Raw genomic sequence first — 56,391 nt, 5'->3', positions numbered from 1 at the left:
CCGGTTAAATTCAATACCCTGCGCGGCAGCCATCGCCTCGATACCCACCACGGCGGCGCTGTTAAAGCACATGCTGCCGAGACGGCGCGCGGCGTAGGTCGCCATTGAGACGTGATCTTCCTGATTCGCAGAGGTGGGCAGACTGTCGACGCTACCCGGATGGGCCAGCGATTTGTTCTCAGAAGCCAGCGCGGCGGCGGTGACCTGAGCGATCATAAAGCCGGAGTTTACGCCGCCGTCACGCACCAGGAAGGGGGGCAGGCCGGATAAGCCGCTGTCCAGCAGCAGCGCCAGTCGCCGTTCAGAGATGGCGCCGACTTCGGCAATCGCCAGCGCCAGAATGTCAGCAGCAAAGGCCACCGGCTCAGCATGGAAGTTGCCGCCGGAGATCACATCGCCGCTGTCGCTGAATACCAGCGGGTTGTCCGAGGCGGCGTTCGCTTCGATTTCCAGAATCCGCGCCGCGTGGCTGACGTTGTCCAGGCAGGCACCCATTACCTGGGGCACGCAGCGGATGGAGTAGGGATCCTGAACGCGGCCGCAATGGGTATGCGACTGCAGAATTTCACTGCCTTCAATCAGGGTGCTGACGGCCGCTGCGACCGCAATCTGGCCCTGCTGGCCGCGCGCCTTGTGGATGCGGGCATCGAACGGTTTCAGCGAGCCTTTGATCGCTTCCAGCGACAGCGCACCCGCCATCAGACCGGCGGCAAACAGGTTTTCACACTCGAACAGGCCGCGCAGCGCCAGTGCAGTCGAAACCTGGGTGCCGTTGAGCAGCGCCAGACCCTCTTTCGGACCGAGCACAAATGGCGACAGGCCCACGCTTGCCAGTCCCTCTGTTGCCGGGATCAGCGTGCCATTGACCCGCACCTGACCTTCGCCCAGCAGCATCAGCGACATGTGCGCCAGCGGTGCCAGATCGCCGGAGGCGCCGACCGAGCCTTTTTCCGGAATACAGGGCATCACGCCGGCGTTGAACAGCGCCAGCAGTGCCTCAACCAGTTCGATACGCACACCAGAGTGACCGCGCGCCAGGCTGATGATTTTGGTGGCGACGACCAGACGGGTGACATTGTCGGGCAGCAGATCGCCCAGACCAACGCTGTGTGACAGCACCAGATTGCGCTGCAGATCCGCCAGCCGGCTGGCCGGTATTTGCGTCTGCGCCAGCTTGCCAAAGCCAGTATTAATGCCATACACCACGTTGCCGGAGGCGACAATCGTCTCCACGGTCTGCTGCGCCGCCGCAATCGCCTGACGCGCACTGTCGTCAAGACTCAGCGTGACGTTACCCTGATAGATAGCGCGTAATGTGGCGAGGTCCACCTCGCCGGGCACCAGGCGCAATGCCTGAAACGAACCTGACATAGTCTACTCCTGTCTATACAAGTGTGCTGGCGTGGCTAAGCTGCTTTCCTTGCCCTGAACCAGCGGAATAATGCGAGTGAAACATAAGCGTTAATTCTTGTCTATGCTTGTCTATACAATCAAGCATACTAAGCAAGTGCCGTGCCAGACCGATCACAAAAATCGAATGTCCGCCCGGCGCGGGTCGCGGGTTAAACGCGACTGAGAGAGTGCACCATCAGGATGCGCAGACTGCACCAGTGGGGCACGGCGCGCGCTACTGGATGTATATACATTCACGCAGTGAGACAGTAAACTTAAGGGACTTTCAGCATAAGGAACAGCAAATGGTCGAGCATACGGCACTGGCACAACTGGCGGCGGCAATGAGCGATGAGCCCGCCCCGATTTATCAGCGGGTGAAGCAGGCCATCGTCAGCCAGATCCGTGAAGGGCTGTGGAAAGCGAATCAGCGTGTGCCTTCAGAAAGTGAACTGGTGAATGAGCTGGGCGTCAGCCGCATGACCATTAATCGGGCGCTGCGCGAACTGACCAGCGAAGGTTTTCTGGTGCGGATGCAGGGCGTCGGCACCTTCGTGGCGGAGATGAAAGGTTACACCGCTATGCTGGAGGTGCATAACATCGCTGATGAGATCGCTCAGCGCGGCCATCAGCACAGCTGTAAAATTCTCGCCATCGGCCAGGACAAAGCCGATCCTGAGCAGGCAGCCGTGCTGGGGCTCACCACAGGACAGACGCTTTACCATTCGCTGATTGTGCATTACGAAAATGATCTGCCGGTGCAGCTTGAGGACCGTCTGGTCAATCCGCTGGTCGCGCCCGACTACCTGACGCAGGATTATCAGCAGATGACGCCCTATACCTATCTGATGCGGGTCGCGCCGCTGACGGCAGGTGAGCACATTGTTGAAGCGGTGCTCCCCGATGCGCGTCAGCGTAAACATTTGTCGCTGGATGAACATGAACCCTGCCTGCTGATTCGCCGTCAGACCTGGAGCGACACGAAAATCGTCACCTATGCGCGACTGCTCTATCCCGGCTCACGTTACAAACTACTGGGCCGCTTCAGAGGACACGGTTAAGAGCCGAGCCCATCAGGCTATTTTATTTGTCAGTCTGCACCTGGGCAGTGCTCACACAGGCTGCTTTAGCAACCTGAACGCCCTGAAGTGCGGCCCTGAAGAGGCGAGCGCAGCGAGTCATCCTCACGTACTACGTGTACGCCTGCTTGTTCCGCGCTGTGCGTGTCCAGACTACCTGCAACCATTACGCGTGCCGGGATAGGCGCTAAGTCGGGTAAACAGCAGCCGCGCATCCGGCTCGCACGGGCTGAGTACTGTTTCTACATCGACCCACCACGCGCCCTGTTGCGCACTCAGCCTTTCTCCGTCCGCGGTCTGCCATGCACCTGCCAATACCCAGGCGACGCCATGCAGACTACTGACCGGCGCGGCAACCACTTCAACCGTGGCCTGCCATTCACCGCGCCGCGTCATGATATTAAAATCTTCGCTGACGCTGCCCTGCAGTTGCGCCGTTAAGGCGAGTTCTCCGGCAAATGCCCAGGGCTTTTGCGGCGTCAGCAGATGCTGCACGTCAGGCGCGGTTAATAACACCGGATCGCCATGCAGCAGGGTAATCACCCGATCGATCTCCGGAAAAGCAGAGAAGGGACCATCCTGTGCCAGGGTCGCAATACTGGCGCGCCAGCCGAAGCGATCTGCGCCGGGCGGGAAGCTGATGATCTCGCGGGTTTCGCCGCCACCATTGCGCCAGCGGCTGACCGCCAGCGCCTCGTAAGTGAACAGGGTGATCATCGCAGCGCCGCCATCGCCTGAGCAAAGCGTGCGGCACATGCAGCCTGCTGCGGATGTACCCCATCTTCAATCACGGCTTTACCGGCCACGTAAACGTCACGAATCTGATCGCGCTGTCCGGCAAACAGCCAGCGGTTCAGCACCGCATGTGAATCCACGCTGCCAAGCCACGCCTCATCCCGCAGCACCAGCCAGTCGGCGCGTTGTCCCACCGCCAGCGTGCCCTGCTGAATGCCGCACGCCTGAGCGCCACCCGCTGCCGCCTGTTGCCATAGCAGGTCGCCCACCGACGGCTGGCCGGGCAGGGTAATCCGGTTACGACGCTGGTCGCGCAGCCGCTGCGCATACTCCAGCCAGCGCAGCTCTTCCTGAGCGCTCAGCGAGACATGGCTGTCGGAGCCGATGCCCCAGCGTCCGCCCTGCGCGATATACTCCACCGCCGGGAAAATGCCGTCGCCGAGGTTGGCTTCGGTGGTCGGACAGAGACCCGCTACCGCGCCGCTTTGTGCGAGGCGCGACAGTTCGCTCTCATCCAGATGGGTGGCGTGGATCAGGCACCAGCGCGTATCTACCGCAAAGCGGTTCAGCAGCCAGGCTACCGGGCGCTCGCCGCTCCACGCCAGCGAGTCATTGACCTCTTTCTGCTGTTCAGCCACATGAATATGCACCGGCAGCGCCAGATCGCTGGCCGCCAGCACCTCGTGCATCTGGCTTTCGCTTACTGCCCGCAGCGAATGGAAACAGAGACCACGGTTCAGCAGGGGCCGCTGCTGCTGCCACGCATCCAGCCGCGCCTGCTGTTGCAGGTAGTGTTCGGTCTGCTGAATAAAACGCTTCTGACCCGCCGCCGCGGGCTGACTGCCAAAGCCGCTGTAGCTGTAGAGCACCGGCAGCAGGGTCTGGCCGATACCGGCGATCTCTGCTGCTTCAATCAGCTGTTGCAGCATCGTGTCATCGCTATAGGGCGCGCCGCTGGGGTCGTGATGGAGATAATGAAACTCTGCAACCTGGGTGTAGCCGCCTTTCAGCATCTCGATATAGAGCAGAGCGGCAATATCACCCACCTGCTTTGGCGTCAGACGCTGCACCATGCGGTACATCAGATCCCGCCAGGTCCAGAAGCTGTCCTGTGGATCGCCTGCCACTTCCGCCAGACCCGCCATCGCCCGCTGGAAGGCGTGCGAGTGCAGGTTGGCGATCGCCGGGATCACCTCGCCGTTGAGGCGGATAGCCTGATCCGCGTGGCTTTCCGGGGTAAGGGAGTCGATAAAACCGGCCTGATTGACCGTGATACGGACCTGCTGCTGCCAGCCCTCCGCCAGCAGTGCGCGTGGGGCAAAAAAAGTCGCCATGGTTGATCCTCATCGGATGTGGTTGTATATACATATACATACTTTGAAGCACAGTGTAAACGGCGGAGGCATGAGGCAGCGATGACAGAAGAGATGCGCGTAGAGGCGGTGTGGACGGGGGCCGACCTGGTCACCATGCGTGACGGAAAGTACCATCTGATACCTCAGGGCGCACTGGTGGTGCGGGCGGGCAGGCTGGTGTGGGTCGGGCCTGAAGCGGAGATGCCCGCGTTCGTCGCCGATCAGCATCATCGTCTGCCTGGCGGTATCGTGACGCCGGGGCTGGTGGATTGTCACACCCATCTGGTGTTTGGCGGCGACCGCAGTCAGGAGTTTGAACAGCGTCTGAATGGCGTCAGCTACGCAGAGATTGCCGCGCAGGGCGGGGGCATTCTCTCTACCGTGCGCGCCACCCGCGCGGCGACGGAAGAGGAACTGGTGGCTTCGGCCCGCTGGCGACTTAATCGCCTGCTGGCAGAGGGTGTCACCACCGTAGAGATTAAGTCCGGCTATGGTCTGGATGAAGAGAGCGAACTGCGGATGCTACGGGCGATTCGCCGGCTGGGAGAGAGCGTGGCCGCCGATGTCCACGCCACCTGTCTGGCAGCGCATGCCTTTCCGCCGGAGTTTAAGCATGACCCGGATGGCTGGATCGATATCATCTGCGACCGTCTTCTGCCGCAGGCGCAGGCGCAGGGGCTGGCGGATGCTGTAGATGCTTTCTGCGAGCATCTCGCCTTTTCCCCGGAGCAGGTGGCGCGGGTATTTGACCGGGCGGTGGCGCTGGATATGCCGGTGAAACTGCATGCGGAACAGCTTTCAGCGCTGGGCGGTGCCGCACTGGCCGCCCGCTATGGTGCGCTTTCAGCTGACCATCTTGAATATGCCACCGAAGAGGATGCCAGGGCGATGGCGCAGCATGGCACCGTGGCGGTGCTGCTGCCCGGTGCGTTTTATCTGCTACGCGAAACTCAGCGTCCGCCGGTGGATCTCTTCCGTCGCCACGGTGTGCCGATGGCGCTGGCCAGCGATGCCAATCCCGGCACCTCACCTGCGCTGTCGCTGCGTCTGATGCTCAACATGGGCTGCACGCTGTTTGGCATGACGCCGGAGGAGGCGCTGGCGGGCGTCACGCTGTGGGGAGCTAAAGCGCTGGGGCTGGCGGAGAGTCACGGCTCGCTGGAGGCGGGTAAAGTGGCAAACTTCGTCCACTGGCCGCTGTCTCGTCCGGCAGAACTGGTTTACTGGCTGGGTGGTGAACTGCCCTGTACCGTTATCTATCGTGGAGAACCGCAATGAACCCTTTCTATTTTTCCCAGGGCAGCCTGCCGCTGCTGGTCAGCATTCCCCACGCCGGTACTGAACTGACGCCTGAGGTGGACGCCGGATTGAGCGCGGCCGCGCGCGGCCTGCCCGACACCGACTGGCATATCCCGCTGCTGTATGATTTTGTGCGTGACCTCGGGGCCAGTGTGTTAATTGGCCGCTATTCCCGTTTTGTAGTCGATCTTAATCGTCCGCCCGACAACCAGCCGCTTTACACCACCGCCACCACCGGTCTGTTCCCGGAAACCCTGTTCGACGGCACGCCGACCTTTGCACCAGGCAAAACGCCCGATGTCACGGCGCGTCAGGGCTACATCGATCAAATCTGGCAGCCTTACCATCAGCAGATTCAGCAGGAGCTGGCGCGGCTCAAAGCGCAGCACGGCTATGCGCTGCTGTTTGACGCCCACTCCATTGCCAGTGAAATTCCCCGCCTGTTTGAGGGGCGTCTGCCCGATATCAACATCGGCACCAACGACGGCGCGAGCTGCACGCCTGAAATGAGCGCGGCCATAGAGGCGGTGTGCGCCGCCCAGCACGACTACAGCTGGGTGCTCAACGGACGCTTTAAAGGCGGTTACATCACCCGCGCTTATGGCCAGCCACAGCAGCAGATCGAGGCGGTTCAGCTGGAGCTGGCGCAGCTGAACTACATGGATGAAACCCCGCCTTATGCCTGGCAGCAGGCGCGTGCCGCAGAGCTACAAAAAGTGTTGAAGGCGATGATCCATACCATGCTGGCGCAGGCCAGGCCGCAATAAATCAGCGATGCGCCGCCCTGGTGCATCGCTGCGCTAATCGGGTGCAGGGGAGCGCTGCCTGTCTGGCGCGGACGGCTTTATCGAAGCGCCACCATTTCTGATCGGGGCGCTGGCTATCGGGCTTATCTCCGGCTCTTATCAGGCGGAAGTCTATCGCGCCACGCGGCTGGCCCTGGCGAAAGGGGAGATTGAAGCCGCTGTCGCGATTGGCATGCCGCGCTGGCGCATCCGCCAACGCATTCTGCTGCCGCAGGTGGCGCGCTATGCGCTGCCCGGCTTGTCAAACGTCTGGCAGATGAGCCTGAAAGATTCGGCGCTGGTGTCGGTGACCGGCATTGTCGGGCTAATGCGGGCCAGCCAGATAGCGGCCGGTTCGACCCGTGACTACTTCTCCTTTTACCTGGTGGGCGGAGCCTGTTACCTGCTGCTGACGTTGCTGTCGAACCGCGCCTTTCTGCTTGCCGAATCCCGTCCTGGCCGCGCCTGGCTACTGTTAAGGCAGGTGGTTGATCGCTGGCAGCAGGATCGCTGGCTGGCCCCCGACATCGCCCGCGCGGTGGCGCAGATCAAAGCGCACCGGGCCGATGCGCTTGTGGAGTGAGATTACCTGCGGCGGGCGTCCGGACGGACTAAATCAAAGCGCTGAGCTTCGCTGATGCCGTAATAGGCGCTGGGGCCGCCTGCACGCAGGATTGGCTCAGCTTTGGCGGTCTGATAAATGCCCTCCTCAAGCAGCGATTCATCGATGTGAATCGCCACCGCTTCGCCCATCACCAGCCAGCTGTCGAGCAGGGTGCCGCTGGCATCCTGCAACTGGATCAGCTGCGTCAGGCGGCACTCGAAGTTGACCGGGCTTTCCGCCACCAGGCTGGCGCTGACCTGGGAAGCCGCCAGCGAGGTTAATCCGGCAAAGGCAAACTCGTCCTGATCGGCAGGGAGCGATGCGGAACTTTCATTCATCGCTTCGGCCAGCGGACGGGTCGCCAGATTCCAGACAAACTCTTTAGTCTCTGCAATATTCCGGACGCTGTCTTTCCAGCCGCTGCTGGCGAAACCGATAATCGGCGGATGATAGTTGAAGCAGTTAAAAAAGCTGTAAGGCGCAAGATTGCGCTGGCCGCTGGTGCTGACAGAGCTAATCCAGCCGATCGGGCGCGGCCCGATAATGGCGTTCAGCGGATCGTGTGGCAGACCGTGGCCCGCACGGGGCTGATAAGAATAGCGTTTATGGCTCATAACGTCTCCGGCAGATGATTTTATCTATCTTAGCCCGACAGCATCGCCCGACGGAACCGGAATGAGGTAAGCGGATGGTGCGGGTTTATTTTCCGCCCTCTACAGCGTATTGTACGCGCGCCTGAATAATTGAGAGAACGTATGAAAAAGTCAGCCAGCACGTCGCCCTTCCACGCCCGCAATCGCCATCAGGGCGAATACGATTTTGCCGCGCTAACCGCTGCCCATCCGCCGCTGGCGGCGAAAGTCCGGCCTAACGGTTATGGCGTGCAGTCCGTGGATTTCGCGGACCCGGAGGCGGTGATGCTGCTGAACCAGGCGCTCATCAAACTCTTTTATGACATCGACTGGCAACTGACGCCCGGCTCACTCTGCCCGCCTGTGCCAGGACGTGCCGATTATCTGCACTACCTGGCCGATCTGCTGGCACTGGATAACAACGGCGCGATCCCGGCCGCGGACGTGCTGGATATTGGCTGCGGCGCAAACTGTATCTATCCGCTGATTGGTGCGGCGGAATATGGCTGGCGCTTTACCGGTACCGAAATTGATGAAGCCGCCATCAAAGCCGCTAATCGCATTGTCGCAGCCAATCCGCGCCTGACGCGTCAGATCCGTCTGCGTCGTCAGAAAAACAGCGATGCGGTGCTGGCGGGTGTGGTCAGCAAAAATGAATTTTTCAGTGCGGTGATGTGTAACCCGCCATTCCACGCGTCGGCGGAAGAGGCGGTTTCGGGTTCACAGCGTAAGGTGCGTAATCTTGGGCTGGATAAGAGTGCGCCGCTTAACTTTGGCGGGCAACACAATGAGCTGTGGTATCCCGGTGGAGAAAAGGCGTTCATCGGCAAGATGATCGCCGAGAGCGTGGCGTTTGGTCGCCAGATTGGCTGGTTTACCTCACTGGTGTCGCGCAAAGAGAATTTACCGGCGCTGGAAAAACAGCTGCAGGCGCTCGACGTCGCAGAGCTGCGGGTGGTGAATATGGCGCAGGGGCAGAAGCAGAGCCGCTTCCTGGCGTGGAGTTTTATGCCTGCCGCCCAGCGCAGCAAGCTGCTGAGTCGCCTGGGAAGCTAAGGCATCTCTTTTCGCGCATAACTGGAATCTATCTGCGGAGAAAAAAGGACGGGCTGCGATACGGCCGTTTCAGACTGCTGACAAACCCAATCAGGGTTGCTCTGGCAGCAACATATTAGCTAATAACGCAGGGAACACGGGCAGAGGAGGAAAGCGTCCCGCGCCTGGGACAAAAACGGCAGGCGTTTTTTGAACAACGCAACGCGTTGGCCCGTTTACGGGCGCACCTCAGGGATGAGGTGCGTAATCGCGCGGGCCGAGGGACCAGGGATGGTTTAAGCGACTTTCCGATCTGCCCATGTTTCCTTCGCAGCCTCGGTCTCACAGCTGGGCAGGGCAGACTTTGCCAACAATCAAAACGGGCCGCGATGCGGCCCGTTTTGATCAGGAGACGTGCTGCAGGAATTCGCGCAGACGTTCGCTGGGGGGATTGCTGATCAGGCTGTCGGGATCGCCATCTTCCGCAATCCGGCCTTTGTCGATAAAGATCAGACGCGATGCGACCTTTTGTGCGAAGCCTACTTCGTGCGTCACAATCACCATCGTCATACCTTCTTCCGCCAGATCCTGCATCACTTTCAGGACTTCGTGACGCAGCTCCGGGTCCAGCGCAGAGGTTGGCTCATCAAACAGCATCATCTTCGGCTTCACCGCCAACGCGCGGGCGATCGCCACACGCTGTTGCTGGCCGCCAGACAGCTCAGACGGGAAGTGGTGTGCACGCTCTGCCAGGCCTACTTTGCCCAGCAGCTCTCTCGCCAGCTGGCGTGCGGCCTCTTTGCTGGCACCGCGCACCCGGATGGGACCAAAGGCGACGTTGTCCAGCGCACTCATCTGTGGGAACAGATGAAACTGCTGAAACACCATACCGGCTTCCTGACGGATCAGGCGGTCATCGACTTTCGGATCGTTAACGCGCAGGCCATCAACAATCAGCTCGCCGCTGGTGATCTCTTCCAGCTTGTTAATGCAGCGCAGCAGCGTCGATTTACCGGAACCGGATGGGCCGATAATGACCACCACTTCACCCTGGTTAATCTTCAGATCGATATTGTGCAGCACCTGGGTCTGGCCAAAATGCTTGGAGACATCTTTAAACTCAATCACAGGATTTTCACCCTTTTCTCAATGCGGCGTAGCACAAAGCTCAACACCAGCGTAATCACCAGATAGATGATCGCGACGGCGCTCCAGATTTCCAGAGCGCGGAAGTTACCGGCAATAATCTCCTGACCCTGACGTGTCAGTTCAGCCACGCCGATAACGATAAATAGTGAGGTATCTTTGATGCTGACAATCCACTGGTTGCCCAGCGGCGGCAGCATACGACGCAGTGCCAGCGGCATAATCACGTAGCGCAGCGTCTCGCGGCTCGACAGGCCAAGTGCCAGTCCGGCTTCACGAAATCCCTTGTTGATCGACAGCACGGCACCACGGGTGATCTCGGCAATATAAGCACCAGAGTTAATCATGATGGTCACCACTGCGGCGGTGAAAGGATCAATACGCAGGTCAGGAAATGCCATCGGCAGCGCAAAGTAAATAAACATCACCTGCACCACGATAGGGGTGCCGCGGATGATTTCGATAAACACCAGTGCGATGTTATTGGTGATCCAGCCACCGTAAGCGCGGGCAAAACCGGCCACCAGCCCGATAAACAGGCCGCCAACCAGGCCAATGATTGAGATAATTAAGGTCAGTTTGGCGCCTTCGAGCAGCGCTGGCATGGCGGGCCAGATGACGCTCCAGTCAAACTCCATGGTGTCACTCCAGATATGTTGCGATGGAAAAAAGCAGGGAAAAAGTTTCCCTGCTGAAATCAGATAACGGGCAAATTATTATTTAGGTTCGGTGCCGAACCATTTTTTATAAAGCGTGTTGTAGGTGCCGTTCTCTTTCAGGGTTTTCAGTGCGCCGTTTACCTTCTCACGTAAATCGTCGCTGCCTTTCGGGAAGGCGATACCATACTGCTGCGCTTCAATTGAATCGCCTACCGCTTTAAAGCGGCCTTTACCGGCGGTGTGGATGAAGTAAAGGATGTTTGGCGTGTCATGCAGCACGGCATCCGCACGGTTGGTGCCCAGCTCCATGTAGGCGCTGTCGATGTTCGGGAATTGACGCAGATCTTTCGATTTGATGTTGGCTTTGGCATATTCCACAGAGCCGGTGCCGCTTTTTACTGCGACGACTTTACCGTTCAGATCGCTGATGCCTTTGATGTCGTTTTCATTGTTACGCACCATCACCTGCAGACCGCTTTTGTAATAGCCATCAGAGAACTCGATCGCTTTTTTACGTTCTTCGGTAATGGTGATGCCCGCCAGTGCCAGATCGACATTGCGCGTTTGCAGTGCAGGGATAATGCCGCTGAAGTCCATTGGCTTCAGGGTGTAATCGAGCTTCAGCTCTTTCGCAATGGCATCCCACAGATCCACATCAAAGCCGACATACTTGTCACCCTGTTTGAATTCAAACGGAACAAAGGCGGTATCAGTAGCGACGACCAGCTTCTTTTCTGCTGCGGTGGAGGAGAGGGAGAAGGCCAGCGCCAGCGCGGCCACAGAAACTTTTAACAGTGACTTCATCATTTTTCCTTTTTTTACTACCAGGCGGCAGGGCCTGCGTTTGCGGCTTGTCATATGAAAGAATTATGCCAACTTTGCAAAATCCGCGAAATCAGAGAGTTAAATAACACAGCTGACACGATTTTGCAGTTAATTCTGCCATTGCACCCTATTGGTGCTCAACTTTGGTGCAGGTGGCTATTTTGGTGCAAGCGGTAGTGTGCCTCAGATGTTAAGGCTGTGAAGCGGAGGAGGGAAGAACTGTTAACAGGGTCATAAAATTGCACTAACACAGACGTAAAAAAGGCGGGTTTCCCCGCCTGATTGCGTGCATTGCGTGTTATTCAATGTTGGCTTCGATGAACCACAGGAACTTGTCCAGATCGCGCGATGCCGCAGTAAAGATGTCAGCGGTATCTTCGTCTTTAACTTCTGAAATGGCTTTACGGGTATCATTCGCCACAACGCTGTAACGATCGGCCAGTGCTTTAAGATGATCCTGCACGCTGTGAATATTCAGCGGATAGCTTTTCAGCGGAGTCGTGTCATTTACAACCTGCGTGGTGCCCAGCGCCACGCCGCCCAACTGAACCACACGCTCGGCAATGGTATCCTGATGGTCAGTAATCGTGGTGCGGAAGCCATCCAGCATCTCATGCACACCAATGAAGTTAGCACCGCGCATGTTCCAGTGCGCCTGCTTAGTGATCAATGACAGGTCAATAAACTCGACTACCAGACGGTTCAACACCGCGATGGTGGCTTTCTTCTCATCTTCGGCCACGTCGTTGCGGGTATAAATCAGGTCAGAAGATTTCGTTTTAACCAATTTAGCGGTACTCATCGTTTCAGTCCTCTCTTTGATGGTTGTCCTAATCAAGTACGGGATAAGTATAGCAGCGCTTTTCAGCTTTGCAGAAACGACTTTGACGATGGATGAAATAGTGTCAGTCTTTTTTAAAAGCAGGGCTGTGCGGGTAAGGTTAAAGCTATGTTAAAATATAAATTTTATTAAATAGCTATCTAAATCATAAAGTTATACTAAATTGTAAATAGCAGGTAAGTGACTGTTTCAAAATAGGATGAACCGTAAATCGCAGCGTTTAAGAATAATTCTCATGCTGAGCATGATTGTTATTTCGCCCGCCAGCGTGCGGGCTGAAATCGCTTATTTATGCCTATCGTCTGATAATTCAACGCTGCTTAACTGACTCTTTTTCGGGCGCATAGTCAGTGTTGAGCCTGCTGAGGCGATGATGATGGCCAGCAACGCCAGCCACTGAAGCCCGGTCAGGGTTTCCCCCAGAAACAGCATGCCGGAAAAGGCGGCCATGGCGGGTTCAAGACTCATCAGTGTACCAAAAATGCGCGCCGGTAAGCGGGTAAGGGCGATCATCTCAAGGGAATAGGGAATGGCGCTGGAAAGCAGTGCGACCAGCAACGCGATTGGCATAACCGCCCATGTCCAGATGCCGCTTTCGGCGAACGTCAGCCCGAGTGGCACAAAAATGACTGAGGCAATCAGCGAACCGATGGCGACGGTTGCGGGGCCATGCTCTGCACCTGCCCGTTGTCCCGCCAGGATATAGATCGCCCAGCAGGCACCTGCACCCACTGCCAGCGCTGCGCCCAGCGGATCAATCGCGGTCATGTCTGTACCAAACGGCAGCAGGAACCACAGGCCAATTACCGCCAGCAACACCCAGACAAAATCCAGCGGCCGACGCGATCCAAACAGCGCCAGCGCCAGCGGGCCGGTAAATTCCAGTCCCACCGCCACGCCCAGTGGCACGGTACGAATCGCCAGATAGAACGTAAAATTCATGGTGCCCAGAGCCAGTCCATACATCAGGAGAGGCAGACGCTGCTCCCGGCTGAAGCGTAAACGCCAGGGCTTGAAAATGACACAGAGTATCAGGGTACCAAAGCCCAGGCGCAGTGCGGTAATCCCGGTGGCACCCACAGAAGGAAACAGGCTTTTTGCCAGTGAAGCGCCGCCCTGCAGCGACAACATCGCAATCAGTAGCACGGCAATCGGCATGACTATCGGGGCGAGATTTTTGGAAGCGGGAGAGGCAGACATCCTGTGTACTTTTCCTGGTCATTAACGTAATGAGTCAGCCAGTGTAAAGGAAATAGCGGGCAAAGAATCACGGAATCGCGTTTTAAATTTGACTTAACTGAGCAAATTTTGGCCAGAATCAGGGCCATTTAGGTAAAGAAATGTCAGGATTTTTTAGGATTTAACTTAAAGAACGAAATGAGCACAAAATGATTATTGCAGAAAGATGACGGATTTTATAAGAAAAATGAATGACATAGGATGTCGCATTAACTTCCTGTTACACCAAACTTTCTGTTAGACAACAAAATCCGGGCAGAGTTTCTCGCTATTTTTTGTTATATTTTCAGCGTTGTCAGGAGAGAAGTATTTTCACATTTGAGGTGGTTATGAAAAAAATTGCATGTCTTTCAGCATTAGCCTGTGTACTGGCAGTATCTGCAGGTTCAGCAATGGCACAGAGCACCGTAACTGGTGGCTATGCTCAGAGCGACTATCAGGGCGTGGCTAACAAAGCTAACGGCTTCAACCTGAAATACCGCTACGAAGACGGTTCTAACCCACTGGGTTGGATCGGTTCATTCACCTACACTGAAAAAGATCGTACCGAAGCTGGCATCTATAATAAAGGCCAGTACTACGGTGTGACCGGTGGTCCAGCTTTCCGTCTGAACGACTGGGCTAGCATCTACGGTGTTGTGGGTATCGGCTATGGTAAATTCCAGCAGAACGATACTGCATCACGCGCTAAAACTGATTCAAGCGACGTAGGCTTCTCTTACGGTGCAGGTCTGCAGTTTAACCCAATTCAGGACGTCGCGCTGGACGTTGGTTACGAGCAGAGCCGTATCCGTAACGTTGACGTTGGCACCTGGATTGCTGGCGTAGGTTACAGCTTCTAAGTTTAGCTTAGCTGACCTGCAAAAAAACGGCCCCTTGTGGGCCGTTTTTTATTGTGCTGATTTTACCATCCCGCCTTACACCGCGAATCGCTCTCTGATGACTCCTGCTATCCACTGCCGATAACCAGCCATCGTCGTTAATGCCGTAAGGCATAAAGGTTTCGTGGACAAATAAGAAAAAGGGATGCGGAAAGAGGGAAGTAAGCCTCTCAGCCGCTGGCTGAAAGGCGCTGAATCAGAATTAGCCGCGCCAGATCAGATTCTGGCAGCGACGATCGGCAGGCTTATGGCCCAGGAGCTTCTCAATCAACATCAGACGCAGTGTGAACGGGGAACGCGTCAGCAGGCACAGCCAGGATTTCATCTCCGTGGTTGTTTTCTTTTCAGCCTGGAAGCATTTGCTGCAATCTAAGCAACATTTCAGGGTGCTCATAGAATCACCTCCCAATCATTGTCGACGCGGTAGTCAGCAGCCTGCGGTGAGAAATGTCATCACACCGGCGCAACAGAGGATCAACCAGGATCCCACTTTTTTGCTGCTTACATTATCAACAAATATAGCACTGGCTATATTGTTTAGCCAAGCCTAATGACGAAAAATTTGAGCTTCTTTGCGGCTGGTTTACAATGAGCGCAGCTAAATCCGTATAGCAGTGTCAGTACGGGAAATAATAATGAGGAAGCTGAATGAGTCGTCGTGCTAAAAGCGTGGTTTCTGCGCCAAAAGGACCACTGAAAGATATTGAAGAGCATGTCGAAGGTTTTCGGCAGGTGCGTGAAGCGCATCGTCGGGAATTAATTGATGACTACGTTGAGTTAATCTCTGATTTGATTGGTGAATTTGGCGAAGCGCGTCAGGTCGATATGGCGGCCCGTCTGGGCGTTTCGCAACCTACCGTGGCGAAAATGCTGAAGCGGCTTGGCAGTGCCGGGCTGGTTGAGCAGGTGCCTTATCGCGGTGTTTTCCTTACCGGTGAAGGTGAGAAGCTGGCAGAGGAGAGCCGCGCCCGTCATCATATCGTTGAAAGTTTTCTGCTGGCGTTAGGCATCAGTCCCGAAACGGCCCGACGCGATTCAGAAGGTATTGAGCATCACGTCAGTGATGAAACGCTGGCTGTATTTAAGAAGTTCTCCGAAACCCGTTAACGCTAAGGCGTACCCTCACTATGCCTCAACTGCTTCGATCTTTTTTGCATGACTCTATTTTGCATTTATTAATCGTGATTGGCGTAGTTCTGGCATTTCTGGCGGATTTCCGCTGGGCCGATCTGCCCGGTGCCGTAGACTGGCATACCATTATCACGCTTACCGGGTTGTTAATCCTGACCAAAGGGCTGGAAACCAGCGGCTACTTTGACGTGCTGGGAGGACGGCTGATTGCGCGTTTCCGGCATGAACGCGCGCTTGCACTCTTTATGGTGCTGGCAGCGGCGCTGCTCTCTACGTTTCTGACCAACGATGTGGCGCTGTTCATTCTGGTTCCGCTGACGCTGACGCTGCGTAAGTTCTCCCGTTTACCTATCTCGCGACTGATTATTTTTGAGGCGCTGGCGGTTAATGCCGGATCGCTGCTGACACCGGTTGGCAATCCGCAAAACATTCTGTTGTGGAGTCACGGCAAGCTGAGCGTGGTGGCGTTTATCGTGCAGATGCTGCCGCTGGCCGCCTGGCTGCTGCTGAGTCTGGTGGCGTTAACCTGGTTCAGTTTTTCAAAGCGGTCGATTGATAAGCATGACAACCCGGAACAGCCGCAGTGGCAGAAGCCGCTGTTTATCGTCAGCGTCGTGTTGTACCTGCTGTTTATCGCCGGTCTTGAGCTGGAGATCACCGGCTGGATACTGCTGCTGATCCTCGCTATTTTCCTGGTGATGGCACGCCCGGTGCTGCTGCGCATTGACTGGAGCCTGCTGGCGGTGTTCATCGCCATGTTTATTGACGTCTTCCTGCTGACACGTCTGCCGGTGATGCAGGCGCACTTCGATGCGGTGACGCATTTCGGCCAGGGACCGCTCTATCTGCTGGCAATTGGTCTGTCTCAGGTGATCAGCAACGTCCCGGCGACAATTCTGCTGCTGCAAAAAGTTCCGCCCACGGATGTGCTGGCCTGGGCCGTCAACATTGGCGGGTTCGGTCTGCTGCCGGGATCACTTGCTAACCTGATTGCACTGCGCATGGCGAAAGACAAAGCTGTCTGGTGGCAATTCCATCTCTTTTCCCTTCCTCTGCTGGCCTGGTCAATGGCCAGCGGCTGGCTGCTGTTGCAGTTACTCCATTAGCCCGGACGCATCCTGCTACGCCCATCAAGTGGCAGGATGTGCGCCATTCCTCAAGTTTCGTAAAGTTGCACTGGATTTTGTCAATTTCCGAGATAAGGTTAACAGGACCTTTATGCCCGGAATCAGGGCCTTAGCCAGTGATGGGAACTATGAGCGAGAATAATCAACGCGATCAACACCAGCAGGACGCAGAAAACGCGACGGATAAAAGCCGTCAGCCAGAGGAAAATCAGGACAACGACCAGCAGCCTGAGCGCAAACGCCCCGGTAAAAAGCCGCTGATTATTCTGGCGGTGGTGGTGGTGATTATGCTGATTGTCGGCTTCTGGTTCTGGTTCTCTACCCGCAACATTGAAACCACCGATGATGCCTTTACCGAAGGCGATGCCGTTACCATTGCGCCTAAAGCGTCCGGCTATGTCGTGAAGCTGCTGGTAAAAGATAACCAGCGGGTGAAGAAGGGCGATCTGCTGGTGGAAATCGATCCCAGCGACAATCGTGCTCAGCGCGAACAGGCTAATGCGCAGCTCGGTTTAGCGGTCGCACAGCTGCATCAGGCGCAGGCACAGCTGGCGCTGTCAAAAGTACAGTATCCGGCACAGCGCGATCAGGCGCTGGCGGACCAGGCTAAGGCTGAAGCGAACCTGCTGAATGCGCAGGCGGATTATCGTCGCCAGCGTGGCGTTGATCCGCGTGCAACCAGTCAGCGTAATATCGACAGCGCGTCCGCGCAGTTACGTTCGGCGCAGGCGCAGTTACAAAGTGCGAAAGCACAGGTTGAAGTGGCGTCACAGGTTGCCCTGCAGATTCGTCAGCAGGAGACCAATGTTGAAGCGCGTCAGCAACAGGTTGAGCAGGCGAAAGCACAGTTAAGCACGGCCGATCTGAATCTCTCCTATACCCAGGTTCGTGCGCCTTATGACGGGTTTATCACCAAGCGTAACGTTCAGCTGGGCACCCTGGTGCAGGCCGGTTCCTCATTGTTCTCGCTGGTCTCACCTGAGATCTGGGTCACGGCGAATTTCAAAGAGTCTCAGCTGCAACGTATGAATCCGGGCGACAAAGTGGAAATCAGCGTCGATGCCTGGCCGGATATGAAGCTGGAAGGGCATGTCGACAGTATTCAGATGGGCTCTGGTTCGCGCTTCTCAACCTTCCCGTCAGAGAACGCCACCGGCAACTATGTGAAAATCGTTCAGCGCGTGCCGGTGAAAATCGTGGTCGATAAGGGACTTGATCCAAACCATCCGCTGCCGCTGGGTCTCTCGGTTGAACCGAAGGTAACGGTGGAATGAGTACGGCGCAGAGCTGGAAACCCGCCAGTAATCCGTGGTTAGTGGCGATCACGGTCACGCTGGCAGTGTTTATGGAGATCCTCGACACCACCATTGTTAACGTGGCGCTGCCGCATATCGCCGGTTCGCTCTCCTCCAGTTACGATGAGTCAACCTGGGTGCTGACCTCCTATCTGGTGGCGAACGGCATTGTGCTGCCTATCTCTGCGTTCTTCAGCCGGCTGTTTGGCCGTAAACAGTTTTTCCTGATCTGCATCGTGATGTTTACCATCTGCTCTTTCCTGTGCGGCATCGCTACCGAACTGTGGCAAATCATTCTGTTCCGCGTGCTGCAGGGCTTTTTTGGTGGGGGATTGCAGCCGGTTCAGCAGTCTGTGCTGCTGGACTACTTCAAGGCAGAAGATCGCGGCAAGGCATTTGGACTCTCTTCTATTGCCATTATTGTCGCGCCGGTGATTGGCCCGACATTAGGTGGCTGGATTACCGACAACTACAGCTGGCGCTGGGTCTTCTTTATCAACATTCCGGTCGGCGTGCTTACCGTGCTGGCGATCTATCAGCTGCTGGAAGATCCACCATGGGAGCGTAAGTGGGCCAAAGGTAAGCTAAAGATCGACTATATCGGCATCAGCCTGATTACCTTAGGACTGGGTTGTCTGCAGGTGATGCTGGATCGCGGAGAGGATGAGGACTGGTTTGCCTCGCACTTTATCGTGCTGTTCGCCATTCTGGCGCTGATTGGCATCGTCGGGGCCATCTACTGGCTGATGTATGCCCGTAAGCCAGTGGTCGATATTCTGGTGATGAAAGACCGCAACTTCTGGGTCGCCGGGCTGTTGATGGCGGGGATGGCGATGATTCTCTATGGCAGTTCCGTAGTGTTACCACAGCTGGCGCAGCAGGATCTGGGGTACACCGCCACCTGGTCAGGTCTGGTGTTGTCGCCTGGCGCGGTACTAATCGTGCTGACGATTCCGCTGGTGCTGAAACTGATGCCGATCGTTCAGACGCGCTACATCATCGCCTTTGGCTTCAGCTGTCTGGCCGTGGCGTTTCTCTACTCCTCGACTTTAACACCCAATGTCGATTTTAAAACGCTGGTGTTGATGCGCAGCGCGCAGTCGATCGGGCTGGGTTTCCTGTTTGTCCCGCTGACGACTATCGCCTTTGTCACCATTCCGCAGCGGCTTAATGCTGACGCCTCGGCGCTCTTTACCATGTTCCGTAACGTGGCCGGATCGATTGGGATTTCACTCTCGACCGCGGCCATTACCGAGCGCGAACAGGTACGGTCAGCGCACATGGTGCATAACATGACGCCGCTGAATGAGCCGTTCAACATTACGCTTCAGCACTGGGCACAGGCGATACGCGACTTTACCTCGGCGGTGGGCGATCCCGTCACGCTGGCAACCGGTCAGCTCTATCAGGAGATGATTGCGCAGTCGCGTATTCTCGCTTACATCGATGTCTTCTCAGGCCTGAGTATTGTCGCCCTGATTTTGATTCCATTTTGTTGGCTGCTGTCGCCGATTAAGAGCGAAGGCAGTGCAGGAGCACACTAACATGAAGGTTTATTTCTCTCATCGCCTGAAACCCCTGAGTTTACTGCTGGCCTTCGGACTGGCGGGCTGTGCCGTCGGACCTGACTATCAGGCGCCGAAACCTGCCGTGCCGGGTGGTTACAACACCCTGGATTCGCAGGAGGCGTCAAAGCCACAAAATGCCGCGATTAATTCACGCTGGTGGCGCAGCTTCAATGATCCGCAGCTCGACAGTCTGATTGAGCGGGCAATTGCGGGCAACCTGAGCCTGCAGCAGACGGTGCTGCGCATTGCCGGTGCACGTGAACAGCTGACGCAGGCGCAGGGCAGTCTGTTCCCCACCCTGGGCGGTTCAGCCAAAGTGACGCGTCAGCAGCTCGGGCTGGAAGGCTTGCTGAAATCCAATGGCGCAACCGATCAGCTCGACAGCAACGTGGCCAGCCAGCTCAATGGATTGACCCAGCCGGTTAACCTCTATCAGGGCAGCTTCGATGCCAGCTGGGAGCTGGATCTGTGGGGCAAAGTGCGCCGTCAGGTTGAGGCCGCCAATGCCCAGCAGCAGGCCGCGATAGAGCAGCGCAACGATGCGCTGGTTTCACTGGAAGCCGAAGTGGCGCGAGCCTGGCTGCAGCTGCGTGGCGCGCAGAGCACCATTCAGACGCTGCAGCAGCAGATTGAGGTGGCGCAGCAGACTACAGAGCTGACGCAGAGCCAGCAGCGGAATGGTCTGGCTCCGCTGACCGATGTGGAAAATGCCCGAGCCCAGCTCAGTACGCTGCAGGCCCAACTGCCGCAGTATCAGTCTCAGGCGCGACAGGCGATGAATGGGCTGGCGGTGCTGCTTGGTAAAACGCCGGGTGCGCTGGATGCTGAACTCAGTACGCCAAAAGCGTTACCGACGCTACCGCAGTTTGTCCCGGTGGGTATTCCCTCCACGCTGGCACGTCGTCGTCCTGATATTCGTCAGGCTGAAGCGACGCTTCATGCTCAAACCGCAGAGATTGGCGTGTCAGTGGCGCAGCTTTTCCCGAGCCTGTCCCTGACGGGTCAGCTGGGCGTGCGCAATACCGACGTCAGCTATCTGGATAACTGGAGCAGCCATTTCTACAGTTATGGTCCGTCGCTGTCGATTCCGATCTTCCAGGGTGGTCAGCTGGTGTCGAGCGTCAAACTCGCCCGTGCGCAGCAGGCCAGCGCCGCGCTGGATTATCGTCAGACGGTGCTGACGGCGTTGCAGGATGTGGAGAATGCGCTGGTCAGCTATCGCGCCGATCAGCAGCGTGTTACCGCGCTGGATGAGACGACCGGTGCCCTTCAGCGCGCCTTTGATCTCGCCAGCGACAGTTACCGGCAGGGGCTTTCAACCTTCCTCGAGGTGCTGGATGCACAGCGTCAGCTGGCACAGGCGCAGGAGCAGGCGACACAGGCGCGGATGCAGAGTGCGCTCGATTTAGTCGCGCTCTATAAAGCGCTGGGCGGCGGCTGGGAAACCTATCAGAACGTTGAGATGCCGCAATATCCGGTATTTGGCCCCGCAACCCAGGCAAATTAGCTCTCTGGCGGTCGCTGCCTCTGTGCAGTAACCGCCCTTAATCGTTCTTCCTGTCAGCATTGCATCAGATGCTGACAGCCTCTCACGGCTATTGATAATTATCTAACCTGTTGAATAACCAGGTATCTCACCGCCTCTGTTCCCGACACTGGCAGCAGAAAATAAACGCGTGATAAGCACAGGGTTATTATCAGCAGCCGCGAAGCGACGTTATTTTTATGTTGCTGGTCTATTCTGAGTCAGCTTTTTGAACTCCATCACCTTTCTGAGTTTATTATCCGGACGGATTTTTTAAGTTGCCTCATGACCAGGCTCGTAAGCCGGGTGCAACTATTCCTCCGCCTGCTTCAGCCAGAACTGTTATTGCGTAGCTGAGGGAACTGCGAATAATCTGACTCTGCTGCAAATCGCAGCGGCAAAAAAAAAGTTAACAGATGGCAACGGGCAATATTAAAAATTCATCAGGGCGGTAATTATTTTGGGCTCTTTAACGGCCCGGAGGGGGATTTTTAAACATAATCTGTAAGCTGGTGTGACTGAGATCGCGTTCAGAGCACGTTTTTAATCAGCTATTGCCAGGTGCGCAACCGTAAATAATGATGCTATGAAAACCCACTTTAGTGGATAAGATAAACTGCCAGCTTTCGCTATAAAGCCTCTGAAATCGTTTTCAACAATGCAACCTGAGCACGATTTGTTGTTAATTCAGCGTTAATAAAACGTCAGGCACTGCCGATTTTAATAGTGCTGTTTTGTCTGAATTAATACTTAAGAATTATCTGGGGCGTAAAAATAATTTATTTTTTTATTTAAATTAGGTAATCTTGGCGCTACAGTTTTATTAACCCCCCTTAAACAAGGACATTGTGATGAGTGACGCATTTAAAGTACTGAACAATATTCGCACATTACGTGCCCAGGCTCGTGAACTGCCACTGACCGATCTTGAAGAGATCCTGGAAAAATTAACCGTTGTTGTTACTGAGCGCCGCGAAGAAGCAGAAGCGGAAGAGACGCAGAATCGCGAAAAAGAAGAAAAGCTGTCTAAATATCGCGAAATGCTGCTGGCTGACGGCATCGATCCTAATGAATTATTAGGTGCGCTGGAAAGCGGAAAAAAACGTACCAAGCGTGCGCCGCGTCCGGCTAAATATTCTTACACCGACGAAAACGGTGAGCAGAAATCATGGACAGGTCAGGGCCGCACCCCGGCAGCGATTAAAAAAGCGCTGGATTCCGGTAAAAGCCTGGACAGTTTCCTGATCGATTGATCAACACAATCCTTGTAAGTGGGAGCCGGGGGGCCATTATGGTCCTCCGGCTTTTTTATTTCTGTCGGGATATCAATCACCCCGCCAGGAATCCACGCCTGACGCTGGCGTGCGCTGCGTCACATCTGGCATAATAGCCGCCGTTTTTTCATCCATTCTCTTCACAAAGGTCAATGCCGTGTTAGTTAGCAGCAATATCACCATGCAGTTTGGCAGCAAGCCACTGTTCGAAAATATCTCCGTTAAATTTGGCGGCGGTAATCGTTACGGTTTAATCGGTGCGAACGGCAGCGGAAAATCCACCTTCATGAAGATTTTGGGTGGCGATCTGGTGCCTTCAGGCGGCAACGTCTCTTACGATCCCAACGAGCGCATTGGTAAGTTGCGTCAGGATCAGTTCGCCTTTGAACAATTCAGCGTGCTGGACACCGTTATCATGGGTCACCATGAATTATGGGAAGTAAAGCAGGAGCGCGACCGCATTTATTCTTTGCCAGAAATGAGCGAAGAAGAGGGGTATAAAGTCGGCGATCTTGAAGCGCTTTACGGTGAGATGGATGGCTATAGCGCCGAGTCGCGTGCCGGTGAATTATTACTCGGTGTCGGCATTCCGGTTGAGCAGCATTATGGCCCGATGAGTGAAATCGCCCCTGGCTTTAAATTACGTGTACTACTGGCGCAGGCGCTGTTTTCTAATCCGGATATTTTGTTACTCGACGAACCGACGAACAACCTGGACATTGATACGATTCGCTGGCTGGAACAGGTTCTGAACGAGCGTGACAGCACCATGATTATCATTTCGCATGACCGTCACTTCCTGAATATGGTTTGCACCCACATGGCCGATTTGGATTATGGCGAGCTGCGGGTTTATTCCGGTAATTATGACGAATATATGACCGCGGCAACGCAGGCACGTGAACGTCTGTTATCTGATAATGCCAAGAAGAAAGCGCAGATTGCTGACTTACAATCATTCGTCAGTCGTTTTAGCGCCAACGCCTCTAAATCACGTCAGGCGACTTCACGTGCTAAGCAGATGGATAAAATTAAACTGGATGAAGTGAAAGCTTCCAGTCGTCAGAACCCGTTTATCCGCTTTGAGCAGGACAAGAAACTGTTCCGTAATGCGCTGGAAGTGGAAGGTTTAACGAAAGGTTTTGATAACGGTCCGCTGTTTAAGAATTTAAATCTGCTACTGGAAGTGGGTGAGAAGCTGGCGGTAATTGGTGCCAATGGTATTGGTAAATCGACGCTGTTGAAATCGCTGGTGGGTCAGCTTACGCCTGATAATGGCACGGTTAAATGGTCAGAGAATGCGCGTATTGGTTATTACGCTCAGGATCACGCCGATGATTTTGCCAATGACCTGACGGTATTTGACTGGATGAGTCAGTGGAAACAGCCGGGCGATGATGAGCAGACCATTCGCGGTATTCTCGGTCGTCTGCTGTTTTCGCAGGATGATATTAAGAAGCCAGCCAAAGTCCTTTCCGGTGGTGAGAAGGGACGTATGCTGTTCGGTAAGCTGATGATGGAAAAACCGAACATCCTGATTATGGATGAGCCGACCAACCATCTTGATATGGAGTCGATTGAATCGCTCAATATGGCGCTGGAGATGTATGAAGGCACACTGGTGTTTGTTTCGCATGACCGCGAATTTGTCAGCTCGCTGGCAACCCGTGTGATTGAGTTGAAAGCAGACAAGGTGGTGGACTTCACCGGTAATTACGAAGATTACCTGCGTAGTCAGGGTATCGTCTGATAAAAACGGGGTGGCGCAGGCCACCCCGTTTTTTTTGGTGCTGATGATTGGTTTTGTTATTTTTGATGCCGGTGGTTCGGCTGGTTCAGTCGTTCAGCATAGGCTCAGGGATTATCTGGCAGCAACGCATGTGCTCAAGGCGCAGGGAACATGGTCAGAGGAGGAAAGCGTCCCGCGCCATGGACGGCGCGGGACGAGCGCCTGGGAGGGTTTAAGCGACTTTCCGATCTGACCATGTTCCCTAAGCAGGTAAAACTGCAAAGCTGTGAGGGCTCAAGGAGCATACGTCTTGAGTTTTGAGCTGTCTGTAAAAGGATGTCCGCAGAGGGTTAAGCCCCTCCACCACACACTTCACAGTGCGCATCCTGCGCCACCTTCATGCTGCGAAACTCCGCGCTCATCGCATCGTACATCAGCAACCGGCTGGTGGCGGGGGTGCCGAATGCCGTCAGCACTTTAATCGCTTCCATCGCCTGCATCGCACCCATCACGCCAACCAGCGGAGCCATGACACCCGCTTCCACGCAACTCAGGGTCTGTTCGCCAAACAGGCGGCTGATGCAGCGATAACAGGGCGTGCCGGGCTGCCAGTTGAATACGCTGATCTGACCTTCCATCCGAATCGCAGCGCCGGAGACCAGTGGTATCCGCTGCTGTCGACAGAGCCTGTTAAGCTGCTCGCGCACCGCGACATTATCGGTGCAGTCCAGCACCACCTGCTGTTGGGCGATCAGCGCCAGCAGCGCCGCATCGTCAAGCTGTCCGTTGACCGGATGCAACTGGCAGTGCGGATTGATGGCGGCCAGGCTGTGTGCGGCTGAGTCCACTTTGGCGCGGCCAATATCCGCGTCATGGTGCAGGATCTGCCGCTGCAGGTTAGATTGCGACACGGTATCGAAGTCGAGCAGCGTCAGGCTGCCGACGCCGGCAGAAGCCAGGTAGGGCGCAGCCGCGCAGCCCAGCCCGCCCAGCCCGACGACCAGCGCGCGACTGGCTTTCAGCCGCTCCTGACCGTCAAAATCAAAGCCTCGCAGGACGATCTGCCGGTTGTAGCGCAGCATCTCCTCATCACTTAATTCAGGCAGCATTTACGCCTCCAGCAGGGCGTTGAACGGTTCCACCTCGACCCATTCGCCCGGTTCCACGTTGCCGCGTTCCCGTTCCAGCACAATAAAGCAGTTCGCCTGGGCAAAAGAGCTGAAGACGTGTGAGCCCTGCATCCCGGTGGTCTCTACCTCCAGTTCACCCTGGGCGTTCTGTCGCAGGATGCCGCGCTGGAAATCGAGCCGGCCTGGTGACTTTTTCAGCCGCGAGGCGCAGCGCACTTTCTGACGTGGCGGCAATGCTGATTTTTGCTGGCCGGTGAGGGTGGCAAGCAGCGGCTGCACCAGTTGATAGAAAGTGACGGCGGCGGAGACCGGATTGCCCGGCAGGCCGCAGAACCAGCTGCTGTTAAGGCGGCCAAAGGCAAATGGCTTGCCAGGCTTGATCGCCAGCTTCCAGAAGCTGATGGCACCAAGCTCTTCCAGCATCGTTCTGGTGAAGTCCGCTTCGCCCACCGAGACGCCGCCGGTAGTAATCACGACATCCGCCTGCCGATCGGCCTCGGTGAAAGCAGCACGCAGTGCGGACGGATCATCTTTGATGATGCCAAGGTCGATGACTTCGCAACCCAGCTTATGCAGCATCAGCGAGACCGCAAAGCGGTTGGTGTCATAAATCTGGCCGTCTGCCAGCGGCTCACCAACTGGCTGGAGTTCATCACCGGTTGAGAAGATAGCGACCCGCAGTTTTCGCAGTACGCTGACCTGAGCGATACCCAGCGAGGCGAGCAGCGGCAGCTCGGCGGCACCCAGACGCGTACCCGCTTCCAGCACCACATGGCCCGGCTGAATATCATCACCGGTCAGGCGGATATTCTGTCCCTGACGCACCGGCGCGGTAATCACAATCTCCTCGCCCTGCGTTTCGGTCTGCTCCTGCATCACTACCGCTTCACAGCCAGTGGGCACCGGCGCACCGGTCATGATGCGAATCACGCTGCCCTGCGGCCATTCACCGCTGAACGGCGCGCCGGCAAAGGCTTTACCCGCCACCGGCAGCGGCTGTCCGTTGCTGACATCGGCCAGCCTGACGGCGTAGCCATCCATCGCGGAGTTATCAAAGGGCGGCACGGCAATCGGTGAGGTGACTGCGGTTGCGGTGATGCGCCCGACCGCCTCGGCCAGCGGCACACTCAGCGAGTCGGTGACGGGCGTCAGCTGTGACAGCATTTTTTGTTGTGCCTCCTCAAGGGAGATCAAACCTGCAGTAAAACTTTCCATGAACAGTCCAGCCTGGTTATGTCAGATGCTGCCTATTATGGTGGGATTTGGTCGCTGAGTCACATCGGCGTCGGCCTGACCTGCCGGTCATTGCGACCAAAGTGAAATATGACGGTAAGAAAAGGTTATAACCACAGGAACAGTTTCCGCTTTACAACACTTAGCAGGCTTTCTATAGTCAAAAATCACCAAAAATGGGTGAAAACCATTTTAAATCAGTGTTTTTCGTCCTGATGCAATCACAGGGTAGAGCGTTATGGTCAATGCAGTGATCGCCATTCACGGCGGCGCAGGTGCGATTTCGCGCGCAGCAATGAGCGCTGAAAAGGAACAACGCTACCGTCAGGCGCTCCACGATATTGTCACACAGGGTCAGCAGATACTGGCGCAGGGCGGCAGTGCACTCGATGCAGTGACCGAGGCGGTGCGACTGCTGGAAGAGTGTCCGCTGTTTAACGCGGGCAAAGGCGCGGTCTTCACCCATCAGGGCACCCATGAACTCGATGCCTGCATCATGGATGGCCGTTCGCTGGAAGTGGGCGCGGTCGCAGGCGTAACGCGATTACGTAATCCGGTCCTGGCGGCACGTGCCGTGCTGGAAAAAAGCGAGCATGTGCTGTTTATCGGGGAAGGCGCAGAGCAGTTTGCCGTGGCGCAGGGGCTGGAAACGGTCGAGCCTGATTTCTTCTCTACGCCGGAACGCTGGGAACAGTTACAGCGCGCGCTCAACAGCGATACCGCGGTGCTGGACCATGATGGTGCTGCACTCAGTGACGACCCGCTCGACCCGGACCGTAAGTTCGGCACGGTCGGGGCGGTCGCGCTGGATCTGGCGGGCAACCTCGCTGCGGCCACGTCAACCGGCGGGATGACCAATAAGCAGGCCGGACGCGTCGGCGACTCGCCGCTGCCGGGCGCGGGCTGCTATGCCAGCAACGACAGCGTGGCGGTCTCCTGTACCGGCACCGGTGAAGTCTTTATGCGGACGCTGGCGGCCTACGATGTGGCCGCGCAGATGCGCTACGCCGGACGCTCGTTGCAGCAGGCGAGTGTTAACGTCATTCATGACAGCGTGCTGGAACTGGGCGGCAGTGGCGGCTTAATCGCTGTCGATCGCGCAGGCAACGTGGCGCTGCCGTTCAACAGCGAAGGTATGTACCGGGGCGTCGCGCGGGTCGGCGAGGCAGCTGACGTCGCTATCTACCGCGAAAATTAAGAAAGTTAAGGATGCAGTAATGAGCGACAGGCAAACGTTACCGCCGCTGGCACCTGGTCAGGTGCTGGCGGTGCGCGACCTCAATGTGCGTTTTCAGCACGAAGACACCGTCACGGACGCGGTGCGTCATCTGTCACTCGATCTGTTTCGCGGCGAAACGCTGGCGCTGGTAGGCGAGTCAGGTTCAGGAAAATCGGTCACCTCGCTGGCGCTGATGCGGCTGATTGAGCAGGCTGGCGGGAGGGTCAGCGGCGAGGTGCTGTTGCGGCGTCGCAACGGCGAGGTGCTGGATCTGATGCGCGCCTCAAAAAGTCAGATGCGTCGGGTGCGCGGCGCGGATATGGCGATGATCTTTCAGGAGCCGATGACCTCACTGAATCCGGTCTTCTCCGTGGGCGAGCAGATCGCCGAATCCATTCGTCTGCATCAGGGGATGAGCCACGCCGGGGCACTGGCAGAGGCGCGCCGGATGCTGGATATGGTGCGGATTCCCGATGCGCACAATGTCCTGTCTCGTTTTCCGCATCAGCTCTCAGGCGGAATGCGTCAGCGCGTGATGATTGCGATGGCGCTCTGCTGCAAACCGGCGCTGTTGATTGCCGATGAGCCGACCACGGCACTCGACGTCACTATTCAGGCGCAGATTCTGCAGCTCATCCGCGTGCTGCAAAAAGAGATGCAGATGGGGGTGATTTTTATCACGCACGATATGGGCGTGGTCGCCGAAATGGCGGACCGGGTTCAGGTCATGTATCGCGGCGATGTGGTAGAGAATGCGCCGGTCGCCGAACTGTTCAGCGCACCGCAACAGCCCTACACCCAGGCGCTGCTGGCCGCGGTGCCCAGACTCGGCTCGATGCAGGGCCAGCCCCTGCCGGCCAGGTTTCCGCTTCTGAATAGCGATGCGGTTGATGACGTGCCGCAGGATACGGTACGCCGCCTGCAGCCACCCATTCTGCAGGTACGCGATCTGGTCACCCGCTTCGATATTCGCGGCGGCCTGCTGAATCGCGTCAAAAGCCGGGTCCATGCTGTCGAAAAAGTGAGTTTTGATCTCTATGCCGGAGAGACCCTGGCGCTGGTGGGGGAGTCGGGCTGTGGTAAATCGACCACCGGACGCTCGCTACTGAAGCTGGTTGCCAGCCAGGGCGGCACGCTGACCTTTGACGGACAGCGCATCGACCATCTCTCAGGTGCTGCGCTCGCCCATCTGCGACGCGACATTCAGTTTATCTTCCAGGATCCCTACGCCTCGCTTGATCCCCGTCTGACGGTCGGCTTCTCGATTATGGAGCCGCTGCTGGTTCACAAGGCGATGCCGCGGCGCGAGGCGGAGCAGCGCGTTGCCTGGCTGCTGGATAAAGTCGGTCTGCTGCCGGAGCATGCTCAGCGCTATCCACATGAATTTTCCGGCGGGCAGCGCCAGCGCATCTGTATTGCCCGCGCGCTGGCGCTGAATCCGAAGGTGGTCATCGCCGATGAGTCTGTCTCCGCGCTGGATGTGTCGATTCAGGCGCAGATTATTAATCTTATGCTCGACCTGCAGCGCGAGTTTGGCATCGCCTTTCTGTTTATTTCTCACGATATGGCAGTGGTGGAGCGTATCAGCCACCGCGTGGCGGTAATGTATCTCGGTCAGATTGTTGAGATAGGGCCGCGTCAGGCAGTGTTTGAACAGCCTCAACACCCCTATACCCGAAAACTCATGGCCGCGGTGCCGGTAGCCGATCCGGCACACCGGCGTCGTGAACGCGCCTTACTGGTCGATGAGATCCCCAGCCCGATTCATGCGTTAGGGGATGAACCTGAAGTGGCACCGCTGATAGAGGTGGCTCCGGGCCATTTCGTCGCCCGCCACGTTATCAGCGCGACCTGAACAGTGACGATGTCGCCCCGGCGACCAACCCAACAGGGATTACAGGAGAACAAAATGCAGAGTACGATGCGTAAAGGGTTACTGGCGGCTGGCGTGTTAAGCAGCGCAATGGCATTGCCCGCCTGGGCAGCACAGGATGCGGTGATTGCCGTCGCGTCCAACTTCACCACGCTCGATCCCTATGACGCCAACGACACGCTGTCGCAGGCGGTCGCGAAATCGTTCTATCAGGGGCTGTTTGGCTTTGATAAAGAGATGAAGCTCACCAATGTGCTGGCGGAGAGCTATCAGGCCAGCGCCGACGGCCTGACCTACACCATCAAGCTGCGTTCCGGGGTTAAATTCCAGGATGGCACGGACTTCAATGCGGACGCGGTAAAGGTCAACCTCGATCGTGCCAGCAACCCGGATAACCATCTCAAGCGCTACAACCTGTTTAAACATATCGCCAGCACCGAAGTGGTGGATCCAACTACGGTGAAAGTCACGCTGAAAGAGCCGTTCTCCGCCTTTATCAACATCCTGGCCCATCCGGCGGCGGCGATGATTTCGCCTGCCGCGCTGAAAAAATATGGCAAAGAGATCGGTTTCCATCCGGTGGGAACCGGTCCGTTTGTGTTTGAAACCTGGAATCAGACCGACTTTGTGAAGGTGAAGAAGTGGGACGGCTACTGGAAACCGGGCTATCCGAAGCTGGACAGCATTACCTGGCGACCGGTAGTGGATAATAATACCCGCGCGGCCATGCTGCAGACCGGTGAAGCGAACCTTGCGTTCCCGGTGCCTTATGAGCAGGCAAAACTGCTGGAGAAGAACAGCAAGCTCAATGTGGTAACCACGCCTTCGATTATGCAGCGTTACATCAGCCTTAACGTGACGCAGAAGCCGTTCGACAATCCGAAGGTGCGTGAAGCGCTGGAATATGCCATCAACCGTCAGGCGCTGGCGAAGGTGGCCTTCGCCGGTTACGCCACGCCTGCGACCGGCATCGTGCCGCCCGCTATCGACTTTGCGCAGACCTATCCGGCTATCAGCTACGATCCCGCTAAAGCCAAAGCGCTGCTGAAAGAGGCGGGCTACCCGAACGGATTTGAAACCACGCTCTGGTCGTCGCACAACCACAGCACCGCGCAAAAGGTGCTGCAGTTCACGCAGCAGCAGCTGGCGCAGATTGGCGTGAAGGTAAAAGTTACGGCGATGGATGCGGGTCAGCGTGCTGCTGAAGTCGAAGGTAAAGGCCAGAAAGAGAGCGGCGTGCGTATGTTCTACACCGGCTGGTCTGCCTCAACCGGTGAGGCCGACTGGGCGCTGACGCCACTGTTTGCCACCGCTGCCTGGCCACCGGCAATCTTCAACACCGCGTTTTACAGCAATCCGAAGGTCGATAAAGATCTGGCCGATGCGCTGAAAACCACTGACCGTGCTGAAAAAGCGCGTCTCTACAAAGAGGCGCAGGACACCATCTGGCAGGACCATCCCTGGATCCCGCTGGTGGTTGAGCAACTGGTTTCTGCCAATAGCAAAAACCTGACTGGTTTTTATGTGATGCCCGATACCTCATTCAATTTTGATGAGGCCACGCTGAAGTAACGGAGCCGGCCAGCCCGCGTGGCTGGCCGCAACTGCAGGATGTTGCATGTTTAACTACTTTCTCAAACGACTGTTTGGGCTGATCCCCACGCTGCTGATTGTGGCGGTGCTGGTATTCCTGTTTGTTCACCTGCTGCCGGGCGACCCGGCACGCCTGATCGCCGGGCCGGAAGCGGATGCCTCGGTGGTGGCGCTGGTGCGTCAGGAACTGGGTCTCGATCTGCCGCTGCCACAGCAGTTCTGGCACTTCATGCTGAATGCGTTGCAGGGTGATTTTGGTCAGTCGATGGTTTCCAAACGCCCGGTTGCGGATGAGATCGCCTCGCGCTTTATGCCGACTCTGTGGCTGACGCTGGCCAGCATGATCTGGGCGGTGATTTTTGGCATGACCATCGGCATCGTTTCGGCGGTCTGGCGTAACCGCTGGCCCGACAGGCTCGGCATGACGCTGGCGGTGTCGGGCATTTCGTTTCCCGCCTTTGCGCTGGGGATGCTGCTGATGCAGGTCTTCTCGGTTGAGCTGGGCTGGCTGCCCACCGTCGGGGCTGAGAGCTGGAAGCATTACATTCTGCCCTCCATCACCTTAGGTGCAGCGGTCGCGGCGGTCATGGCACGCTTTACCCGCGCCTCGTTCGTGGAGGTGATGCAGGAAGATTACATGCGCACCGCCAGGGCTAAAGGGGTACGCGAGTCGCTGGTGGTGGTGAAACATGGCCTGCGCAACGCGATGATTCCGGTGGTCACGATGATGGGGCTGCAGTTTGGTTTTCTGCTGGGTGGCTCAATCGTGGTCGAGGTAGTGTTTAACTGGCCGGGCCTGGGGCGTCTGCTGGTCGACTCCGTGGCGATGCGTGACTATCCGGTTATTCAGGCCGAAGTACTGCTGTTTTCACTGGAGTTTATTCTGATCAATCTGTTTGTCGACATGCTCTATGCGGTGATCAACCCCGCTATTCGCTTTAAGGAGTCGCGATGAAAAACTGGCGACGTGAAGCGGCACTGAAAACGATGCCGCTGATAGCGGAGAACCGGGTGCGTACGCCGTGGCGTGAGTTCTGGCGACGTTTCCGGCGTCAGCCGGTGGCGCTGCTGGCCGGGGTGTTTGTGCTGATACTGATTGTGCTGGCGGTGATCGCCCCGTGGATTGCGCCGTTCGACGCCGAGAACTACTTCGATTATGACCGGCTCAACGACGGGCCGTCGCTGATGCATTTCTTTGGCGTCGATTCGCTGGGGCGCGATATCTTCAGCCGCGTGCTGGTCGGCACGCGTATCTCTCTCATTGCCGGCTTTTTCTCGGTGGTCATTGGCGCAGTGATTGGCACGCTGTTTGGTCTGCTGGCCGGGTATTACGAAGGCTGGTGGGACCGTATCACCATGCGCATCTGTGATGTGCTGTTTGCCTTTCCCGGCATTCTGCTGGCGATTGCGGTGGTGGCCATTATGGGCAGCGGCATGAGCAACGTGATTGTGGCAGTCGCTATCTTCAGTATCCCGGCCTTTGCCCGACTGGTACGCGGTAACACGCTGGTGCTGAAGCATCAGACCTATATTGAGTCGGCACGCAGCATCGGCGCGTCTGACTGGACAATCCTGATGCGGCATATTCTGCCCGGCACGGTATCGCCGATTGTGGTCTATTTCACTATGCGGGTAGGGACTTCCATTATCACTGCCGCCAGTCTGTCGTTTCTCGGGCTGGGCGCCCAGCCGCCAACGCCGGAGTGGGGCGCAATGTTGAATGAGGCGCGGGCCGACATGGTGATTGCCCCGCACGTGGCGATTTTTCCCAGCCTGGCGATTTTCTTCACGGTTCTGGCATTTAATTTGCTCGGCGACGGGCTACGTGACGCACTTGATCCTAAACTAAAGAGATGAAACCTTTCGATTATGATCAGGACTTCAGCACGATCGACTTCCGCCAGCATCCCGAGCTTTATCAGGTCGGGCGAGGTGAGCAGGGTGTGCTGATGGTCGAGCCTTATAAAGGCGAAATTCTGCCGCACTGGCGTTTTCGCACCGTCCCCATTGCTGAAGAGTCGGCTGAAAAAATCATGGCGCTGTTTGAGGATTACCGGCGTCAGGACGATTTTGTCGGCATGGATATGGCGCGCAAATTTATCCAGATGGGATACACCCGAGCGCGTCGTTACAGCAACCACAAAGGCGGGCGCAAATATGACGCGGATGGCAAGGAGCTGCCGCGTGGCGTCAACGAGGAAAAGGCTGCTGCAGCGGCCATTTTCAAGGGTTACTGGGACAAACTACGTGAAGACGAGGACTACCTGCGACGCAAGAAGGCGCATCAGCAGCAGTATGGTTAACCGCTAAATCTCCTCCCCCGGCCACCTCCACCGTGGCTGACATCATTGCCTGAACCCGCCCGGCTCATTCTCCGGGCGTTATCCTGCTCCCCTTTTCCTGCCCTGAAAGGCCAGATGCAAAACAGAAATCTTTGGTTTCGGTCAAACTGCGACGTAAAGTAGTGAAAAAACGCGTAAAAGCCGGTTCAGGACGCAGACAAAAAAAGTGGGTGGATCGCCCTCTGCCTTTTCCAGTAACTTCCCGTGCTGTAAAAAGAAATCGGCTCCAGGAACGCTGGATGGTGAATAAGCGAAACGCTGACGATGCCAGCGCTTCAGGGTTGTCTGAAAAACGCGGGTTGATATTCACTTGTTTTCATTAATAATAAACCAGCAAACCCCACTGAGGGGGCTATGCCCCTCAGGTAATGAAATGGATAATGTGAGAGCTAAATAATGAAAGAGATCATCAACGGATTTCTGAATTTCCAGCAGAATGTGTTTCCTGAAAGGAAGGATCTTTTCAAAAGCCTGGCGTCAAATCAAAATCCGAAAGCGCTGTTTATCTCCTGTTCAGACAGCCGTCTGGTGCCTGAACTGGTGACGCAGCAGGAGCCAGGAGAGCTGTTCGTTATCCGCAATGCGGGCAACATCGTTCCCTCATTTGGCCCGGAGCCGGGCGGTGTCTCCGCTACGATCGAATATGCTGTGGTCGCGCTGGGCGTCTCAGACATCATCATCTGCGGTCACTCCAACTGCGGTGCCATGAACGCCATCGCTTCCTGTGCCTGCATGGATACCATGCCTGCAGTTGAGCACTGGCTGCGCTATGCCGATGCAGCAAAGGCGGTCGTCGAGCAGCGTGAGTATGACTCACCAGAGAAGAAACTGAACGAGATGGTCAAAGAGAACGTTATCGCTCAGCTGAACAACATGAAGACTCATCCGTCGGTCTCCGTTGCCCTGCGTAACGGTAAGCTGCGTCTGCATGGCTGGGTTTACGATATCGAAAGCGGCACCATCATGGCGCTGACCCAGGGCGGTAAGCAGTTCATCACCCTGTCAGATAATCCTGATACCTGCTTCGAGTAATGGCTTTCACCCGCTGCGTTATGCAGCGGGTATATTCCTACCTTCCGCACAGATAACCCCTTAAAACACCGCTTATTTTCAGCCTTTTCCCCGTGATTTATCTATGCTTGCTTAAACCTTCCTGACACAAGCGAGTTGATCATGCGTATACCGTCCATTGCTGCTCTGCTGGCAGTCTCCGCACTGTTGCTCAGTGGATGTACTTCTCATGGTGCAGACAAGCAGCACTATTCGGGTTTCTTAGCGGATTACAGCCAGCTGAAGCCCTCTGAGTCAGCCAGCGGGGAACCGACTCTGCGCTGGATTTCTCCCGACTATAAGAGCAGCCAGTATCAGGATGTGCTCTATACACCGGTCGTGTTCTATCCGGCTGCCCGGCCTACGGCTCGTGTCAGTCAGCAGACGCTGGATCAGATACGCAGTTACACCGATATTCAGTTGAAAGGGGCGATTGCCACCCGTCTGCCGCTGGTTAATCAGGCTTCGCCACATACTCTTAAAGTGCGTGCCGCGATCACCGCCGTCTCGGCAGAGAACGAGGGCGTACAGTTTTACGAAGTCGTGCCGATCGCGGCAGTCGTCGCCAGCACCATGGCGGCATCCGTCCACCGAATTCCGAACAGTGAACTGTTCCTGGAGATTGAAGCCAGCGATGCCGTGACCGGCAAACCCTTGATCCGGATCGTGCGAAAAGCCGTTGGCAAAACGGTCAGTAACAGCACGACGCCAGTCACCTTTGATGATCTGAAGCCGGTTATTGATACGCTGGTTCGTGACACGGTCAGTTTCAACGCGCCATAACCTTTCGGGGCGGCACATCCTTGTCGCCCTGTTTAATCTTTTGTAAATCCTCAGGTTCACCACGCAGCGGATGACTACGCTTAAGGGCACGCTATCCCGTCAGGAGAACCTTATGTCCCGTTTTTCGACTGCTCTTGTGCTCGGCGGCGCGCTGCTTTGCGCCTCACCACTGTTTGCCGCCGACGTAAAGGTCGAGGTACTGCAGGATAAGTTACAACATCCATGGTCTGTTGCCTTCCTGCCCGACAACAAAACGCTGCTGATTACTGAGCGTAGCGGAGCGCTGCGCAGCTGGAGTCCGCAGAGTGGCCTGTCGCAGCCGATCCAGGGTGTACCAAAGGTCTGGGCAGAACGGCAGAGTGGTCTGCTGGACGTGGTGCTGGCACCCGATTTTGCGACCAGCCGTCGCGTCTGGCTCAGCTACACTGAGGCGAACAGCAGCGGCAAAGCGGGTGCCGTCGTGGGTGTCGGGACGCTGAGTCCGGATAACCGACAACTCAGCGATTTCCGCGAGGTAGTCCGGCAGACGCCGATGCTCTCCAGCGGCAACAATATCGGCACCCGGCTGGCGTTTGATACCCAGGGATACCTCTGGATCGCGTTCGGCGATAATTTTGTCAGCAGCGCAGCCCAGGATCTCGATAAGCTGCAGGGCAAGTTGCTGCGGCTCAACGCCGATGGCAGCGTGCCGGACGATAATCCGTTTGTGAAAAAGCCCGGCACGCGGCCAGAGATCTGGGCCTATGGTCTGCGTAATCCGCAGGGACTGGCGCTTAATCCCTGGACCGGCACGATATGGGAAAATGAACATGGCCCGCGCGGTGGCGATGAAGTGAATATCATGAGCCGTGGCAAAAACTACGGCTGGCCGCTGGCGACGTACGGCATTGACTACAACGGCGATAAAGTGCCGGAATCAAAGGGCACCCATGCTGCAGGCACCGAACAGCCGCTTTATCACTGGAAGGATTCGCCGGCCATCAGTGGCATGGCATTTTATAATAGCGCCCGTTTTCCGCAGTGGAAGAATTCGGTGTTCATCGGGGCACTGAAAGAGAAAAACCTGATCCGTCTGAGTCTCAACGGCGAAAAAGTGGTGGAAGAGCAGCGCCTGCTGGGCGATCAGATGGCGCGAATCCGTGATGTGCGGCAGGGACCGGATGGCTGGCTCTATGTGCTGACCGATGAGGCCAATGGTAAGCTACTGAAAGTGGGATTAGCGCAGGACGCTGGCGCGTCCCGCGGCTAAGAGCAAGACCTGGCAGACGATTTTATTTGTCAGTCTGGACCAGAGCAGTGCTCACAACCAGCACGTAATCCGTACGTGCTGGTTGTTGCGCGTAGTTCGTGTCCCGACTGACTGAAACAACGATGTCTGCCAGGAAGGCTCTGGATTATCGCGCCCAGTGATAAACCTGCCAGCCGCGGTTTAGCGCTTCCTGGTGCAGCTGTTCATCCGGATTGATAACGTGGGCATGATCGGCCTGCTTCAGCAGTGGCAGGTCGTTCATGGAATCGCTGTAGGCCCAGGTACGGTTAAAGTTCTCCTGCTGCTGCAGCGCTTTCCAGTCACCCAGGCGGGTCACTTTGCCCTCTTTGTAGGTCATGGTACCGTAGGTGTTGCCGCTGTAGCGCTCATCCACGATCTCAACGCCAATCGCCAGCGCGCCGCAGGCACCCAGCTTCTCAGCAATCGGCACCACCAGATGTTCGCCACTGGCGGAGATGATCATCACTCTGTCGCCGCGTGCCCGGTGCCACTCAATGCGCTCGCGTGCTGCAGGATAAACGCGTGGCATGATGTCACGGTGAATGAAGCGGCGCACCCAGCCTTCAACGGTCAGTGTCGCCATGCCTGCCAGAGGGGAGAGTGTTTTATTCATATACTCTTCAATCGACAGCGTACCGGCATAATACTGATTCATTAATGCCTGTTCCTGATCAATCAGTTCGCTGGGGGCAAATCCCTGTGATACCAGCCAGCGCAGCCACAGGCTGGTGCTGTCTTCACAAATCAGTGTTTCATCAAGATCAAAAAGGGCTAAGTCCATGGGTGGTCTCCTCGGCTGACTGGCTTTCAGGTTAGCCGATAATTGTGACGGGCTTAACGCTTCTGCGAAAAATCGGAATTTCACGCAGTTTTGAAAGTGACAGATGTGGGGAAAAGCGACACGCGCGCGGCCCTTATGCCAGGGTTACTCTACTAAACTCTAAAAAACTTTACGATTCGGCGGTTTTTTTCACTGCCGTCAACGGTTAGCGTTTGAGTGAGAATTTTCTGCCCCTGGAATTTCGATTTAACAAGGACAATCCGGCCAAGCCCATGACAAACTCTTGCTTCACATCTCGCCTGCGGCACCTCGTTGCCACTTCATTACTGATTATCGCCCCCCTTAGCGCTTTTGCTGAGCAGGCTCCCGCTGCGCCCGGCATTGATGCTAAAGCGTGGATTCTGATCGACTACGCCAGCGGTAAAGTGTTAACCGAATCCAGCGCCGATCAGCGTCTCGATCCTGCCAGTCTGACCAAGATGATGACCAGCTACGTAGTCGGTCAGGCGATTAAAGCGGGCAAAATCAAACCGGATGACCTGGTCACGGTGGGACAGGATGCCTGGGCGACCGGTAATCCTAAGCTGCGTGGCTCTTCGTTGATGTTCCTCAAGCCGGGCGATCGCATTCCGGTGCATGAGCTGAACAAAGGGATTGTGATCCAGTCCGGCAATGACGCCTGTATTGCGCTGGCAGATTATGTGGCGGGCAGTCAGGATTCCTTTATCGGCCTGATGAACAACTATGTGAAGGCGCTGGGACTGCAAAATACCCACTTTATGACGGTGCATGGTCTGGATGCAGAAGGCCAGTACAGCACGGCCCGAGATATGGCGCTGATTGCCCAGGCGCTGATCCGCGATGTGCCCGAAGAGTACGCACTGAATAAAGAGAAAGAGTTTACCTTCAACAATATTCGCCAGATTAACCGTAACCGCCTGTTGTGGAGCACCAACCTTAAGGTGGATGGCGTCAAAACCGGTCACACCTCCGGCGCGGGTAATAACCTGGTGGCTTCCGCGACCGAGGGCGATATGCGCCTGATCTCGGTGGTGCTCGGCACCGCCAGCGACGCGATTCGTTTCCGCGAAAGTGAAAAGCTGCTGACATGGGGCTTCCGTTTCTTTGAAACGGTAACGCCGATTAAAGCGGATGCGCCGTTTGCGCAGCAGCGGGTCTGGTTTGGTGATAAGAGCCAGGTGAATCTGGGCGTGGCGAAAGATGCCGCGCTGACCATCCCGAAAGGGCAGATGAAGAACCTGAAGGCGAGTTTCAGACTCACTACGCCACAACTCGAAGCCCCGCTGAAGAAGAATCAGGTGGTTGGTACCATCGACTTTCAGTTAGACGGTAAGACGATTGAGCAGCGGCCGCTGGTGGTGATGCAGGATGTGCCGGAAGGCGGCTTCTTCAGCCGGATGATTGATTTTGTGATGATGAAGTTCAACGGCTGGTTCGGGAAGTGGTTTTCATAAGTAAGCAGGGACGCTGATGTGTCCCTGAGTTGTTGATTCATGCTTCTCAAATAGCGGTCATATCGCGCCTGCTCAGGGAACACGGTCAGATCGGAAAGACGCTAAGGCCAGTCCCTGACATGCCCGGCCCGCGCAATTACGCACCTCATCCCTGAGGTGCGCCCGTAGCCGGGCCAGCGCGTTGCGTTGTTCAAAAACGCCTGGCGTTTTTATCCATGCCGCGGGACGCTTCCTCTTCTGACCGTGTTCCCTTCGCGTTAATTTTATACGTTGCTGTGAGATCCTGATTCAGGCATATGAGCAGCCACTTATTTTAATTCTGCGTCCAGCCCTTACGAATCGGCACGGCAAACAGCGCCCGATAGAGTGGGTTGATCACCGCCAGCATCCGCTCGCCGTAGAACTGCCACGCCAGATGTGACGCCAGACAACTCAGCAGACCCACCAGGAATCCACCCAGCATATCCATTGGCCAGTGAACGCCCAGGTAGACCCGCGACCAGGCGATGGCGCAACCCGCCACCATCAGCACCACGCCTGACCAGAGGCGATGCCAGAAAATAAATGCCAGAGCAAAGGTGAATATTGTTGTGCCGTGATCGCTGGGATAGGAGTCATCGGCGGCGTGAGGCAGGAACTGATAACCGTAGCCAATGGCGAAAGGGCGGGGATGCGGCAGCAGATGACCCACACACCAGGAGATTGCCAGCGCATAGATCAGCGCCATACCGGTTTTCAGTACCAGCGCCCGCTGCGAAGAAACCTGATCGCGCGGTCCCCAGAGCCACATCCCGACGATTAACAGCGGCACAATGGCGATGAGATCTCTGGCAATAAAGGTCGCCAGTTGCAGCAACCAGGTGGGTGACGCCGGTGTGGCATTGATGGCAGTAAACAGTGCGTGGTTCAGCTCTTCCATTTCGGGATAAATTCCTCAGCAGACAGGCCGGTCATCAGCGTCAGGTAACATCCGGTCACCCAGGCTCGATAACAGCGGCAAATAAACGTTCAGCGACAGCGCGCCCAACCAATCAAGCAGCACAATTTGCTAACTTATCAGAGCGCTATCCTGCTTTTTGTCGGCCAGTTCGTCTATGGAAAGGCTCTTAATCTCATGATGAGTTGCACAACTGTTTAAGTTTTATGACGGTTTGAGAGTTGATTCCGGTATGGAAGCGCGGGATGGGACGAAAAAAGGCATAAAAAAACCCGCCGGGAAAAAGACCAGCGGGCTCCACAATTTGGGGATTTCAAAGAAAAGCAGTGGCACTTATTATGACTATCGCTTAACAATAAAGTTCTGGACGTCAGCAAAAAAATTTTATAGGGGCAGTATCGGCCAGATAATCACAATCAGCGTCCCCGCCAGCGTCAGTAACACGTTAGCGATCGCATAGGTTCCGGCATAGCCCAGCGCCGGAATATTACTGCGTGCCGTATCGCTGATGATCTCCATAGCCGGTGCGCAGGTTCGCGCGCCCATGATGGCCCCAAACAGCAGGGCGCGGTTCATCCGCAACACATAGGCACCAAACAGATAGCAGATGATCACCGGAATCAGGCTCACCAGCAGACCGCACAACAGCATCAGCGCACCGTCGCTGCTCAGGCCGTGATTAATCCCGCTGCCGGCGCTTAATCCTACACCCGCCATAAATACCATCAGGCCAAACTCTTTCACCATGGTAAGCGCGCCCTGCGGAATATAGCCAAAGGTCGGATGGTTGGCGCGCAGGAAGCCGAGCATGATACCGGCGAAGAGCAGACCCGCCGCGTTACCGATACCAAAACTGAAATTGCTGAACTGGAACGTAATCAGACCAATCATCAGACCCACGATAAAGAAGGCACAGAAGGCCAGGAGATCGGTCATCTGACTGTGAATCGCGATAAAGCCGATGCGATCTGCCACGCTTTTTACCCGTCGCGCCTCGCCGCTGACCTGCAGCACATCACCTTTGTTGAGCATGATGCTGTCGTCGATCGGCATCTCAATCTGACTGCGTATTACGCGGTTCAGGAAGCAGCCGTGATCGGTAAGGTTTAACTTGCTGAGCCGTTTGTTTACTGCGTTATGGTTCTTCACGACGATCTCTTCGGTGACGATGCGCATATCCAGCAGATCGCGGTCAAACACCTCTTTGCCGTTACGGAAGCTGGGGTCAAGCCGGGCATGTGCATCGGGATAGCCGACGAGCGAGATATCATCACCAAGCTGCAGCACCGCATCCCCATCGGGACTGGCGAGAATACCGTTGCGGCGGATACGCTCAATGTAACAACCTGTCTGACGATAGATACCCAGCTCGCGCAGGTTTTTGCCGCCGCTCCACGCCACCAGTTCCGGGCCCACGCGATAGGCGCGGATCACCGGCAGAAAGACTTTACGCTGGCTGTCCGCATCCAGACCGCGTTCCCGGGCAATCTGCTGCGCACAGGTCGGCAGATCCTGATGTTGCAGACGGGGCAGGTAGCGTGCGCCGAAAATAAGACTGACCAGGCCGATCAGATAGGTCACGGCATAACCGAGGCTCAGCTGATCCTGCATCAATCCAAGCTGCTTTGGATCGCTGATGCTTTGCCGCAGGGTATCACCCGCCCCGACCAGCACCGGGGTTGAGGTCATCGACCCGGCCAGCATGCCGGCGGTAAGACCAATATCCCAGCCAAAGAGTTTACCCAGCCCCAGTGCCAGCAACAGCGCGCTGACCACCATGACGATGGCGAGCATGAAATAGTTTTTGCCGTCGCGAAAGAAAATAGAAAAAAAGTTGGGACCCGCTTCAACACCAACACAAAAAATAAACAGCATAAAGCCCAGACTCAATGCATCGGTATTGATCGCGAAGTGCTGCTGCCCTAATAAGAGCGAAACCACTAATACGCCAATCGAATTTCCCAGCTGAACTGAGCCAAGACGCAACTTGCCCAGACAGAGGCCGAGCGCTAAAACGACAAATAATAACAAAATGTCATTTCCGCTTAACAATCCTGCGACGTTAATATTCACTGTTTAACTTCTTGTTTACGTGTAACCTGTTGAAGAGTGGCCTGTTTTTCGCTATCGTGAGCAAGCCGTTGAGGTGCTGTTGTATCAACACTGCAAATGGAACCGTTATCGCGGCGCTATTCTAATCACAAATATCTTTCACAGCCATTGGCTGTTTTCATTCGTTGCCACAACGAACTGTTTATTTTTATTTCCACCAGAACGCATCAGGGATATCAGCAGGTTATTGTCGGGGTTACTTTTAATCAGTGGGGTGGTATGCCGCAGCGTTCTTATCTCTGGACTACCCGCCTGTGCGGCGTGGTGATGTACAGTCTGGTGTTTGTTTTTACCTGTCACTTCTGGCAGGTCGGTCCCGGCCCGCTTCGTGGTCAGCCCGAATTACTGCTCTTTATGTTACCTGGTATTGTGATGGCGTTGATGCAGGTGGAAAGCCCGTTAAAAAGCACGCTGCTGATGGGGCTCTGGGGAACGTTGCTGGCAGCACTGCTGCTCAATAACAGCCTGTTTATTCACAGCAGCGGACTGTTTGCCATCGCATGGAGTCTCAGTGCGCTGTTCTGGGCAGGCTGCGGGGCGTTGCTGGTACGGTTAATGCAGATTGTGATGGCGTCGCTCAACTAAACGGTGCCGGATGGCTGGCATCAGCCAGAGAGCAAAAAGGCGAGACAGGAAAATCCTGCCTCGCCTTTTTCATTCCGGTTATCTGCGCTTACGCGACAAATCCCAGATTCTCTTTGGTCCAGGCCGCAAACTCGGTGTAGCCACCAATATGTTTTTCGTCCACGAAAATCTGTGGCACGGTACTGACCGGTTTACCGGCGCTGGCTTCCAGATCGGCTTTAGTAATGCCTTCTGCATTAATATCAACATACTGATAGCTAAAGTCATCGCGCTCCGCGGTCAGTTTGTCGGCCAGTTCATGGGCACGGACACAGTAGGGACAGCCCGGACGACCAAAAATAACAGCAATCATTGAGAACTCCTTGCAGCGACTATTATGTGATGCGTATCACATAATCAAACAGAGAATGGCAACCATCATGCCCGCTCGTATCGCTTAAGGAAAGCAGGATTTGCCTGTTAGTCTGATGCCCGCACGCTATTGCCGCCGTTCAGGAAGCGTCTGAAACAAGAGCTTTTTCACAACGGCAGCCCGTGTAACCCGCGCAATTTTTGGGTTGTTGGCCATAATTGACGCTCAGTAAGCCGCAAAGGCAGGAGGAAGTGATGCAGAGTGTGGCCAGATTACCCCGGTTTATCCTGGTGCTGGAGGCGGCTGGCGGCCTGTTAATTCTGGGTGCGCTGCTGCTGATCAACCACTGGCTGCCGCTGCCAGACAAGGCTGGTGCCAGAACGCTGGCTACCGTGCTGTTCATCGCCGGCGTGGTGCTGATGCTGCCTGCTGCCTGGCTATTGATGTGGCGCACCGCGAAAGCTATCGCGCCACAGTTGTTCAATCAGATTGATAAAAAAAGATAATGTTGCTGGAGACTTTATGACACCGACCATTGATTTACTGTGCAGCCACCGTTCAATCCGCGCCTTTACTGACCAGCCGGTCAGCGAAGCCCAGCGTGAAGCGATTATTAATGCGGCGCAATCGGCGTCCACATCCAGCTTTTTACAGTGTTCTTCTATTATCCGTATCACCGACAAAGCGCTGCGTGACAAGCTGGTGACGCTGACGGGCGGACAGACGTGGGTCGCGGATGCGCCTGAGTTCTGGGTTTTCTGCGCTGATTTTAATCGCCACCTGCAGATTTGCCCGGATGCGCAACTGGGCCGTGCCGAGCAGTTGCTGCTGGGCTGCGTCGACACCGCGCTGATGGGACAGAACGCGATGGTCGCAGCGGAATCGCTGGATCTGGGCGGCGTCTTTATCGGCGGCATTCGTAACAGCATTGCGGAAGTGACCGAGCTGCTGGGCCTGCCAAAATTTGTGCTGCCGCTGTTTGGTTTCTGCCTGGGGCATCCGGAGTCAAAGCCGGACGTCAAACCGCGTATGCCGCATGCGATGCTGGTGCATGAAAACCGCTATCAGCCACTGGATCCGGCAGTGCTGGCAGAATACGACAGCCGCACAGAACTCTATTATCAGCAGCGCGACAGCAACCAGCGTAGCGAAACCTGGAGCGAGCTGATTCAGCGGCTGATCGTTAAAGAGACGCGTCCGTTTATGCTCGACTATCTGCATCAGCAGGGCTGGGCCACGCGTTAATCCATCAAGGGAGAGCTGCGATGAAGATAGCCATTTTGTCGCGCGATGAGACGCTCTACTCCAGCCGACGATTGCGTGACGAGGCCGCCGCGCGCGGCCACGAGGTGCAAATCATCGATCCGCTCTCCTGCTATATGAATATCAATCCCGCCTCACCGGCGGTTCACTATTGTGGTGAACCGCTGGGCCATTTCGACGCCGTTATTCCGCGAATCGGCAACGCCATTACTTTCTATGGCACGGCAGTGCTGCGACAGTTTGAGATGTGCGGCAGCTATCCGCTGAATGAGTCCGCCGCCATAACCCGCACCCGGGATAAATTGCGCTCGCTGCAGCTGCTGGCACGGGAAGGCATCGACATGCCGGTCACCGGCTTTGCCTCTTCACCCGATGACACTGACGATCTGATCGCCATGGTGGGCGGCGCGCCGCTGGTGGTTAAGCTGGTGGAAGGCACGCAGGGCATCGGTGTGGTACTGGCGGAAACGCGTCAGGCGGCGGAGAGCGTCATCGATGCTTTTCGCGGCCTGAACGCCCACATTCTGGTGCAGGAGTTTATTAAAGAAGCACAGGGACGAGATATTCGCTGTCTGGTGATCGGCAATCAGGTGGTGGCAGCAATAGAGCGGGTGGCGAAAGAGGGCGATTTCCGCTCTAATCTGCATCGCGGCGGTAAAGCGTATCCGGTGGTCATCACGCCTCAGGAGCGGCAGATCGCCGTGCAAGCAGCGGCCACGCTCGGGCTGGAAGTCGCCGGTGTCGATATTCTGCGCGCTCATCGCGGTCCGCTGGTGATGGAAGTGAACGCCTCGCCCGGTCTGGAAGGCATCGAAACCAGCAGCGGCCTTAACATTGCCGCGCTGATGATTCAGCGGATTGAGCAGCAGGCCATCCCCGGGCTCCGTCCTAAAACCGCTGGCTGACACGCGCTTTTCAGCAGTTTTCGTGGCATCGCCGCGCATTTTTCCGTAAGCTAAGTCGCCTGTTTATCACCCCACTGGGATTTTACGATGGATTCTCTTGTCGTTCCGGATATCGACCTGCTGCGTCGCTGGCTGGATCAGCAAAATATCACCTGGTTCGAATGCGATGCCTGTCAGGCACTTCATCTGCCGCACATGCAAAACTTCGATGGGGTGTTTGACGCCAAAATCGATCTGGTCGACAACGTCATTCTGTTTTCGGCGCTGGCTGAAGTGAAGCCGACGGCGCTGATTCCACTGGTTGGCGATCTGTCGCAAATTAATGCCAGTTCACTGACGGTGAAAGCCTTTATCGACATTCAGGATGATAATCTGCCGAAGCTCATTGTCTGTCAGTCAATGACCACTACCGCCGGATTAACCTTTGGTCAGTTCTCACACTTTATGAAACAGAGTGAAGAGCAAATCTCCATGGTCATCCTGGAAGCCTTTGCCAATAATCTGCTGATTGTGGGTGAAGAAGAAGAGCACGTTGCGGTGACCAGCGTTCATTCTGTGCTGCACTAAGCCCGACATGGTCGCCCACTAAGCCGTCCCTGAGACGGCTTTTTTATGCCCGCGATTTGCCGCCCCCTTTTTTTATTCTGCACTTTGCCCTTTACCGCCAGATATTTGTCGTGGTTTATGCCATCAAAGCCGAACCTCATAGCTCAAACATGCATAAAATATCGGTTTCAGGCGTTTTTTACGCTGGGGTCTGGTGAAGCCTGACCGGGGGGGCTATGCTTGCGGGGCTGTAACAGACGTGTAACTGCGTCCCAGCTATAGGATTTTGCTATTAAACTCCCGCTGAATAATGATTCATTGTGTCACTGACGTCTTGTACAGAACGCAATGCAGGGATCTCAGGTTTGCAGCGTTGAAATGACCCGCTCAGGAGGATGGAAAAATATGTTCAACTCACGTCAGAAATGGCTGTCAGCTGTAGTAGCTGCTGCGCTGATGGCCGCGTCGGCCACCAGTATGGCGGAAGATAAAACGCTGCACGTCTACAACTGGTCCGATTATATTTCGCCAGATACCGTGCCAAACTTTGAAAAGCAGTCCGGCATTAAAGTGGTCTACGATGTGTTTGACTCCAACGAAGTGCTGGAAGGCAAACTGATGGCGGGCAGCACCGGCTACGATGTCGTGGTGCCATCCTCCAGCTTCCTGGCGCGTCAGCTGCAGTCCGGGGTATTCCAGCCGCTGGACAAAAGCAAACTGCCTAACTATAAAAATCTCGATCCGGCGCTGATGGAAAAAGTGGCGCAGCACGATCCGGGTAACAAATATGCCATTCCTTATCTTTGGGGCACCACCGGTATCGGTTACAACATCGACAAGGTTAAAGCCGCACTGGGCGCTGATGCGCCGGTCAACAGCTGGGATCTGGTACTGAAGCCGGAAAATCTGGAGAAGCTGAAAAGCTGTGGCGTCTCCTTCCTGGATGCGCCAGAAGAGATCTTCGCCACCGTGCTCAACTATCTGGGCAAAGACCCGAATACCTCTGATGCCAAAGAGTATTCCGGCGCGGCGACCGACCTGCTGCTGAAACTGCGTCCGAATATCCGCTACTTCCATTCGTCGCAGTACATTAACGATTTGGCTAACGGTAACATCTGCGTCGCCATCGGCTGGTCGGGCGATATTCTGCAGGCGAAGAACCGTGCCGATGCAGCGAAAAATGGTGTGCATCTGGGCTACAGCGTGCCGAAAGAGGGGGCGCTGGCCTTCTTCGATATGATGGCAATTCCTAAAGATGCCAAAAACCTCGACGGTGCCTACGCCTGGCTGAACTACATCATGGATCCGAAAGTGATCGCTGATGTCTCCAACAAAATGAATTACGCCAACGGCAACAAAGCGTCGCTGCCGCTGATCAATGCCGACGTCCGCAACAACCCGGGTATCTTCCCGACGCCAGAAGCGATGTCGAAATTGTTCGTGCTGAAAGTCCAGGATCCGAAACTGGATCGTGTGCGTACGCGCGCATGGACTAAAGTAAAAAGTGGTAAGTAATTCGTCCTTAACGGATTGACCTGTCACGCATCAGCAACAGAGGCGCAGTGTCGGCCTCTGTTGTGCCATTTTTAGCGGCGGATTTTGCCGCCATGTTCCGCCTGGCTCCGGAGAGAACCCTTTGTGAACGATGCCATTCCCCGCCCTCAACATAAAACCGCAAAGGCCTTAACGCCGCTGCTGGAGATCCGCAATCTGACCAAATCCTTTGACGGCCAGCACGCCGTGGATGATGTCAGTCTGACCATTTATAAAGGTGAAATCTTCGCTCTGCTGGGCGCATCGGGCTGCGGCAAATCCACGCTGCTGCGTATGCTGGCCGGTTTTGAGCCGCCCACCAGCGGCCAGATTGTGCTGGATGGACAGGATCTGTCGCACGTTGCTCCCTATCAGCGTCCGATCAATATGATGTTCCAGTCCTACGCGCTGTTCCCGCACATGACGGTGGAGCAGAATATCGCCTTTGGTCTGAAGCAGGATCGGCTGCCGAAAGGGGAGATCACCAGCCGCGTCGCCGAAATGCTGGCGCTGGTGCATATGCAGGAGTTTGCGAAACGCAAACCGCATCAGCTCTCCGGTGGTCAGCGTCAGCGCGTGGCGCTGGCACGTAGCCTGGCGAAACGGCCAAAACTGCTGCTGCTGGATGAGCCGATGGGCGCACTGGATAAGAAGCTGCGCGACAGGATGCAGCTGGAAGTGGTTGATATTCTGGAGCGTGTGGGCGCGACCTGCGTGATGGTGACGCACGACCAGGAAGAGGCAATGACGATGGCGGGCCGTATCGCGATTATGAATCGCGGTAAGTTCGTGCAGATTGGCGAGCCGGAGGAGATCTACGAGCATCCGACCAGCCGCTACAGCGCCGAGTTTATCGGTTCGGTTAACGTCTTCGAAGGTTTGCTGCGTGAACGTCAGGCAGATGGCCTGGTAATCGACAGCCCCGGCCTGATGCATCCGCTGAAAGTCGATTCCGATGTCTCTGTGGTGGATAACGTACCGGTGCATGTCGCGCTGCGTCCGGAAAAAGTGATGTTGTGTGATGAGGTGCCGGCCAATGGCTGTAACTTTGCGGTGGGTGAAGTGGTCCACATCGCCTATCTCGGCGATCTCTCTATCTTCCATGTCCGTCTGCACAGCGGACAGATGATCAGCGCACAGTTGCAAAACGCGCATCGCTACCGCAAAGGGTTGCCGACATGGGGGGATGAAGTCCGTCTCTGCTGGGAAAGCGACAGTTGCGTGGTGTTGACGGTTTAAGGAGCGGCTATGAGCCAGATTTTTCAACGCGCCAAAGCGCCCGCCCGACTGGTCGGCACGCCGCTGCAACGCTGGGCCACGCGGGTAAAAATGCAGCATGGCCGCAAGCTGGTCATTGCTCTGCCTTATGTCTGGCTGGTGCTGTTGTTTCTGTTACCGTTTCTGACGGTACTGAAGATCAGCTTTGCGGACATTGCGCGGGCTATCCCGCCCTACACCGAACTGGTGAGCTGGGCAGATGATCAGTTCAGCATCGTGCTCAACTTCGGCAACTACCTGACGCTGACCGACGATCCGCTCTACGTCGATGCCTATCTGCAGTCGCTGAAAGTGGCGGCGATCTCGACCGTGATCTGTCTGCTGATTGGCTATCCGCTCGCCTGGGCCGTGGCGCACAGTAAACCCTCGATGCGCACCATCCTGCTGCTGCTGGTGATTTTGCCGTCGTGGACCTCGTTTCTGGTGCGCGTCTACGCCTGGATGGGGCTGCTGAACAACAACGGTATTCTGAACCGCTTCCTGCTGTGGCTGGGCGTGATTGATCATCCGCTGGTTATTCTTTACACCAACACCGCGGTCTATATCGGTATCGTCTACTGCTATCTGCCCTTCATGGTGCTGCCAATCTACACCGCGCTGACCCGTATCGACTACTCGCTGGTGGAAGCCTCACTGGATCTGGGTGCGCGTCCGCTGAAGACCTTTTTCAGCGTGATTGTGCCGCTGACCAAAGGCGGCATTATTGCCGGGTCGATGCTGGTGTTTATCCCGGCGGTGGGGGAATACGTGATCCCTGAACTGCTGGGTGGGCCGGACAGCATCATGATTGGTCGTATCCTGTGGCAGGAGTTCTTTAACAACCGCGACTGGCCGGTGGCTTCCGCGCTGGCGGTGATTATTCTGCTGATCCTGATTCTGCCGATCATCTGGTTCCATAAGCATCAAAACCGTGAAATGGGAGAGAAGGCATGAATAATTTGCCAACTATTCGCTCGCCCTGGCGTACCGGCATTCTGGTCTGCTGCTTCCTGTTCCTTTATGCGCCGATGCTGCTGCTGGTGGTTTACTCCTTCAACAGCTCACCGCTGGTAACGGTGTGGGACAGCTTCTCATTCCACTGGTACAAAGTGCTGTTTGAGGACAGCGCGATGATTGACGCGGTGCTGCTGAGTCTGAGCATTGCCGGGCTGTCGGCCACCATGGCGGTGGTGCTGGGCACGCTGGCGGCGGTCATCATCGTGCGCTTTGGTCGCTTCCGTGGGCACAACGGTTTTGCCTTTATGCTGACGGCGCCGCTGGTGATGCCCGATGTGATCACCGGTCTGTCGCTGCTGCTGCTGTTTGTGGCCATGGGCAACGCTTTTGGCTGGCCAAGTGAGCGCGGCATGCTGACCATCTGGCTGGCGCACGTCACCTTCTGTACCGCCTATGTGGCGGTGGTGATTAACTCGCGTCTGCGTGAACTGGACCGCTCAATCGAAGAGGCGGCGATGGATTTAGGCGCGACGCCGCTGAAGGTCTTTTTCGTCATTACCGTGCCAATGATTGCGCCGGCAATTGTCACCGGCTGGCTGCTGGCGTTTACTCTGTCACTCGACGATCTGGTAATCGCCAGCTTTGTGACCGGGCCCGGCGCCACCACGCTGCCGATGGCGATCTTCGCTACCGTACGCCGCGGCGTGAACCCGGAAATCAATGCGCTGGCTTCCCTGATCCTGTTTGTGGTCGGTTTAGTCGGTTTTATCGCCTGGCGATTCATGGCACACGAAGAAAAACAGCGTTTAAGCGATATTCAGAAAGCTAAACGTGGCTGAAATACGTAACCTTTGCCACTATATGAACGGGCCGGTTTAACCGGCCCGTTTTTCGATCAGGTGGAGTCAGGGACTATGTCAGAAATCTTCAAAAGCAGTGTAACGCTTTCAGACGCACCGGTTCCGGTGACGGTCGCGGGCATTGCCATTATTGCGACCCGCTGCCTGAGCGTACTGATGCTGGCCAATGAGCTGGGTTATAATGAAATCGCCAACTTTGTTCACCGCAGCGCCCAGTCCTGGGACTCTACGCTTATCTTTATCGCCAGCCAGCTGATCTTCCTGTTCGAACTGCGCTGCGCCTTTACCCTGATGCGCGGCAGTAACCGTGGCCGCTGGGGCTATGTGGCCACGCAGGGGGTTGTGCTGATCTATATGCTGTTCGCCTCGCTGGGCGGGATTTACCCGGAGATTTTCAGCATCGATGGCGACAATAACGCCCAGATTATCCACCATACCCTGTCGCAGAAAATCCCCGATCTGGTGGTGCTGATGCTGCTGTTTCTGCCTGCCAGCAGTCGCGCTTTTTTCAGGAAGCGATGATACAATCGCGCTCCGCCCGACCCCATCGTTAAGGCTCTACCATGCACTGCGCGCTTTATGACGCTAACCGTTGCCGCTCCTGTCAGTGGCTGGAAAAACCCTATCCCATTCAGCTAGGCGACAAACAGTCGATGCTGGAACAGTTACTCGCCGATCAGCCGGTTGCGTCCTGGTTGCCGCCAGTGACATCACTGCAGCAGGCATTCCGTAACAAAGCCAAAATGGTGGTCAGCGGTAGTGTGGAGCGTCCGGTGCTGGGTCTTGTTCACCGTGATGGTGAGCCTGTCGATCTCTGCGACTGCCCGCTCTATCCCGCCAGCTTCCAGCCGGTGTTTGCAGCGCTCAAACCGTTTATCGCCCGTGCCGGGCTGACGCCCTATAACGTGGCGCGCAAACGCGGCGAACTGAAATTCCTGCTGATTACCGAAAGCCAGCAGGGCGGCATCATGCTGCGCTTTGTCCTGCGCTCAACCGCCAAACTGGAACAGCTGCGCGCGGCATTGCCGTGGCTGCAACAGCAGTTACCGCAGCTGGTAGTGATTTCTGCCAACATTCAGCCGGTGCACATGGCGATTCTGGAGGGAGAGGAGGAGATTGCGCTGACGCCTGCGCAGTCGCTGGCAGAGAACTTTAATGGCGTGCCGCTGTGGATCCGCCCACAGAGCTTCTTTCAGACCAATCCGCAGGTTGCCAGCGCGCTCTATGCCACCGCGCGCGACTGGGTGCGTGCGCTGCCGGTTAACAGCATGTGGGATCTCTTCTGCGGCGTAGGCGGTTTTGGCCTGCACTGCGCGACACCGGAGATGGCGCTGACCGGCATTGAGATCAGTGCTGAGGCGATTAAATGCGCCCAGCGTTCTGCTGAGATGCTGGGACTGAAAAACGTGCAGTTTGCGGCGCTGGATTCGACGGCGTTTGCGACCGGACGTGACGCGGTGCCGCAGCTGGTGCTGGTGAACCCGCCGCGCCGTGGGATCGGTGAGGCGCTGTGTGATTATCTCAGCCAGATGGCCCCGGATTATCTGCTCTATTCAAGCTGTAATCCGCAGACCATGGCGCAGGATATTGCCCAACTGAATGACTATGAGGTCACGAAGGTACAGCTGTTCGACATGTTCCCGCACACCGCGCATTTTGAAGTGCTGACGCTGTTAACCCGCCGTCAGCACTGAGTCCGGTAATCCCCGAAGTTACTCCGGGAACCATTTCTGATTGAGCTGCTGCCAGCTGCCGTTGGCTTTCAGTTCAGTCAGTGCCTGATTGAACCGATCGCGCAGCGCCGTATTACCTTTACGCACAGCAATGCCCAGGCCGGTGCCGAAGTAATCTGCATCTGTAACATGTTCACCGACCGTCGCGAGATCCGGATTGGTCTTCAGCCACTGATTCACTACCGCGCTGTCGCCAAACACGCCATCCAGCCGGCCACTCTTCATATCCAGAATCGCATTCTGATAACTGTCATACGCCACCACTTTCACGTCCGGATGCTTATCCTGCAGGTATTTCTGGTGGGTAGTGCCGTTTTCAACGCCTATGCGTTTGTCTTTCAAATCACCGAAGCTGCTGAACTTACCTTTCTGCGCAATCACAATGGCGGAATTAGCGTAATAGGGCTGGGTAAAATCGACCTGCTTGCTGCGTTCCGTGGTGATATCCATACCAGAAATCACAGCGTCATAGCGGCGGAACTTCAGTGAGGGGATCAGGCTGTCGAAGGCATTGTTCGTGAAGGTACACTCTGCTTTCATCTGCTGGCACAGCGCTTTAGCCAGATCGATATCGAATCCGACGAGGTTATTTTCTTTGTCCAGAGATTCAAATGGCGGATAGGTTGCTGAAGCGGCGAAGCGAATCGTTTCCGCGGCCTGAGCGGTCACCGCCAGCGAAGCCAGCGCAGCAGCGATAATCCATTTTTTCATTTTATGATTCCTGTGATGTGGTCAGCCAGAGAAGGCGATACCCTGCCATAAAATGAATTTTTATGCAATTAGTATGATTTTTCAGGCGAAAAGGGCGAGGAGCCTCGCCCGGGAATCAGTTACGCTGTTCAAAGGCCAGGGCGCGCTTTTCGATCAGTCGCATCATCAGCGTCAGCAAACCGTTAACGCAGAGATAAATCAGACCCGCCGCGGCATAGACCGTGATGTCGTAGGTGCGGCCATAAAGCAGCTGGCCGTGGCCCATGACCTCCATCAGGGTGATGGTGTAGGCCAGCGAGGTGCCTTTGAACACCAGCACCACTTCATTAGAGTAGGAGGAGAGGGCGCGTTTAAATGCATAAGGCAGCAGAATGCGCAGGGTATCTTTGCGGCTCATGCCGAGTGCCGCGCACGATTGCCACTGTCCGGAGGGAATCGCCCGGACCGCACCGTAAAACAGCTGCGTGGTGTAAGCCGCACTGTTCAGCGAGAGCGCCAGCATCGCGCACAGCCACGGCTGCGACAGTAAATGCCACAGCCAGGGGATCTGCTGGATCGAGGGGAACTGTCCCGGACCGTAGTAAATCAGGAAGATCTGCACCAGCAGCGGCGTACCGGTAAACAGCGTGATAAATCCTTTTACCAGCGGATTCAGCACTGGCGTTTTCAGCGACAGGACCACAGTGAAGAGCAGTGCGAGTAGCAGTGCCACCACCAGCGAGGCCGCCGTCAGCGTCAGGCTGGTGTGCAGCCCTTTCAGGAGTTCAGGCAGATAGGCCAGCATTAGCTGTTCCCCCGTTCAAAGCGGGTGGTGCGCAGTTCGATGCGACGTAACACCGCCTGGCTGAATAGCGTAATTACTAAGTAGATCGCGGCCGCCACCAGGAACCAGGTAAACGGCTCCTGCGTGCGGGTGGCGATACTTTTGGTTTGCAGCATCAGGTCATTGACGCTGATTAGCGAAACCAGCGCGGTATCTTTCAGCAGCACCAGCCACTGATTACCCAGACCGGGCAGGGCGTGACGCCACATCTGCGGCATAATCAGCCGGAGAAAGATGACCGACTTTTTCATGCCCAGCGCCTGGCCCGACTCCCACTGACCTACCGGCACCGCTTTGAGTGCGCCGCGCAGTGTCTGCGAGGCGTAGGCGGCGTAGAGCATCGCCAGCGCAATCACACCGCACAGGAACGGACTGACATCGAAGTTCTCTATCTGCATCTGAACCGGCAGCGTAAACAGCCCGAAGTTCAGCGTGAAACCGTCAGAGAGGGTGAGCAGCAGCTGTGAGGCGCCAAAATAGATAAACAGCACCACCAGAATTTCCGGCAGGCCACGGATCAGCGTCACCAGGCCGGTGCCAATCCACGCCAGCGGTCTCAGGCGCAGTGACTCCCAGCCAGCGAAAATCATCGCCAGCACCAGGCCAGCGATGAGGGCACAAACAGCAAGGCCGACGGTCATACCGGCGGCACTTGCGAGGGTCATCATTTCATTCATCAGTGATTACTGCTGGAACCATTTGCTGTAGATGGTTTTGTAGGTGCCGTCTGCTTTGATCTTGTCCAGCGCGCCATTGAATTTAGTCTGCAGATCGGTATTACCGGTGCGTACCGCAATGCCCAGGCCAGTACCAAAGTAGGCTTTATCCGTCACTTTGTCGCCGACGGCAGCCAGCGCAGCATTCTGCTTCAGCCACTCGTTGACCACAGCGGTGTCACCGAAGACAGCATCAATACGGCCGTTTTTCAGATCCAGCACCGCGTTCTGATAGCTGTCGTAAGGCACGATGGTAATGTCGCTGTGTTTATCCGTCAGGTATTTCTGGTGAGTGGTGCCGTTCTGCACGCCAACCCGCTTGCCTTTCAGGGCTTCTACACTGGCGACTTTGCCTTTCTGGGCGACAAATAGCGCCGAGTTGTCATAGTAAGGCTTGGTGAACAGCACCTGTTTTTCACGATCCGGCGTGATATCCATGCCCGCCATCACCGCATCAAAGCGACGGAATTTCAGGCTTGGGATCAGGCTGTCGAACGCCTGATTGGTGAAGGTGCAGGTCGCGTCGATCTCTTTACACAGCGCGTTGGCCAGATCGACATCAAAGCCCTGAATCTTGTTGTCCGCATCCACAAACTCAAAAGGAGGATAAGAGGCTTCGGTCGCAAAACGAATCGTTTGTGCCGCGGTAGCGCTCAGGCTAAAACCGGCAAGCAGTGCAGCAAGTACCATTTTTTTCATTTTTAGCATCCTGACTTAGTGCGAAAGATAGTGAGCAAACGCTTCGGTTTGCGGCTGTGTAAAGCGGCTGGCATCGCCCTGTTCCACAATGTGACCGTTCTCCATATAAACAACGCGGCTGGCCGTTTTACGTGCCACTTCCACTTCATGGGTCACAATCACCTGGGTAATGCGTGTCTGCGCCAGTTCGCGAATGATACTGACAATCTGTGCGGTAATTTCAGGGTCCAGCGCGGCCGTCGGCTCATCGAACAGCAGCACCTGCGGCTCCATCATCAGCGCGCGGGCAATCGCCACACGCTGCTGCTGCCCCCCGGAGAGGTGCAGCGGAAAACGATCGCTGTAGGGCGTAAGGCGCAGTCGGTCAAGCAGCTTATCGGCACGGGCGCGGGCGTCGCTTTTACTGAGGCCCAGAACCCGGCAGGGCGCTTCGATCAGATTCTGCAGCACGGTCAGATGTGGCCAGAGATTATATTGCTGGAACACCATGCCGACGTTCTGACGCAGTTCGCGAATCGCGGCATCAGACGGTTTCTGCGTGAAGTCGAACTGATTGCCGGCAATCTGCAACTGACCTGAACGTGGCTGCTCCAGCAGATTAAGCACCCGCAGCAGCGAACTCTTGCCCGCACCGCTGGGGCCCAGCAGCACCAGGGTCTCGCCTTGCGGACACTCAAGGTTGATGTCGAACAGCGCCTGATGAGCACCGTAGAAGCAGTTTATTGCGTTTAGTTGAATACTCATGCGCCAGATTTGAATAGCTATTAGTGTCGCGGATTTTAACGTCACCAGAATAGTTATGCAATTAAGGTGGGTTAAAATTTGTAAAACAGCAGGTAAACAGCAAAAGCTTAGCACAATATCATGTGCTGTCTGGCTGCTGCCAAAGGCCGCAGGGCGGGCTTTGGCAATAAAAAAGCGCAGTCACCTGCGGTGGCTGCGCTTCTCATAACCGTTGAATCTGAATTATTTTTTTGATTTTTCAAGCATCTGGCTCAGGCTGCCGCCTTCGGCATGTGCAGGGTTCGCCATGTAGCGCACGTCGTCAACGACCCAGCAGGTGCCCTGGTGGATCATCAGCACTTCATCCTGCCACTGTTTGCCGTCGCGGCTCAGATCGACCCGCAGCGGGATGTTGCGTGCATCGCGGTTCGGAATGGTGGAAGCATCGGCGACGCTGGCAGCCGTCGGACCCTGTGACAGGCTGGAGAAGAGATCGCCGTTACGCCACTGTGAACCGGCATTGCTGCCGCTGGCCGCCTGCAGGGAGTGATAAAGCGCATCACTCAGGTAAGGGCGATATTTTGCCAGGGTATTGCTGTCAGGCAGACCCTGCGTAGGCTGTTCGACACGCAGGTCGTAAAACTTCTGGGCTACCTGGTCAGGACCGCCTTCAATACAGGGGGCGGTACGCGGGCCATTATCCTTAATGACTGGCTCAACGGTAGTACAGGCGCTGAGCAGCAGGGCCGCCGGGATCATTAGCGCAAACGCGTT

56 protein-coding genes and 1 pseudogene (2 of these 57 cut by a window edge) are annotated in these 56,391 nt (G+C 56.1%); 34 read left to right on the top strand and 23 right to left on the bottom strand.

All coding sequences use genetic code 11. The annotated features are described in order from the left end of the window. Positions 1-1,371 carry the 5' portion of a histidine ammonia-lyase gene (gene hutH, locus ACTJKZ_RS08280; protein ID WP_161736590.1) on the bottom strand. The gene continues 180 nt to the left of window position 1, outside the view, so only the first 1,371 of its 1,551 coding nucleotides appear in the window; its start codon is at positions 1,369-1,371; the stop codon falls past the left edge of the window. A gap of 326 nt (positions 1,372-1,697) precedes the next feature. On the opposite strand from hutH, the gene hutC reads away from it, so the two are divergent. Next, positions 1,698-2,453 carry a histidine utilization repressor gene (hutC, locus tag ACTJKZ_RS08275; protein WP_013357236.1) on the top strand — a complete coding sequence of 252 codons (756 nt, stop codon included), beginning with the start codon at positions 1,698-1,700 and terminating at the stop codon, positions 2,451-2,453. A gap of 171 nt (positions 2,454-2,624) precedes the next feature. Here the strand turns inward: hutC and ACTJKZ_RS08270 are convergent, their stop codons facing one another. Both ACTJKZ_RS08270 and ACTJKZ_RS08265 read right to left on the bottom strand, forming a co-directional pair. Next, on the bottom strand, positions 2,625-3,188 hold the full coding sequence (locus ACTJKZ_RS08270; RefSeq protein ID WP_161736600.1) for a HutD/Ves family protein: 564 nt from the start codon (positions 3,186-3,188) through the stop codon (positions 2,625-2,627). Beyond that, the gene (locus ACTJKZ_RS08265; RefSeq protein WP_260057735.1) at positions 3,185-4,540 is read right to left on the bottom strand and encodes a formimidoylglutamate deiminase; all 1,356 of its coding nucleotides are present in this window, start codon (positions 4,538-4,540) and stop codon (positions 3,185-3,187) included. The genes ACTJKZ_RS08270 and ACTJKZ_RS08265 overlap by 4 nt, the downstream gene beginning before the upstream one ends. An 81-nt stretch (positions 4,541-4,621) precedes the next feature. Here ACTJKZ_RS08265 and hutI point away from each other — a divergent pair, with 81 nt between their 5' ends. The 3 genes and pseudogenes from hutI to ACTJKZ_RS08250 form a co-directional block, all read left to right on the top strand. Continuing rightward, positions 4,622-5,839 carry an imidazolonepropionase gene (gene hutI, locus ACTJKZ_RS08260; protein WP_222924295.1) on the top strand — a complete coding sequence of 406 codons (1,218 nt, stop codon included), beginning with the start codon at positions 4,622-4,624 and terminating at the stop codon, positions 5,837-5,839. Continuing rightward, complete coding sequence (gene hutG / locus ACTJKZ_RS08255) at positions 5,836-6,627, top strand: N-formylglutamate deformylase (protein WP_161736923.1); 792 nt, start codon at positions 5,836-5,838, stop codon at positions 6,625-6,627. The genes hutI and hutG overlap by 4 nt, the downstream gene beginning before the upstream one ends. Positions 6,628-6,685: 58 nt before the next feature. Further along, positions 6,686-7,114, top strand: a pseudogene (locus ACTJKZ_RS08250) (ABC transporter permease subunit); the annotation flags it as partial. Between the two features lie 116 nt (positions 7,115-7,230). On the opposite strand, the gene ACTJKZ_RS08245 reads toward ACTJKZ_RS08250, so the two are convergent. Next, positions 7,231-7,863 (bottom strand): flavin reductase family protein, encoded by a 633-nt coding sequence (locus ACTJKZ_RS08245; protein ID WP_161736924.1) that lies wholly within the window; start codon positions 7,861-7,863, stop codon positions 7,231-7,233. A 141-nt stretch (positions 7,864-8,004) separates the two neighbouring features. Here ACTJKZ_RS08245 and rlmF point away from each other — a divergent pair, with 141 nt between their 5' ends. Continuing rightward, on the top strand, positions 8,005-8,937 hold the full coding sequence (gene rlmF, locus ACTJKZ_RS08240; RefSeq protein WP_222924294.1) for a 23S rRNA (adenine(1618)-N(6))-methyltransferase RlmF: 933 nt from the start codon (positions 8,005-8,007) through the stop codon (positions 8,935-8,937). Between the two features lie 384 nt (positions 8,938-9,321). Here rlmF and glnQ read toward each other — a convergent pair whose 3' ends face one another. The 5 genes from glnQ to rhtA form a co-directional block, all read right to left on the bottom strand. Further along, entirely contained in the window at positions 9,322-10,044 is a 723-nt protein-coding gene (gene glnQ / locus ACTJKZ_RS08235; protein ID WP_010254327.1) for a glutamine ABC transporter ATP-binding protein GlnQ, read from the bottom strand. After that, positions 10,041-10,700 carry a glutamine ABC transporter permease GlnP gene (glnP, locus tag ACTJKZ_RS08230; RefSeq protein ID WP_013357248.1) on the bottom strand — a complete coding sequence of 220 codons (660 nt, stop codon included), beginning with the start codon at positions 10,698-10,700 and terminating at the stop codon, positions 10,041-10,043. Before glnP ends, glnQ begins: the two co-directional genes overlap by 4 nt. A gap of 78 nt (positions 10,701-10,778) precedes the next feature. Then, positions 10,779-11,525, bottom strand: coding sequence for a glutamine ABC transporter substrate-binding protein GlnH (glnH, locus tag ACTJKZ_RS08225; protein WP_090962721.1), 747 nt, complete (start codon positions 11,523-11,525; stop codon positions 10,779-10,781). A 319-nt stretch (positions 11,526-11,844) separates the two neighbouring features. Continuing rightward, complete coding sequence (gene dps, locus ACTJKZ_RS08220; protein ID WP_033731968.1) at positions 11,845-12,348, bottom strand: DNA starvation/stationary phase protection protein Dps; 504 nt, start codon at positions 12,346-12,348, stop codon at positions 11,845-11,847. A 324-nt stretch (positions 12,349-12,672) separates the two neighbouring features. Then, positions 12,673-13,587 (bottom strand): threonine/homoserine exporter RhtA, encoded by a 915-nt coding sequence (rhtA, locus tag ACTJKZ_RS08215; RefSeq protein ID WP_033731969.1) that lies wholly within the window; start codon positions 13,585-13,587, stop codon positions 12,673-12,675. Between the two features lie 368 nt (positions 13,588-13,955). Between rhtA and ompX the strand changes: the two genes are divergently transcribed. Next, the gene (gene ompX / locus ACTJKZ_RS08210; protein WP_013357252.1) at positions 13,956-14,468 is read left to right on the top strand and encodes an outer membrane protein OmpX; all 513 of its coding nucleotides are present in this window, start codon (positions 13,956-13,958) and stop codon (positions 14,466-14,468) included. Between the two features lie 241 nt (positions 14,469-14,709). Here the strand turns inward: ompX and ACTJKZ_RS08205 are convergent, their stop codons facing one another. Further along, complete coding sequence (locus tag ACTJKZ_RS08205; protein WP_033782439.1) at positions 14,710-14,901, bottom strand: hypothetical protein; 192 nt, start codon at positions 14,899-14,901, stop codon at positions 14,710-14,712. A gap of 254 nt (positions 14,902-15,155) precedes the next feature. Here ACTJKZ_RS08205 and mntR point away from each other — a divergent pair, with 254 nt between their 5' ends. The 7 genes from mntR to ACTJKZ_RS08170 all read left to right on the top strand — a co-directional run bounded on the left by mntR (position 15,156) and on the right by ACTJKZ_RS08170 (position 24,177). Next, on the top strand, positions 15,156-15,614 hold the full coding sequence (gene mntR / locus ACTJKZ_RS08200) for a manganese-binding transcriptional regulator MntR (RefSeq protein WP_010254350.1): 459 nt from the start codon (positions 15,156-15,158) through the stop codon (positions 15,612-15,614). A gap of 20 nt (positions 15,615-15,634) precedes the next feature. Further along, on the top strand, positions 15,635-16,744 hold the full coding sequence (locus ACTJKZ_RS08195; protein ID WP_161736765.1) for an SLC13 family permease: 1,110 nt from the start codon (positions 15,635-15,637) through the stop codon (positions 16,742-16,744). A gap of 149 nt (positions 16,745-16,893) precedes the next feature. Then, positions 16,894-18,039 (top strand): HlyD family secretion protein, encoded by a 1,146-nt coding sequence (locus tag ACTJKZ_RS08190; RefSeq protein WP_161736766.1) that lies wholly within the window; start codon positions 16,894-16,896, stop codon positions 18,037-18,039. Then, a complete protein-coding gene (locus ACTJKZ_RS08185) occupies positions 18,036-19,604 on the top strand; it encodes a DHA2 family efflux MFS transporter permease subunit (protein WP_161736767.1) in 1,569 nt (522 codons plus the stop codon). Before ACTJKZ_RS08190 ends, ACTJKZ_RS08185 begins: the two co-directional genes overlap by 4 nt. A 1-nt stretch (position 19,605) precedes the next feature. Then, positions 19,606-21,135 (top strand): efflux transporter outer membrane subunit, encoded by a 1,530-nt coding sequence (locus ACTJKZ_RS08180; RefSeq protein WP_222924292.1) that lies wholly within the window; start codon positions 19,606-19,608, stop codon positions 21,133-21,135. An 869-nt stretch (positions 21,136-22,004) separates the two neighbouring features. Next, positions 22,005-22,406 (top strand): H-NS family histone-like protein, encoded by a 402-nt coding sequence (locus ACTJKZ_RS08175; protein WP_003850507.1) that lies wholly within the window; start codon positions 22,005-22,007, stop codon positions 22,404-22,406. 178 nt (positions 22,407-22,584) lie between these two features. Next, on the top strand, positions 22,585-24,177 hold the full coding sequence (locus ACTJKZ_RS08170; protein WP_033782451.1) for an ABC-F family ATPase: 1,593 nt from the start codon (positions 22,585-22,587) through the stop codon (positions 24,175-24,177). Positions 24,178-24,506: 329 nt separating this feature from the next. Here the strand turns inward: ACTJKZ_RS08170 and moeB are convergent, their stop codons facing one another. After that, entirely contained in the window at positions 24,507-25,265 is a 759-nt protein-coding gene (gene moeB / locus ACTJKZ_RS08165; RefSeq protein ID WP_440829440.1) for a molybdopterin-synthase adenylyltransferase MoeB, read from the bottom strand. Beyond that, positions 25,266-26,501, bottom strand: a complete 1,236-nt coding sequence (gene moeA / locus ACTJKZ_RS08160) for a molybdopterin molybdotransferase MoeA (protein WP_253421426.1) — start codon at positions 26,499-26,501, stop codon at positions 25,266-25,268. A gap of 256 nt (positions 26,502-26,757) precedes the next feature. On the opposite strand from moeA, the gene ACTJKZ_RS08155 reads away from it, so the two are divergent. The 6 genes from ACTJKZ_RS08155 to ACTJKZ_RS08130 are packed head-to-tail and all read left to right on the top strand — an operon-like array spanning position 26,758 to position 33,507. Beyond that, the gene (locus ACTJKZ_RS08155) at positions 26,758-27,717 is read left to right on the top strand and encodes an isoaspartyl peptidase/L-asparaginase family protein (protein ID WP_161734302.1); all 960 of its coding nucleotides are present in this window, start codon (positions 26,758-26,760) and stop codon (positions 27,715-27,717) included. A 19-nt stretch (positions 27,718-27,736) separates the two neighbouring features. Then, a complete protein-coding gene (locus ACTJKZ_RS08150) occupies positions 27,737-29,593 on the top strand; it encodes a dipeptide ABC transporter ATP-binding protein (RefSeq protein WP_161734300.1) in 1,857 nt (618 codons plus the stop codon). 54 nt (positions 29,594-29,647) lie between these two features. Beyond that, entirely contained in the window at positions 29,648-31,183 is a 1,536-nt protein-coding gene (gsiB, locus tag ACTJKZ_RS08145) for a glutathione ABC transporter substrate-binding protein GsiB (protein WP_222924287.1), read from the top strand. 46 nt (positions 31,184-31,229) lie between these two features. Continuing rightward, positions 31,230-32,159 (top strand): glutathione ABC transporter permease GsiC, encoded by a 930-nt coding sequence (gene gsiC / locus ACTJKZ_RS08140; RefSeq protein WP_013357265.1) that lies wholly within the window; start codon positions 31,230-31,232, stop codon positions 32,157-32,159. Further along, positions 32,156-33,061, top strand: a complete 906-nt coding sequence (gene gsiD, locus ACTJKZ_RS08135) for a glutathione ABC transporter permease GsiD (protein ID WP_222924286.1) — start codon at positions 32,156-32,158, stop codon at positions 33,059-33,061. Before gsiC ends, gsiD begins: the two co-directional genes overlap by 4 nt. Continuing rightward, the gene (locus ACTJKZ_RS08130) at positions 33,058-33,507 is read left to right on the top strand and encodes a DUF4385 domain-containing protein (protein ID WP_095707465.1); all 450 of its coding nucleotides are present in this window, start codon (positions 33,058-33,060) and stop codon (positions 33,505-33,507) included. The genes gsiD and ACTJKZ_RS08130 overlap by 4 nt, the downstream gene beginning before the upstream one ends. A gap of 64 nt (positions 33,508-33,571) precedes the next feature. Here ACTJKZ_RS08130 and ACTJKZ_RS08125 read toward each other — a convergent pair whose 3' ends face one another. Then, positions 33,572-33,856 carry a hypothetical protein gene (locus ACTJKZ_RS08125; RefSeq protein WP_161734294.1) on the bottom strand — a complete coding sequence of 95 codons (285 nt, stop codon included), beginning with the start codon at positions 33,854-33,856 and terminating at the stop codon, positions 33,572-33,574. A gap of 86 nt (positions 33,857-33,942) precedes the next feature. Between ACTJKZ_RS08125 and ACTJKZ_RS08120 the strand changes: the two genes are divergently transcribed. From ACTJKZ_RS08120 to ACTJKZ_RS08110, 3 genes are all read left to right on the top strand, one after another. After that, positions 33,943-34,578: a carbonic anhydrase gene (locus ACTJKZ_RS08120; protein ID WP_128085280.1), complete on the top strand. Its 636-nt coding sequence runs from the start codon at positions 33,943-33,945 to the stop codon at positions 34,576-34,578. Positions 34,579-34,719: 141 nt separating this feature from the next. Next, positions 34,720-35,379: a DUF3313 domain-containing protein gene (locus ACTJKZ_RS08115; RefSeq protein ID WP_440829439.1), complete on the top strand. Its 660-nt coding sequence runs from the start codon at positions 34,720-34,722 to the stop codon at positions 35,377-35,379. Positions 35,380-35,491: 112 nt separating this feature from the next. Further along, complete coding sequence (locus ACTJKZ_RS08110) at positions 35,492-36,628, top strand: PQQ-dependent sugar dehydrogenase (protein WP_440829438.1); 1,137 nt, start codon at positions 35,492-35,494, stop codon at positions 36,626-36,628. A 145-nt stretch (positions 36,629-36,773) separates the two neighbouring features. Here the strand turns inward: ACTJKZ_RS08110 and ACTJKZ_RS08105 are convergent, their stop codons facing one another. Further along, complete coding sequence (locus ACTJKZ_RS08105) at positions 36,774-37,430, bottom strand: HAD family hydrolase (protein ID WP_161734288.1); 657 nt, start codon at positions 37,428-37,430, stop codon at positions 36,774-36,776. Positions 37,431-37,702: 272 nt separating this feature from the next. Between ACTJKZ_RS08105 and ACTJKZ_RS08100 the strand changes: the two genes are divergently transcribed. After that, entirely contained in the window at positions 37,703-38,905 is a 1,203-nt protein-coding gene (locus tag ACTJKZ_RS08100) for a serine hydrolase (RefSeq protein WP_253421443.1), read from the top strand. 313 nt (positions 38,906-39,218) lie between these two features. On the opposite strand, the gene ybjG is transcribed toward ACTJKZ_RS08100, so the two are convergent. Both ybjG and ACTJKZ_RS08090 read right to left on the bottom strand, forming a co-directional pair. Then, positions 39,219-39,824, bottom strand: a complete 606-nt coding sequence (ybjG, locus tag ACTJKZ_RS08095; RefSeq protein ID WP_285086018.1) for an undecaprenyl-diphosphate phosphatase — start codon at positions 39,822-39,824, stop codon at positions 39,219-39,221. Positions 39,825-40,226: 402 nt separating this feature from the next. After that, on the bottom strand, positions 40,227-41,915 hold the full coding sequence (locus ACTJKZ_RS08090; RefSeq protein ID WP_013357276.1) for an aspartate:alanine antiporter: 1,689 nt from the start codon (positions 41,913-41,915) through the stop codon (positions 40,227-40,229). Between the two features lie 258 nt (positions 41,916-42,173). On the opposite strand from ACTJKZ_RS08090, the gene ybjM reads away from it, so the two are divergent. After that, complete coding sequence (ybjM, locus tag ACTJKZ_RS08085; protein WP_161734282.1) at positions 42,174-42,539, top strand: inner membrane protein YbjM; 366 nt, start codon at positions 42,174-42,176, stop codon at positions 42,537-42,539. A gap of 88 nt (positions 42,540-42,627) precedes the next feature. Here the strand turns inward: ybjM and ACTJKZ_RS08080 are convergent, their stop codons facing one another. Further along, positions 42,628-42,891 (bottom strand): GrxA family glutaredoxin, encoded by a 264-nt coding sequence (locus tag ACTJKZ_RS08080; RefSeq protein ID WP_003849263.1) that lies wholly within the window; start codon positions 42,889-42,891, stop codon positions 42,628-42,630. A gap of 254 nt (positions 42,892-43,145) precedes the next feature. Between ACTJKZ_RS08080 and ACTJKZ_RS08075 the strand changes: the two genes are divergently transcribed. From ACTJKZ_RS08075 to rlmC, 10 genes are all read left to right on the top strand, one after another. Continuing rightward, entirely contained in the window at positions 43,146-43,397 is a 252-nt protein-coding gene (locus ACTJKZ_RS08075; protein WP_440829437.1) for a DUF1418 family protein, read from the top strand. Positions 43,398-43,413: 16 nt separating this feature from the next. After that, positions 43,414-44,136, top strand: a complete 723-nt coding sequence (nfsA, locus tag ACTJKZ_RS08070; RefSeq protein WP_161734278.1) for an oxygen-insensitive NADPH nitroreductase — start codon at positions 43,414-43,416, stop codon at positions 44,134-44,136. Positions 44,137-44,156: 20 nt separating this feature from the next. Beyond that, a complete protein-coding gene (gene rimK / locus ACTJKZ_RS08065) occupies positions 44,157-45,059 on the top strand; it encodes a 30S ribosomal protein S6--L-glutamate ligase (RefSeq protein WP_161734276.1) in 903 nt (300 codons plus the stop codon). Between the two features lie 87 nt (positions 45,060-45,146). Continuing rightward, positions 45,147-45,626, top strand: a complete 480-nt coding sequence (locus ACTJKZ_RS08060; RefSeq protein WP_161734274.1) for a YbjN domain-containing protein — start codon at positions 45,147-45,149, stop codon at positions 45,624-45,626. A 384-nt stretch (positions 45,627-46,010) separates the two neighbouring features. After that, entirely contained in the window at positions 46,011-47,120 is a 1,110-nt protein-coding gene (potF, locus tag ACTJKZ_RS08055) for a spermidine/putrescine ABC transporter substrate-binding protein PotF (RefSeq protein ID WP_161734272.1), read from the top strand. Positions 47,121-47,243: 123 nt separating this feature from the next. After that, positions 47,244-48,377: a putrescine ABC transporter ATP-binding subunit PotG gene (gene potG, locus ACTJKZ_RS08050; protein WP_161734270.1), complete on the top strand. Its 1,134-nt coding sequence runs from the start codon at positions 47,244-47,246 to the stop codon at positions 48,375-48,377. 9 nt (positions 48,378-48,386) lie between these two features. Beyond that, on the top strand, positions 48,387-49,349 hold the full coding sequence (gene potH / locus ACTJKZ_RS08045; protein WP_161734268.1) for a putrescine ABC transporter permease PotH: 963 nt from the start codon (positions 48,387-48,389) through the stop codon (positions 49,347-49,349). After that, positions 49,346-50,191, top strand: coding sequence for a putrescine ABC transporter permease PotI (gene potI / locus ACTJKZ_RS08040; protein ID WP_013357282.1), 846 nt, complete (start codon positions 49,346-49,348; stop codon positions 50,189-50,191). Before potH ends, potI begins: the two co-directional genes overlap by 4 nt. A 75-nt stretch (positions 50,192-50,266) precedes the next feature. Then, entirely contained in the window at positions 50,267-50,734 is a 468-nt protein-coding gene (locus tag ACTJKZ_RS08035) for a YbjO family protein (RefSeq protein WP_161734266.1), read from the top strand. 41 nt (positions 50,735-50,775) lie between these two features. Continuing rightward, positions 50,776-51,906, top strand: coding sequence for a 23S rRNA (uracil(747)-C(5))-methyltransferase RlmC (rlmC, locus tag ACTJKZ_RS08030; RefSeq protein WP_260057746.1), 1,131 nt, complete (start codon positions 50,776-50,778; stop codon positions 51,904-51,906). A gap of 18 nt (positions 51,907-51,924) precedes the next feature. Here rlmC and ACTJKZ_RS08025 read toward each other — a convergent pair whose 3' ends face one another. From ACTJKZ_RS08025 to ACTJKZ_RS08000, 6 genes are all read right to left on the bottom strand, one after another. Next, the gene (locus ACTJKZ_RS08025) at positions 51,925-52,656 is read right to left on the bottom strand and encodes an arginine ABC transporter substrate-binding protein (protein WP_222924279.1); all 732 of its coding nucleotides are present in this window, start codon (positions 52,654-52,656) and stop codon (positions 51,925-51,927) included. 115 nt (positions 52,657-52,771) lie between these two features. Beyond that, the gene (gene artM / locus ACTJKZ_RS08020) at positions 52,772-53,440 is read right to left on the bottom strand and encodes an arginine ABC transporter permease ArtM (RefSeq protein ID WP_161734260.1); all 669 of its coding nucleotides are present in this window, start codon (positions 53,438-53,440) and stop codon (positions 52,772-52,774) included. Next, the gene (gene artQ, locus ACTJKZ_RS08015; protein ID WP_161734258.1) at positions 53,440-54,156 is read right to left on the bottom strand and encodes an arginine ABC transporter permease ArtQ; all 717 of its coding nucleotides are present in this window, start codon (positions 54,154-54,156) and stop codon (positions 53,440-53,442) included. The genes artM and artQ overlap by 1 nt, the downstream gene beginning before the upstream one ends. A gap of 6 nt (positions 54,157-54,162) precedes the next feature. Beyond that, entirely contained in the window at positions 54,163-54,894 is a 732-nt protein-coding gene (gene artJ, locus ACTJKZ_RS08010; RefSeq protein WP_033732083.1) for an arginine ABC transporter substrate-binding protein, read from the bottom strand. 15 nt (positions 54,895-54,909) lie between these two features. Next, complete coding sequence (artP, locus tag ACTJKZ_RS08005) at positions 54,910-55,638, bottom strand: arginine ABC transporter ATP-binding protein ArtP (RefSeq protein WP_013357289.1); 729 nt, start codon at positions 55,636-55,638, stop codon at positions 54,910-54,912. A gap of 222 nt (positions 55,639-55,860) precedes the next feature. Continuing rightward, on the bottom strand, positions 55,861-56,391 hold the 3' portion of the coding sequence (locus ACTJKZ_RS08000) for a lipoprotein (RefSeq protein ID WP_135909545.1). Its footprint extends 9 nt past the window's final position; only the last 531 of its 540 coding nucleotides appear in the window; its start codon lies beyond the right edge, outside the window; it ends in the stop codon at positions 55,861-55,863.

Origin of the sequence: Pantoea sp. 22096 (assembly GCF_052045955.1) — a bacterium.
Classification (GTDB): domain Bacteria; phylum Pseudomonadota; class Gammaproteobacteria; order Enterobacterales; family Enterobacteriaceae; genus Pantoea; species Pantoea alfalfae.
The sequence above is the reverse complement of the archived record's forward strand: the minus strand, read 5'-3'. Positions and strand labels throughout refer to the sequence as shown.

Coding starts and splice junctions, on each gene's coding strand:
- hutC (WP_013357236.1), top strand. CDS start 1,698: ATGGTCGAGCATACGGCACTGGCACAACTGGCGGCGGCAATGAGCGAT.
- ACTJKZ_RS08270 (WP_161736600.1), bottom strand. CDS start 3,188: ATGATCACCCTGTTCACTTACGAGGCGCTGGCGGTCAGCCGCTGGCGC.
- ACTJKZ_RS08265 (WP_260057735.1), bottom strand. CDS start 4,540: ATGGCGACTTTTTTTGCCCCACGCGCACTGCTGGCGGAGGGCTGGCAG.
- hutI (WP_222924295.1), top strand. CDS start 4,622: ATGACAGAAGAGATGCGCGTAGAGGCGGTGTGGACGGGGGCCGACCTG.
- hutG (WP_161736923.1), top strand. CDS start 5,836: ATGAACCCTTTCTATTTTTCCCAGGGCAGCCTGCCGCTGCTGGTCAGC.
- ACTJKZ_RS08245 (WP_161736924.1), bottom strand. CDS start 7,863: ATGAGCCATAAACGCTATTCTTATCAGCCCCGTGCGGGCCACGGTCTG.
- rlmF (WP_222924294.1), top strand. CDS start 8,005: ATGAAAAAGTCAGCCAGCACGTCGCCCTTCCACGCCCGCAATCGCCAT.
- glnP (WP_013357248.1), bottom strand. CDS start 10,700: ATGGAGTTTGACTGGAGCGTCATCTGGCCCGCCATGCCAGCGCTGCTC.
- glnH (WP_090962721.1), bottom strand. CDS start 11,525: ATGAAGTCACTGTTAAAAGTTTCTGTGGCCGCGCTGGCGCTGGCCTTC.
- dps (WP_033731968.1), bottom strand. CDS start 12,348: ATGAGTACCGCTAAATTGGTTAAAACGAAATCTTCTGACCTGATTTAT.
- rhtA (WP_033731969.1), bottom strand. CDS start 13,587: ATGTCTGCCTCTCCCGCTTCCAAAAATCTCGCCCCGATAGTCATGCCG.
- ompX (WP_013357252.1), top strand. CDS start 13,956: ATGAAAAAAATTGCATGTCTTTCAGCATTAGCCTGTGTACTGGCAGTA.
- ACTJKZ_RS08205 (WP_033782439.1), bottom strand. CDS start 14,901: ATGAGCACCCTGAAATGTTGCTTAGATTGCAGCAAATGCTTCCAGGCT.
- mntR (WP_010254350.1), top strand. CDS start 15,156: ATGAGTCGTCGTGCTAAAAGCGTGGTTTCTGCGCCAAAAGGACCACTG.
- ACTJKZ_RS08195 (WP_161736765.1), top strand. CDS start 15,635: ATGCCTCAACTGCTTCGATCTTTTTTGCATGACTCTATTTTGCATTTA.
- ACTJKZ_RS08190 (WP_161736766.1), top strand. CDS start 16,894: ATGAGCGAGAATAATCAACGCGATCAACACCAGCAGGACGCAGAAAAC.
- ACTJKZ_RS08185 (WP_161736767.1), top strand. CDS start 18,036: ATGAGTACGGCGCAGAGCTGGAAACCCGCCAGTAATCCGTGGTTAGTG.
- ACTJKZ_RS08180 (WP_222924292.1), top strand. CDS start 19,606: ATGAAGGTTTATTTCTCTCATCGCCTGAAACCCCTGAGTTTACTGCTG.
- ACTJKZ_RS08175 (WP_003850507.1), top strand. CDS start 22,005: ATGAGTGACGCATTTAAAGTACTGAACAATATTCGCACATTACGTGCC.
- moeB (WP_440829440.1), bottom strand. CDS start 25,265: ATGCTGCCTGAATTAAGTGATGAGGAGATGCTGCGCTACAACCGGCAG.
- moeA (WP_253421426.1), bottom strand. CDS start 26,501: ATGGAAAGTTTTACTGCAGGTTTGATCTCCCTTGAGGAGGCACAACAA.
- ACTJKZ_RS08155 (WP_161734302.1), top strand. CDS start 26,758: ATGGTCAATGCAGTGATCGCCATTCACGGCGGCGCAGGTGCGATTTCG.
- ACTJKZ_RS08150 (WP_161734300.1), top strand. CDS start 27,737: ATGAGCGACAGGCAAACGTTACCGCCGCTGGCACCTGGTCAGGTGCTG.
- gsiB (WP_222924287.1), top strand. CDS start 29,648: ATGCAGAGTACGATGCGTAAAGGGTTACTGGCGGCTGGCGTGTTAAGC.
- gsiC (WP_013357265.1), top strand. CDS start 31,230: ATGTTTAACTACTTTCTCAAACGACTGTTTGGGCTGATCCCCACGCTG.
- gsiD (WP_222924286.1), top strand. CDS start 32,156: ATGAAAAACTGGCGACGTGAAGCGGCACTGAAAACGATGCCGCTGATA.
- ACTJKZ_RS08130 (WP_095707465.1), top strand. CDS start 33,058: ATGAAACCTTTCGATTATGATCAGGACTTCAGCACGATCGACTTCCGC.
- ACTJKZ_RS08120 (WP_128085280.1), top strand. CDS start 33,943: ATGAAAGAGATCATCAACGGATTTCTGAATTTCCAGCAGAATGTGTTT.
- ACTJKZ_RS08115 (WP_440829439.1), top strand. CDS start 34,720: ATGCGTATACCGTCCATTGCTGCTCTGCTGGCAGTCTCCGCACTGTTG.
- ACTJKZ_RS08110 (WP_440829438.1), top strand. CDS start 35,492: ATGTCCCGTTTTTCGACTGCTCTTGTGCTCGGCGGCGCGCTGCTTTGC.
- ACTJKZ_RS08105 (WP_161734288.1), bottom strand. CDS start 37,430: ATGGACTTAGCCCTTTTTGATCTTGATGAAACACTGATTTGTGAAGAC.
- ACTJKZ_RS08100 (WP_253421443.1), top strand. CDS start 37,703: ATGACAAACTCTTGCTTCACATCTCGCCTGCGGCACCTCGTTGCCACT.
- ybjG (WP_285086018.1), bottom strand. CDS start 39,824: ATGGAAGAGCTGAACCACGCACTGTTTACTGCCATCAATGCCACACCG.
- ybjM (WP_161734282.1), top strand. CDS start 42,174: ATGCCGCAGCGTTCTTATCTCTGGACTACCCGCCTGTGCGGCGTGGTG.
- ACTJKZ_RS08080 (WP_003849263.1), bottom strand. CDS start 42,891: ATGATTGCTGTTATTTTTGGTCGTCCGGGCTGTCCCTACTGTGTCCGT.
- ACTJKZ_RS08075 (WP_440829437.1), top strand. CDS start 43,146: ATGCAGAGTGTGGCCAGATTACCCCGGTTTATCCTGGTGCTGGAGGCG.
- nfsA (WP_161734278.1), top strand. CDS start 43,414: ATGACACCGACCATTGATTTACTGTGCAGCCACCGTTCAATCCGCGCC.
- rimK (WP_161734276.1), top strand. CDS start 44,157: ATGAAGATAGCCATTTTGTCGCGCGATGAGACGCTCTACTCCAGCCGA.
- ACTJKZ_RS08060 (WP_161734274.1), top strand. CDS start 45,147: ATGGATTCTCTTGTCGTTCCGGATATCGACCTGCTGCGTCGCTGGCTG.
- potF (WP_161734272.1), top strand. CDS start 46,011: ATGTTCAACTCACGTCAGAAATGGCTGTCAGCTGTAGTAGCTGCTGCG.
- potH (WP_161734268.1), top strand. CDS start 48,387: ATGAGCCAGATTTTTCAACGCGCCAAAGCGCCCGCCCGACTGGTCGGC.
- potI (WP_013357282.1), top strand. CDS start 49,346: ATGAATAATTTGCCAACTATTCGCTCGCCCTGGCGTACCGGCATTCTG.
- ACTJKZ_RS08035 (WP_161734266.1), top strand. CDS start 50,267: ATGTCAGAAATCTTCAAAAGCAGTGTAACGCTTTCAGACGCACCGGTT.
- rlmC (WP_260057746.1), top strand. CDS start 50,776: ATGCACTGCGCGCTTTATGACGCTAACCGTTGCCGCTCCTGTCAGTGG.
- ACTJKZ_RS08025 (WP_222924279.1), bottom strand. CDS start 52,656: ATGAAAAAATGGATTATCGCTGCTGCGCTGGCTTCGCTGGCGGTGACC.
- artM (WP_161734260.1), bottom strand. CDS start 53,440: ATGCTGGCCTATCTGCCTGAACTCCTGAAAGGGCTGCACACCAGCCTG.
- artQ (WP_161734258.1), bottom strand. CDS start 54,156: ATGAATGAAATGATGACCCTCGCAAGTGCCGCCGGTATGACCGTCGGC.
- artJ (WP_033732083.1), bottom strand. CDS start 54,894: ATGAAAAAAATGGTACTTGCTGCACTGCTTGCCGGTTTTAGCCTGAGC.
- artP (WP_013357289.1), bottom strand. CDS start 55,638: ATGAGTATTCAACTAAACGCAATAAACTGCTTCTACGGTGCTCATCAG.